Genomic DNA, 55,360 nt, shown 5'->3' on the forward strand with positions numbered 1-55,360 from the left:
CCGCTCCTGCCGTCGAAACTCGCCCCGCGCCGGTCATGGTCGTTGCCCCGATGCCGGCGAAGGTCGCCGCTCCGGCTGCCGCCGAGCCGGTTGCCAAGGCTGCGCCGATCGTTCCTGCCGTGGAAGCTGCAGCTAAGCGTCTGATCGACGCGCCGCCGTCGCCGATCTCGCCGCGCCGTCCCGTCTCCCTGACGCCGCCCGAATGGCGTCCGATTGCCCGCACTGCGGACGGCGAATATGAGCTGCCGCCGCGCGAGCTGTTGCAGGAGCCCGTCGCCCGTTCCGGCGTGATCATGACGCAGGAAACGCTGGAGCAGAATGCCGGCCTGCTGGAAAGCGTGCTCGAGGATTTCGGCGTCAAGGGCGAGATTATTCATGTTCGCCCCGGCCCGGTCGTCACCCTTTATGAGTTCGAGCCGGCACCCGGTGTCAAATCCTCGCGCGTCATCAACCTTGCCGACGATATCGCCCGTTCGATGTCGGCGCTCTCGGCTCGCGTCGCCGTCGTTCCCGGTCGCAACGTCATCGGCATCGAACTGCCGAACGTCAACCGCGAGACCGTCTACTTCCGCGAAATGATCGATTCGCCCGATTTCGAGAAGAGCGGCTACAAGCTGGCGCTCGGCCTCGGCAAGACGATCGGCGGCGAGCCCGTCATCGCCGAGCTGGCGAAGATGCCGCATCTGCTCGTCGCCGGCACGACCGGTTCGGGCAAGTCGGTCGCCATCAACACCATGATCCTGTCGCTGCTCTATCGCATGACGCCGGAACAGTGCCGCCTGATCATGGTCGATCCGAAGATGCTGGAACTCTCTGTCTATGACGGCATCCCGCACCTGCTGACTCCCGTCGTGACCGATCCCAAGAAGGCCGTCATGGCGCTGAAGTGGGCGGTGCGCGAGATGGAGGATCGCTACAAGAAGATGTCGCGTCTCGGCGTGCGCAATATCGACGGCTACAACAGCCGCGTCGCCTCCGCCAAGGAAAAGGGCGAGACGATCCACGTCATGGTCCAGACCGGCTTCGACAAGGGCACGGGTGCCCCGATCGAGGAAAGCCAGGAAATGGACCTGACGCCGATGCCCTATATCGTCGTCATCGTCGACGAAATGGCCGACCTGATGATGGTCGCCGGCAAGGAGATCGAAGGCGCGATCCAGCGTCTGGCGCAGATGGCGCGTGCGGCCGGCATCCACCTGATCATGGCGACGCAGCGTCCGTCCGTCGACGTCATCACCGGCACGATCAAGGCGAATTTCCCGACGCGCATCTCCTTCCAGGTGACGTCGAAGATCGACAGTCGCACCATTCTCGGCGAACAGGGTGCCGAACAGCTCCTCGGCCAGGGCGATATGCTGCATATGGCCGGCGGCGGCCGCATCTCCCGCGTCCATGGTCCCTTCGTTTCCGATGAGGAAGTCGAAAAGGTCGTGGCTCATCTGAAGCTGCAGGGCCGTCCGGAATATCTCGACACGGTCACCGCCGACGAGGATGAGGAAGACGAGGAAGAAGATACGGCCGTCTTCGACAAGGGCGCGATTGCCTCGGAAGATGGCGACGATCTCTACGAGCAGGCGATCAAGGTGGTCATGCGCGACAAGAAGTGCTCGACCTCTTACATCCAGCGCCGCCTCGGCATCGGCTACAACCGCGCCGCATCGCTCGTCGAGCGCATGGAAAAGGACGGTCTGGTTGGCCCGGCCAATCATGTCGGCAAGCGCGAGATCATCACCGGCAACCGCAATGGCGGCGGGAATTCGGGTCAGGACGATTTCGATTGATTTGATGAGGGGATAACACTAGCTGCGGTCGCCGTGGAGGGTGTACACCCCCCTCTGTCACTATCGTGACATCTCCCCCACAAGGGGGGAGATTGGTGACCCGCGGCAAATACCTGCTTCAAACAAGCATCGTACGCTTAGAGACCAAAGCATGATGGTTTGCTGAGACGGTGCGACGTACTCCCAACAATCTCCCCCCTTGTGGGGGAGATGTCACGAAGTGACAGAGGGGGGTATCAGACGCTCGGCATACTCAAAGCTAACTTTTTCCCGTGCAGAGCGTATCAGATCGATCTTGATATCAAACCCGCTCGAGCTTCACATGCGGCAGCGGCGGCAACTCGACACGAATGGCGTCATCACGCCGCACCTGCCCGCCCTGCACGACAATGCTCATGATCCCCGCCTTGCGGACCAACCCACCATCGGCATCCCTGTCGAGCACGGCATGCAGCAGGCCCTTCTGAAAATTATCGATCTGCTTGCAGGGGTTGCGCAGGCCCGTCACCTCCACGATCGCCTTCTCGCCGATATGCAGGCGCGTTCCTCTCGGCAAGGAAAGCAGGTCGATCCCTCTGGTCGCGATGTTCTCGCCCATATCGCCCGGAGCGACGGAGAATCCCTTTTCCGTGAGTTCGTCGAACAGCTCTTCGTGGATGATGTGGACCTGGCGCAGATTGGGCTGTGTCGGATCGACTGCGACGCGCGAGCGATGCTTCACCGTCACCCCCATATGTGCGTCGCCTTCCACGCCAAGACCCGTTAGCAACTGAATGTGATCTCTGGTCTGCTTGCTGAACGCGTGCACGCCGCTGCTGCTGACCGATGTCACATATATGCGCTTGTCGCCCATGCCGAACCCTTCCATAAACGATCGAGATCTTTATAAATTGGTATATACCAATTTCAAGGCGACAGATTTGTGATGGACGAGAAGAATCGGCAGGACAAAGACGCAAAAACTGCGGGAGGTTGGGTGACCGTTGCCGCGGAACTTCGACGCGCCATCGACAAGGGCAGCCATACTCCGGGTAGCCGCCTGCCGAGCGAGCGTGCCCTGTCCGAGCAATTCGGTGTTTCGCGGGTAACGATGCGGCGCGCGATCGCCGAGCTGGAGGGGGAGGGCCTGCTACGGGTCGCACGCGGAAGCGGCGCCTATGTTCGCGCCGACATGCCCGTCCGCTTTCAATTGGGCGACAAGGTGCGTTTCAGCAAGGATCTTACAGCGACGGATGCAAACCTGACACGCAAGGTTTTCTTGGCGAAGGAAGTTTCGGCCAATGCCGAGATTGCTGCAAGGCTGAATATGCAGCCGGGCGAGGCGGTACTCGAAATGTGCATCGTCGCCTATGCCGACGCGCTTCCAGTTTCGGTGGTCATGCGCAGCTGCTCGGCCAGTCGCTTTGCGGGTCTGGCGGAAAAATTCGCTGCGATGGGTTCGTTCACGGCGGCGCTGAAGGATTACGGCGTGATGGATTACTGGCGCCGCTCCACCGACATCACCGCGCGGATGCCAACGGAAACCGAGGCACGGCTCCTGCAGCAATCGCGCCTGACGCCGGTGCTTGCCTATGCCGGCGAAGACATCGATGCCGATGGCACGATCATCTCCTGCCAGATCGGCTGCTTCGCGTCCGAACGGGTCGTCGTGACGGTGTAAAACCTAGAGCGGTTCAGCTTTTCACGCAAACTCTGAACCGCTCTATCTCTTTGACTTCACGCAATTCCGGACGGAAAACCGCTCCGCACTTTTCCTGGAATTGCTCTAGGCCTTGAGAACCTTCCCGGGGTTCATGATCCCAGCCGGATCGAATGCCGTCTTGATCCGACGCATCAGGTCCATCTCGATATCCGAGCGGATCGATGCCAGTTCATCGCGCTTCAGCTGGCCGATGCCGTGCTCGGCGGAGATAGAGCCGCCATGGTGCAGCACCAGCCCGTGCACGATCTTGTTGATCTCACGCCAGCGGCCGATGAACTCCGCCTTGTCTGCGCCGACGGGCTGCGAGATGTTGTAGTGAATATTGCCATCGCCCATATGGCCGAAGGCGCAGACGCGTGCACCCGGCATGGCCGCGACAACGGCTTTCTCGGCTTCGGCCATGAATTGTGGGATTTGCGCGACCGGCACGGAAACATCGTGCTTGATCGAGCCGCCTTCCGGCTTCTGCGCGTCCGACATGCTCTCGCGCATATGCCAGATGGCCTTTTGCTGTGTCTCGGAGCTGGCAATGGTCGCATCTTGGACCAGGCCGGCCTCATAGCCCTGCTCGAGCAGCGCCGACATCATCCGCTCGGCCGTTTCGGCCGAATCGGAAGTGGAGATGTCGATCAGCACATACCAGGGATGGGCTGTGTCGAGCGGGTCGCGCACGCCCGGAATATGCCGCGTGGTGAATTCGACGCCGATGCGCGGCATCAGCTCGAAGCCGGTCAGCGCCGTGCCGCACAAGCTGGAGGCATTCTTGAACAGCGTCAGCGCATCATCGACCGATTGCAGGCCGGCAAAGGCCACCTGATGCCCAAGCGGCTGCGGAAAGAGCTTCAGCACCGCGCCTGTGATGACACCCAGCGTGCCTTCCGCGCCGATGAAGAGATCGCGCAGATCGTAGCCTGTATTGTCCTTCTTCAGGCGGCGCAAGCCGTTCCAGATCTCGCCCGTGGGCAGCACGACTTCGAGGCCAAGGCAGAGCTGGCGCATGTTGCCATAGGCGAGAACGGCCGTGCCGCCGGCATTGGTGGAAAGATTGCCGGCGATGCGGCAGGAGCCCTCGGAGCCGAGCGAAAGCGGAAACATGCGGCCATGCTCGGCCGCTGCCTTATGGACATCGGCGAGAATGCAGCCGCCGTCGACGATCATGGTATTGCCGACCGGATCGATATCCCGCACGCGGTTCATGCGTTCCAGTGATAGGATGATGTCGGAACCATCTTCGCGCGGCGTCTGCCCGCCGACAAGGCCGGTATTGCCGGTCTGCGGAACAATGGCCGTACCGGTCTCGCTTGCCAGTTTCAGGATCGCCGAAACCTCTTCCACCGAGCCGGGCTTCAACAGCATGGGCGAGGCGCCGTGATAGAGCCCACGGTTCTCAACGAGATGCGGCGCAATTTCCGCCGCGTCCCGCACGGCATGTTTCTCGCCGACGATGGCGGCGAAGCGATCGAGAAGGTCGGAGGAGAGGGCGGAGCTGCTCATGGCGTGTCCTTTGCCTGATGGGGTCGGGCTGATTTATTCTCTGGGAGCGGCTGCGCGGCGCAGCCGGTCGTTGATGGCCTCGCCGAGGCCTTCGTCTGGAATATGCGAAAACGCAATGGTCGCGGCGCCGGTGGCATCGGCGCGCTTCATGAAATCGAAGAGGTTTGCGGCGGCTTCGGAGAGATCGCCGGCAGCGCTCAGATCCAGCACGGCAACGGCATTCTCGCTGCCGGGAATGTCCGGCGTTCCGAAGCGGATCAGCGCTTCGTTCGCGGAAACATCCGTCGCGTCGAGCCGCACGGCAGCCCCCGGCGCATAATGCGAGGCCATCATGCCAGGTGCCTCGATCGCTGCCGAAGCTTTCTTCTTGCGCTTCAGCGCCTTGCCGGCCACCCGCTCGATCTCGCTCGCCGCAAGGCCACCAGGCCGCAAGAGGCGCATCTCGCCATCCTCGACCTTGACGATGGTCGATTCTACGCCGACGACCGAAGCCCCGGCATCGAGGATGAGCGTGATCCGCTCCCCGAGATCGTCGTCCACATGATCGGCGCTGGTGGCGCTGATCTTGCCCGACGTGTTGGCGCTCGGTGCAGCAAGCGGTCGGTCGAAGGCGCGGATCAACTCGCCGGCAAAGCCCTGCGGCACGCGGATGCCGACCGTGTCGAGCCCTGCGGTCGCCAGCGGATGGATGCCGCTGTCGGATTTCAGCGGCAGCACCAGTGTCAGCGGGCCAGGCCAGAAGGCCTCCGCAAGCTTCCGCGAGATGGGATCGAAGACCGCGTAGCGTTCGGCCATGGCGAGATCGCTCATATGGCAGATCAGCGGATTGAAGCGCGGCCGGCCCTTGGTCTCGTAGATCCGGGTAATCGCGGCAGGGTTGGTGGCGTCGGCGGCAAGGCCGTAAACTGTTTCTGTCGGCAGTCCGATCGGCAAACCTTCGGCAAGCGTTGCCGTCGCAACCTCTATTGCCGTTTGCGGATGTTCGAGAATGTCTATGTGTCGTGCCATGGCCTGCCTGCTTGCAGTTCAGGCCGTTTCTTATGCTCTTCGAGTTTTCGGATCAATCATCAAAGCTGGCGAATGATGTCGCGAAGCTGCTCGTTGCGCGCGCCGAGGAGAAGAACGTTGCGGATGGCGATCTGCGGATCGTGCGTGTGGAACAGCACGCCGTTGCCTCTGACGTCGCGATTGATCGTCAGCTTCTTGTCTTCCGCTTGCCTGTCCGGATGGATGGCGACGGCGAAATACATGCGCGAATATTTCAGGCTGATGTCCTCGAAGAAGTTCTCTTCCTGGCCGATCCGGGCAAAGAAGTTGGCAATGTAGAAGGCCCAGTTCACCTGCTCATATTGAGCAAATTGCGTCCGCGCGGCGGTGACATGGCAATAGCCGAGATGCGGCGTGTCCTTCAGCGTGTGATGAAAGATGAGCTTGGGGAAGCGGATGGACTTATGGAAGCTGTTGAGCCGGTCGTGTGTCTTTTCGCCAGCATCGCGCAGCTTCAGCGCGGTGCGTTCGGCCACATGCTCATGGGTGAGATATTCCCGCTCTTCCGCCAGCCAGTGTGGCCTGTTGCGGTTGATGCGGCCGGTGCGCAGGAATTCGCTGTAGCCCGTCGTCGATACCGGTGGCGCCGGTTCGGGCTCGGCGGGCTTCCCAGCGTCGAAATATCTGAGTTTGGCCATGCCGGATCTCGCTTTAGACATCTCTGGACGACATAGTAGACGGAATAGCTTGAGCCGGGCTTAACCGTTTTGAGACGCCGAACCTTGAGGAGACAGAGAACGTGCCTGGAATAATCAATCTCAAGCAGCTTCTGTCCGACATGAAACCAAATCTCGCCGAGGGTGAATTCGTCTATTGCAGCGTGCCGGCATCGGCACTGGCGGATCATCTGCATCTGGACCCGATCGGGCTGTTTCGCGAAAAGGAGGGTGTGACGCTGATCCTTCCGCTGGAGGCGGCCCGCATGGCGGGATTTCCGGCTGCCCCGGTTATGCGCATGATTACGCTCGAAGTGCATTCGTCCCTCGAGGCGGTCGGGCTCACGGCAGCCTTCGCCACGGCCCTTGGAAATGAAGGCATTAGCGCCAATGTCGTCGCCGCCTATTACCACGATCACATCTTCATTCCGGCTGCCGATGCGGGTCGCGCCATGGCCGCGCTGTTGGCGCTTTCCGCCACCCAGGCGGCCCGTCGATAACAGCCCTGTCGCATTCAGAATAAAGCGTCATCATTCGGGTGCGGATGGACCGTTTACCCGCATTTTGATGTGGTCGCATAAGCGATTGAATTGTCTTTCTATATTGCTTCTTTCTGGAACCGTCCCGGCGTCTCGTTTCGCCTGTCGTCAATTTCGGAGCCGATGTCGCATTGCAGCGCAGCGGCTGGCGGAGCCGAGAGCTATGATGCGATCAATCTCAAGGTGCCGCCTGCTAGGGAGACGGAGAATTGGGAAGCCGGTCAAAATCCGGCGCTGCCCCCGCAACGGTGGTGGAGTGAGGCATGGCGAATAAAGCCACTGGGTCGATCGACCTGGGAAGGTGCCATGGGGCTCTGGAAACGGGGCCGCTCCAGAGCCCGGAAACCAGCCTTGGGCACATAGGTTTACTGACCGCGGCGGGTGGTCGGGACATTGCTTTTGGCCGCTCCCAATCGGCCGCGCATGTCCTTTGCCCGCCTCCTGGTACTGTTAAGGATAGGCAAATGGACATCGGCAGCAAAGTTCTGCGGCAACTGAAGAACCACCGGACGGGTTTGAGCCTTGAGCAACCGTTCTACACCGATCCAGATTACTTCAAGCTCGATATGGAGACGATCTATTATCGCGACTGGCTGTTCATCGGCCATGATTGCGAAGTGCCGCGTGCAGGCAACTATTTCACCGTCCAGATCGGCGATTATCCCGTCGTCATCGTCCGCGGCCGCGATCAGGTCATCCGCGCCTTCCACAATAGCTGTCGCCATCGCGGTTCGCGCGTCTGCACGACGGAGCGCGGCTCGTCTGCAAAGCTCGTCTGCCCCTATCATCAGTGGACCTACGAACTCGACGGCTCGCTGCTGTTTGCTCGCCAGATGGCCGAGGATTTCGACAAGAGCCAGCATTCGCTGAAGCCGGTCCATTGCGAAAGCGTCGGCGGCTACATCTTCATCTGCCTCGCGCAGAACGCTCCGGATTTCGCACCGGTTCGCGCCGCGATCGAGCCCTATATGGCGCCGCACCGCATCAGCGAAGCCAAGGTCGCCTTCCAGAGCACGATCATCGAGAAGGGCAACTGGAAGCTCGTCTGGGAAAACAACCGCGAGTGCTATCATTGCGCGGCCAATCATCCCGAGCTTTGCCGCACCTTCCCGGAGGCGCCGACCGTGACGGGCGTGCAGGGCGCGATGAACGACCCCGTCATCGCCGAGCACTGGCAGCGCTGCGAAGCCGCCGGCCTTCCGAGCGAGTTCAAGATCTCGCCGGATGGGCAGTTCCGTGCCGCCCGCATGCCGCTGATCGAAGGCGCCGAAAGCTACACCATGTCCGGTCAGAACGCCGTGAAGCGGCCGCTCTCATCCGACGTGACGATCAATGGCATCGGCACCATGCTGCTGTTCCACTATCCGACGACGTGGAACCACATGCTCGGCGACCACGCGATCTCCTTCCGCGTCCTGCCGATCAGTGCCGAGGAAACCGCCGTGACCACGAAGTGGCTCGTTCATAAGGATGCCGTCGAGGGTGTCGATTACAATCTTGAGGAACTGACGCACGTCTGGACCGAAACCAACGATCAGGACCGCCGCATCGTCGAGGAAAATGCCTTCGGCATCCGCTCGCCGGCCTATGAGCCCGGTCCCTATTCGGAAATCCATGAAGGCGGTGTCATGCAGTTCGTCGAGTGGTACACGACGTTCATGATCAACCGGCTGCAGGGCGACCAGGCCAAGCTGTCGGCGGTTGCCTGAGCATGAACATGACCGTCTCCCTTCCGCATCGCCACCTCGACCAGATGCAGCCCTGGAATGACAGGCAGCATGTGCTCGAATGCCTCTCGGCAACGCCTGAAGCGCCCGACGTGATGACCTTCACGTTCGGGTCCGACAAGGACAACTGGTTCCGCTATCTGCCGGGCCAGTTCGTGACGCTGGAGCTGCCGGCGGCTCCGGAGCCGGTCATGCGCACCTATACGCTGTCGTCGACGCCGTCGCGGCCCTATTCGGTTGCCGTGACGGTGAAGGCGCAGAAGGACAGCATCGGCACGCGCTGGATGTTCGAGAACCTGAAGCCGGGCATGCGCATCAAGGCTTTCGGCCCTCTCGGCGATTTCAGCCATATCCGCCATCCCGGCGAGAAATATCTCTTCGTCTCGGCCGGCTCCGGCATCACGCCGATGATGTCGATGACGCGCTACATGTCCGATATCGCGCCGCTGTCTGATATCACCTTCGTCAACTGTTCGCGCAGCCCGGCCGATATCATCTTTCGTTCCGAACTCGAATATCTCGCCCGCTTCATGCCGAACCTCAATCTCGGCTTCATCGTCGAAGGCTGTGGCCGCACCGATCTCTGGTCTGGCTTGAAGGGCCGCATCGACAAGGCGAAGATCGGTCTGCTGGCACCCGATTTCATGGACCGGACGATCTTCTGTTGCGGTCCGGAAGTCTTCATGGATGCCGTTCGCTCCATGTTGGAAGCCCATGGCTTCGACATGTCGCGCTACCATCAGGAAAGCTTCCAGCCGGCGAACGCGGCGACACCGCTTGCGGAAGTCTCCGACGATGCCTCCGGTGAGGCTGCGACCACGATCCGTTTCACTATGGCTGGCAAGGATGTCGTCTGTGCGGCGGGGCAGACCGTGCTTCAGGCGGCGCGCGGTGCCGGCGTGCGCATCGGTGCGGCCTGCGAATCCGGCCTCTGCGGGACATGCCGCGTCATGAAGCTCTCCGGCGAAGTCGAGATGAGCCATAATGGCGGCATCTTGGATGACGAGATCGACGAGGGCTACATCCTCGCCTGCTGCTCGCGCCCGAAGACGGATGTGCAGATCGAGGCCTAGCATCGATCCAAGGGCTTCCGTACTGGCCTCAAAAATCCTGGTAGTTCAGCTCGTTGATCTCGACCGGCCTCGTTTGCGGGGTCGAGGCCGTGACGACCGGGTCGATATCGGCCATGAGCGAAACGAGCGTCTGCCGCGGCCCGCTACACATCTGGGCGAGCGCGATCGTCAGGTCTGGGGCGGGCAGGGGTTTGGCCGGCAGGAGATCGCCCTGTGGCCAGATCTTGGCAAGCTGAACCTTCGTCATCGGCACGACATTGACGTCGATATCGGTGAGCGTGCCCGGCACCCGATAGGGGCAGCTTTTCTCCGAGCAATTGTCCGACGACGCAAATTGCCAGATGGCATAATTATCCCAGTTGCCGAGTGGGAAGGTGCCTTTGACATCAGGCTTGTAGCGCGCATACCACAAAGGCAGTCGCGACAGCAGCGGATAGGTGCCGCGGTGCTCGGCGATATAGCGTGCCGTATTGTGATTGACGTAGAGAATGGGGTAGCGTCCGGTCCTGACCTTGATGTGGGCGACGTAGATCTGCGCGTCATCGAGCGACATGAACTGCGTCGTGTCCATGCCGTCGATGTCGAGCACCATCAGTTCATCCGGCTGCGGATTGGCATAGTCGAGAAAATGATTGGCCTGGTCGATCGGATTGCCGGGCCGACCGAGATGATAGGCTCCCCATAACAGGCCATTTGTCTTTGCCAGCATGCGGCGCGTTTGAAACAGTTCGCGGCTAACAGCGTATTTGCGCCACATCGTCCTGCAATGGGCCACCGTATCGCCGCCGTGGTCGCCGGTGCAACTGAAGCTTTCAGGCAATCCGTCCGACGCCTTGGAGATGAAGCCGGCGATGCGCTTGTCCTGCAGAAATGCGGTCCAGTCGATGGTGTTCAGCTCGTAGGCATCGACAATCAGGGCGTTTTTCGGATCGCCCCAAGGCTGGATTTCACCAGCCGAAGGCTTGGAGACCGGCCCCATCAGGGTCAGGATCGTCAGCAAGCTGTAAATGAGGAGGTTACTCTTTCGGTATCCTTTCATGAAATAATAGTAAGGATTGCTGGTTAATCTTGGGTTAAGAATGAAATCACTATAAATTCATCGTGGAGCCCCGCATAACTCCTTAATTCGGTAGGGATTTGAGGAACTAAATAACGCGCTGCCGCGTTTCTTGCCGTCTATTCGCATATGCGACGAAGCAGGCAGCGAAACCTTGCTCGGGAAGCATTCCCGACATGAAGCGCCTACAGGCTTGAGTATCAAGTCGAACCAGGGAATGGAGATAAAAATGCTTGGTTTCCGTGCAAAAATCGCGACAGTCGCCGTAACGGCTGCCGTCGCATTGACGAGCTTCACACCGTCTTTTGCCATGCAGATGCCCGCCGCACCGATCGTAAAACAGTCCGCACCCGCCCAAGCCGCGCCGGGCAATGTCGAACACGTTCAATGGCGTCGCGATGGTTATTATCGCCGTGGCTGGTATGGCGGCTATCGCGGTTATCGCGGCGGCTATCGTCATGGTTATCGCTATCATGACGGCTACTGGTTCCCGCTGGCCGCCTTCGGTGCGGGCGCGCTGATCGGCGGCGCTATCGCCAGCCAGCCACGCTATTATGAGCCGGCTCCGGCCCCGAGCGCAGGCATCAATCCGCGCCATGTCGAATGGTGCGAGGGACGTTATCGTTCCTACCGCGCTTACGACAATACGTTCCAGCCGAATTCCGGCCCGCGCCGTCAATGCTATTCGCCGTATTTCTAAGCAGCCAGCGATTGCTGACCGATGAATATCAGCCGTCCGGTTCCCGCCGGGCGGCTTTTTGCATGGTTTGAAATCAGAGAATGTTGACCCGCTTGAGCAGCCACCATGCCAGCAGCATGGAGGCGATGATGAAGCCCACCGCATAGCCGGTACCGCTTCCGCCGCCCGCCAGCGGCAGGCCCGATGTATTCATCCCGAAGAACCCCGTCACCAGCGTCGGCGGCAGCAGAAACGCGGTCATGATCGACAGGATGTAGAGATGCCGGTTGATCTCGGAGGCAAGCTTCGAATCGATCTCTTCGTGCAGGAGCCTCGCCCGTTCCTGCAGCGCATAGACATCGTGCTCGACCGCTTCCAATCGTCCCGTCAGCCGCGCAGCGACATCCTCGAAGCCGAGCGGCATTTCCTCGTCGTCGGAGGCAGCGGCATGGCGCATCAGCGAAAGAACGGTCCGCAAATGACGATGCAAGCGCACGATCGTCCTGCGGATGGGCGGAAGCTTGGTACGCTCGTCGCGTGACGTATTGCCGTGGACGAAATCCTCGATGCCATTCAGCTCTTCGCTGATTTCGATGACGACGGAGATCAGGGTCCGCTGGAACTCGACGACGATCAGCTCGAAAATATCGACGGGATTGGAAAATCGTGCGGCGTTCTTTTCGATCAGCACCCGGGTTCGATCCAGGCTGCGAAGCGGCTGCAGCCGGGTTGTTATCAACAGGCGATCTGTCAGTGCGAAATGCAGCCAGCCGATGTCGTGGGTGTTGTGGGCGAAGTCGCGCTGGAAGTCGACCAATGTGCCGAAAAGCATCTGCTCGTCGACCGTAATCGTTGCATGTGTCTCATGCGTGGTCAGCGCTATGCGGGCGGCCTCGTTCAGCCCCGGCGCATCCTCGAGGAAGGCCGGCACCCGGGCATCCACGAGATTGAGATGCAGCCAGAGAAAACCGTCGGCGCCGAACAGCGTCGAACGATCGATGTCGTCAGGCAGGCGCTCCGGCTTGGTTTCACCGGGACGGAGACGGTATGCCCAGATAAAGCCTGGTATGGTATTGGCTAACGTGAGCGTGTTCATGGGGGCATCGTTCGCATTGTCTGAACAGTTGCCTTAGTCTTCGTTCATGACGATTGTTTATGCAAGTCCGTGCTTTGACGGAATAATCGCGGATATAGGCGGCGATGTCACAGCCGCTCGGCGCGCGTAAGACGCATGTCATGTTCGGGTTCGCGAGGCGGTGGAAATCGATGCCTCTTGCAATTTGAGAAAATTGACGTTTACGTAAAAATAAACTAGCTATAGCCACAAATGGCCGATGGTCCGGGTGAGGCGGGTCATTGCCAGCACCGATCCGGAGGAAATCATCATGTACAAGGCGCCTGTCGAAGAAATCGCGTTCACGCTGAAACATGTCGCCGGCATGGAGCGCGCCATGGAGGAGGGCGTTCTCGGCGATCTCAGCACCGATCTTGTCGATGCCATCCTGTCGGAAGCCGGGCGCTTCGCCGGCGAGGAGGTGGAGCCGCTTGCCGAGAACGGCGACAAGCAAGGCGCAAGGCTGGTGGATGGCAAGGTGGTCCTTCCAGATGGCTGGGAGAAGCTCTATCGCGACTGGACCGCCGGCGGCTGGAATGGCCTGACCGCGCCGGAGGAGTTCGGTGGGCAGGGCCTGCCGCACATGCTGAATATCGCGACGCTGGAAATGTGGAATTCCGCCTCGATGGCCTTCGGCCTCGCGCCGACGCTGACTATGGGGGCGGTCGAGGCGCTACGGGCTCACGGCAGCGAAGACCTCAAGAAGACATATCTGGCAAGGCTCGTCTCGGGCGAGTGGACGGGAACCATGAACCTGACGGAGCCGCATGCCGGTTCTGATGTCGGCGCCCTGCGTTCTCGCGCCGAACGCCGCGATGACGGCACCTATCGCATCTTCGGCCAGAAGATTTTCATCACCTGGGGCGATCACGAAGCGACCGAGAACATCATCCATCTCGTTCTCGCCCGCCTTCCGGATGCGCCTGCCGGCACGCGCGGCATTTCGTTGTTTCTCGTGCCGAAATTCCTTGTGAAGGAAGACGGCTCGCTGGGCGCACGCAACGACCTTTTCGTGCATTCGCTGGAGCATAAGCTCGGCATCCATGGTTCGCCGACCTGCACGATGATCTATGGCGACGGCAAATACGGCGCGGAAAAGGGCGCCGTCGGCTGGCTGGTCGGCGAGGAGAACAAGGGCCTCGCCTGCATGTTCACGATGATGAACAATGCGCGCCTTGCCGTAGGCATCCAGGGTGTTGCGATTGCCGAGGCCGCAACCCAGAAAGCCATCGCCTATGCCCGCGAGCGCACCCAGGGTCGCGCGCCGGCTACGACCGCATCGGGCATGAGCCCGATCATCGAGCATCCCGATGTCGTGCGCATGCTGCTGACCATGAAGGCGCTGACGCAAGGCTCGCGCGCAATCTGCTACGCCTGTGCCGAAGCGCTCGATATGTCGCATCGTGATCCGCAGAAGGCACGCTTCTGGCAGGAGCGCGCAGCCCTGCTGACGCCGATCGCAAAATCCTTTTCCACCGACGCGGGCGTCGATGTCGCCTCGCTCGGCGTCCAGGTCCATGGCGGCATGGGCTTCATCGAGGAGACGGGCGCGGCGCGCCTGCTGCGCGATGTGCGCATCGCACCGATCTACGAGGGCACCAACGGTATTCAGGCCATCGATCTTGTGACGCGCAAGCTGACGATCGGCAATGGCGGTCATGTGCGTGGCTTCATTACCGAATTGCGCGAGATTGCCGATAGTGTCGCAAAATCCAATCTTGAAGGTTTCGGTGAAACGGCCGCGCGTCTGCAGGCAGCCATTGCCGATCTCGAAAAGACGAGCGAATGGCTCTTGTCGAAGCAGGCAGAAGGTGCCGTCGCCGAGGCTCTGGCGGGCGCCACGCCTTACCAGCGGCTCTTCGGCCTCGTGCTGACAAGCTCCTATCTGGCCAAGGGGGGCCTTGCCGATGTGAGTGACGGCGAGGGATCCAAGCGCATCGCACTCTGCCGCTTTGCCGCCGAAAATCTTCTGGCCGAGACTGCCGCTCTCTCTGATCGGGTCATCGCCGGCGCATCCAGCCTTGAAGCCGCCCGCGCCGCACTAGCCTAAGGAAAAGCCATGACCGACCACATCCTGATCGAACGCCCCGAGACTGCGCCGCAGGTCCAGATAATCCGCTTCAACCGGCCGGAAAAGAAGAATGCAATCACGCGTGCCATGTATCAGACGATGACCGATGCGGTGAAGGCGGCGGAGGACGATCCGGATATCCGCGTCCACGTATTCCTCGGCACCGAAGGCTGTTTTTCCGCCGGCAATGACCTAGCCGATTTCCTCGCCTTCGCCATGAGCGGCAATATGGGGCGTGAAGTCATTGATTTCCTCGTCGCGCTGGCGAGTACGAAGAAGCCCGTCGTCTCCGGCGTCGATGGCCTGGCGATCGGCATCGGCACGACGATCCATCTGCATTGCGATCTGACGATTGCTTCCGATCGCAGTCTGTTCAAGACGCCTTTCGTCGATCTTGCCCTTGTTCCCGAGGCTGCCTCAAGCCTGCTTGCCCCACGCGTGATGGGCCATCAACGCGCTTTCGCCCTGCTTGCCCTCGGCGAAGGTCTTTCCGCTGCCGAAGCCAAGGAAACCGGCCTGATCTGGAAAGTGGTTGCGCCGGAAGCCGTGGAGGCCGAAACGCTGTTGCTCGCAACAAAGCTCGCCGCCAAGCCGCCAGAAGCCCTTCGGATCGCCCGCGACCTGATGCGCGGGTCGCCGGATGCTGTGCTTGATCGGATCCAGAAAGAGGCTGAACATTTCGCCGCCCAGTTGAAAAGCGCCGAGGCGAGGGCGGCCTTCGAAGCATTCATGAAGCGGTAAACCAACCCGCTCTCGTGGTTCGAGACGGCCCTTCAGGCCTCCTCACCATGAGGGCTAGTCTTCGCACCAGCCTCTCAAGGCCACAAACCCTCAGGCGGTCGAAGCATGAATCTACTCGGAGGACATCCTCCGCCCTCATAGTGAGGTGCGAAGCCTGAAAGGCGTAGCCTCGAACCACGAAGGTCGGCCACCAAATTCGTGGCGAAGATAATTACTTTTCCAGTGCCACCACCACCTCGACATGCGAGGTCCACAGGAACTGGTCAATCGGCGTCACCCGCGTAATGCGGTAGCCGCCCTCGACCAGGATAGCGAGATCGCGGGCGAGCGTCAGCGGGTTGCAGGAGACGGCGACGATCTTTTTCACCTGGGAGCGCGCGAGTTCCTTGCTCTGGAATTCCGCGCCGGCGCGAGGCGGGTCGAAGACGACGGCGTCATAAACCTTCAGTTCCTGCATCATCAACGGCCGTCGAAAGAGATCGCGACGTTCGATGCTGACGGGCTTCAGTCCCTGCGTATTGCGGGCAGCGTGATCCAATGCCGCAAGCGGCTTGTCTTCGCTTTCGACCGCATGCACGCGCCCGATCCGCGCCAGGCGAAGCGAAAAGGTGCCGTTGCCGGCGAAGAGATCGGCAATGCGCTTCGCCTTGCCGACATGGCTTGCAACCAGCTCCGCCATGGCGTCCTCGGCCTGTTTGGTCGCCTGCGTGAAGGCACCGGGCGGCGGCGCAACCTGCACGCCGCCGAAATCGATCATCGGTTTCACCGGTTCCACCAGGATCTCGCCGTTCAGCGAAACGCGGGCGATGTCGCGAAGCGACAGCACTGTTTCGATCGTGCTGCGGCGCTGCTTGTCCGAAAGCGACTTGATGCCGTCGACGGCAAGGTCGAGGCCGGTCTGCGTCTCCAATACGGAGATGCGGAAGGCTTCGGCATTGATGGCGATTGCCGCGCCGATCGTCTTGATCGCCGGCAGGCGGGCCATGATGCCGGCCGAGGCGATGGGACATTCCTCGATAGCGACGATGTGGTGGCTTTCAGCCTGGTTGAAGCCGATCAGCATATCCTTTTCGGTCTTGCGCGCCGCGAAGACGACCCGGCGCCGCTCGCCCGGATGCGCGACAACGATATCGTCGACCTCTGGCGTCAGGCCCTTCGAGCGTAGCGCATCGACCACAAGCTGGCGCTTGAAGGCGCGATAAGGCGCATCGGCATAATGCTGCAGGCTGCAGCCGCCGCAGGCGCCGTTGACGCCATGCGGGCCGAAATGCCGACAGTGCGGCTCCTGCCGGTCCGGCGAAGCCGTCGTGATCGACATCAGCGTGCCCTGGTTCTTCACCCGCGCGATGGCGACGGTTTCGCCCGGCAGCGTGAAGGGCACATAGATCGGGCCATCGGCGCCCTGCGCAATGCCGTCGCCCTGGGCGCCGAGCTTCTGGATGGTGATGGTTTCGGTGCTCATGGCTTGATCCCTGCGAGAAGAAATTCCTGGTTGCCGTCGCCGCCCGCGATCGGCGAAGCGATGAGGCCGAGGCTTTTCCAGCCCATATCCTCGGTGAACCAGCGCTCGAGTTCGGCCGCCACCGCCGGAGCGGAGGAGGGGTCCTTCAGGAGGCCGGCCTTGCCGATCGCATCGCGGCCCGCCTCGAATTGCGGTTTCACGAGCAGCGCCGCCCGCGCGCCATGTTCGGCAAGCGCGAGCGTCGGCGCGAGAGCCAGCTTCAGCGAAATGAAGGAGACATCGGAAACGACGAAGGTGAAAGGCTCGCCGATATCGTCGGCAGTCAGGTTGCGCGCGTTCAAACCCTCGATATTGGTCACGCGCTGATCCTTCGCTATGCGCGGATGCATCTGGTCGTGGCCGACGTCGATTGCCGTGACATGGGCAGCGCCGCGCTCAAGCAGCACCTCGGTAAAGCCGCCTGTCGATGCGCCGACATCGAGACAACGTTGTCCCTTCGGATCGAGGCCGAAATGGTCGAGCGCAGCCACCAGCTTCAACGCCGCGCGTGAGACGTAGTCCTGCGCCGGATCGTCGATACTGATGTCAGCGCTTTCGGAAAAAAGTGCTCCTGGTTTCGTCACGATCTTGCCGTTTACGGTCACCGTGCCGCGCTGGATTGCATCGCGCGCCCGTGATCGGCTTGCAAAGAGCGAGAGGGTAACGAGGAGCTGGTCGAGGCGTTGCGGTTCGGACATGGGCTGTCCATGCCGGGCAATGCGTTATGTTGCAAGCCTTTTATGCTGATATCGACATTGACGGCGGATCGCGGCCGGCGATAATCGCCGGCATCAACAGGCGAGGGGCATCATGCGGAAGATCGTTAGCTTAGCGGCGTTACCGGCGATGTTCGCCGCTCCAGTTATGGCGAACGACACGATGGCCGAGCTGAAGACGGGCGGTCTCGCCTATGTTCGCACCGGCGATATCAGCATGGATCAGGAAAAGCTGTTCATTTCGGCAGAGCAGGTCCGTGTCGATTATGTCTTCGAAAACACGTCCGACAAGGATGTCGAAAGCGTCGTCGCCTTTCCGATGCCCGATATCAAGGGCGACATCGACAGCATGGTCGATGCCGGAAATGTCGATTCCGACAATTTCCTCGGCTTCACCGTCACACAGGACGGCAAGGCCATCACCCCGACTCTGCAGCAGCGCGTATCGGTTGCCGGGGTCGACATGACCGATGAACTGAAAGCGCACGGCGTGCCGCTGCTGCCACTCAGCAAGGCGGCGACGGATGCAGTCGCCAAGTTACCCATTGATGTGCTCGAGGACTGGACAGCCCGCGGTCTGATCGCCGATGACGAATACGACGCTGACGGCCAGGGCATGAAACATCATCCGACGCCGATGTGGACGCTGCACACGACCTATTGGTGGCGCACCAAGTTTCCGGCCAAGGCCAGGATTGCAGTGGAGCATCGCTACAAGCCAAGCGTCGGCGGCACCGTTGCCATCACCTTCGCCGGCAACGAAGATTACCAGAAGCAGCAGTTGCAGAACTATCGCGCCAAATACTGTCTCGACGAAACGTTTCTGAAGACGGCGGTCAAGCTTGCCGCGGCGGCCGACAAGGGTGGTCGCGGTTATACCGAGAGCTGGATTTCCTACGTGCTGACGACGGGCGCCAACTGGTCCGGCCCGATCAAGCATTTCGAGCTGACGGTCGATAAGGGCAACCCCGAGAACTACATCAGCTTCTGCGGTACGAATGTGAAGAAAATTGGCGCGACGACGTTCCAGATAACGGCGCAGGATTTTTATCCGGAGCACGATCTGGATATCCTGATCCTGGCCGCGGCGGCGGTGAACTAGCGCTGAGCTGAGCGGTCCCCGCAAATTAAATAAATTTAAAGCCGAAGCCTCTACTCATGCCGGGGATTGCGGTGATCCGTTTTCAGGTTACCGCCTGCCATGAAGGCTTCGCGCATCCGCGTCCCAATCATGCCCTCCCTGAATTATTCGAGTGTCGGCCGTATTCCCTCCCGATGACGGCCGGACGATGCTCGCCAGGACCGGCGCTCAGGAGGCGCTCGCTCATGTTTGCGAAAAAACTCTCTTTGAATGGCAAGCTTGCCATTACATTTACGGCCCTGATCGCCATTTTTGCCTGCGTTTCCGCTTTCGTCTACGCAAAGCAGGATGTGTCGGCTGGAGCCGCTGCCGAGCAGGCAAAGTCGCAGCAGCTCGTCAGCCTGATCGACGACTCCCTGCAGGCGATGCTGGAGCAGGCCGTCAATCTGCGCGGTTTTCTGCTTTTGCGCAGCGAAAGCACCTACGGCGATATCTTCAACAATCGCGAGCGGATGCTGAAGAGCATTGCAGCCGCGAAGGAGGCAGCCGCCGATTCTCCGGACCTGCTGCAGGCGATCGATAACATGCAGAAGGCTGCCGATCTCTATTTCCATCAGCTCGCGGAGCCACAGGCTAAGGCGCGCAAGGAAACCGAGATGCCGCTCGACCAGATCGTCAAGATCGGCCAGAACGAAACCAAGGGTCAGCTTGATGGCTTCCGCGAGGCGGCTGGCAAGATCAAGCAGGCCGCCCGCGCCAAGGCGAGCGACCTGGCAGCCATGCAGGACGATGCCAATGGCGATCTTCGCCTGACGCTCATCGTCGGCGGTATCTTCGCCTCGCTCGCCGCCGCCGTGCTTGCATGGCTGCTGTCGCGGATCATCGTGCGCCCGATCGTCGGCATGACGGCTGCAATGGGGCGCCTGGCAAATGGCGAGCATGACGTCGAAGTCCCGGCTGTTGGCCGCGGCGACGAAATCGGCCGCATGGCCGATGCCGTCCTCGTCTTCAAGCAGGCGGGGATCGAGAAGCTGCGTCTTGCCGGTGAGACCGAGCGCATGCGCGGCGATGCCGAACGCCAGCGCCTGATGAATGATGAGCAGAAGGCGCGGGAGGAAGGTGAAATCCGTTTCGCCATGGAAGCGCTCGCCGGTGGTCTCTCGGCTCTGTCGTCGGGCAATGTCGCAACCCGCCTCCACAACAGTTTTGCACCGCAATTCGACAGTGTTCGCGCCGATTTCAACAATGCAGTCGAGAAGCTGGAAGCCGCCCTGCAGTCCGTCGGCTCCAATGCCCGCGCCATCAATGCGGGTGCTGACGAAATCCGGTCGGCCGCCGACGATCTGGCGCATCGCACCGAGCAGCAGGCCGCTGCGGTCGAAGAGACGGCCGCAGCGCTGGAAGAGGTCACGACCACGGTTCGCGACTCTGCCAAGCGGGCCGAAGATGTCGGCCACCTCGTCGAACGCGCCCGCCTCGGCGCGGAACGGTCTGGCGAAGTGGTTCGCAAAGCCGTCTCGGCCATGCAGCAGATCGAGAAATCCTCGGGCGAGATCAGCAACATCATCAGCGTCATCGACGATATCGCCTTCCAGACCAATCTCTTGGCGCTGAACGCCGGCGTCGAGGCCGCGCGTGCGGGGGATGCCGGCAAGGGCTTTGCAGTCGTTGCCCAGGAAGTGCGCGAGCTTGCCCAGCGCTCCGCCAACGCGGCCAAGGAGATCAAATCGCTCATCACGACGTCGAGCGATCAGGTCAATACTGGTGTGTCGCTGGTCGGCGAGACCGGCAAGGCGCTGGAACTGATCGTTTCGGAAGTGCAGGAAATCAACCGCCATGTCGGCGCGATCGTGACTGCGACCCGCGAGCAATCGACCGGCCTGCAGGAGATCAACACGGCCGTCAACAACATGGACCAGGGCACGCAGAAGAATGCCGCCATGGTCGAGGAGCAGACGGCGGCAAGCCACGCGCTCGCCCGCGAAGCTGCGGCGCTCAACGAGCTGCTCCAGCAGTTCCGTCTCGGCGATGCCACACAGGCTGCACCTGTCCGGCCGGCCGTTGCGACCGCACGCTCGAAACCGGCCGCATCGCCAGCTCGGGCTCTCGGCCGCACGGTTGCCAAGGCCTTCGCCGGAAAGGCAACCGCCGCGGCTGCCGCCACCGCGCGGGACGATTGGGAGGAGTTCTGATCGTCCGACGATGGCTTCGTGGGCGCGCTTTAGCGGCGGCTCACGGCGAATCATCTTTATGAACTTCGTCGGCCCGTCGCTTTGCGGCGGGCCGCTTCGTTTTTTCACTGTGTGTATGAGAGCGTCATCATCTGTGGCCTGTCCGACTTTGGTGCAGCGCCGCCGCGCCTGAAGCGTTCTTTCTCTTGAAGAACGGCTCTTTGGGTCGTGACCTTGTTTTCAGCGAACCATCCTTTGGTCAAGATTTATTAAATATTTGATCGGTGGCGGGGTTGCCCTGAGCGGTGAACCACCATTCTTATAAAATGCGTGATGATTGCTGAGGGAGATTCGAATGGGACAGCTCGTCCGAGTTCCGGCCAATGAAACACAAAGGCTTTTGGCCGTGCGGTCCCTGAATGCGATTCACAGCGGTCCGACTCCGGAGCTCGCAACCCTTGCGGAACTGGCGAGAGGCGTGTTCGAGACGCCCTATGCGGCAATCAATATCATCGATGAGGACTGGCAGCGCATAGCAGGGCAGGCAGGGCTGAAGATCGCCGAATGCTCGCGCGATATGTCGATCTGCACGCGGGTAGTATTCGATGATGAGCTGCTGGTCCTTCCTGATCTTACGGAGGAACCGGAGCTGAAGACTGCTCCTTTCGTGCTCGACGATCCCCATTTTCGCTTTTATGCCGGTGCGCCGGTGCGATTGGAAAACGGTCTGCCGGTAGGCGCCTTCTGCATCCTCGATCAGAGACCGAGGCAATTTTCCTCGAGCGAGGAGCAGAGCCTCATGCGGTTCGCCCAGATCGCAAGCGCGCTCCTGCGGCTGCAAAAAACGAACTTGCTGATGGGAATAGCCGAGAATGGCCTGCGCGCGGCGGCCATGACCGATCCGCTGACCCGTTTCTTCAATCGGTCGGCCTTGGAAGCCGTTGTCGATGGTGCGTTGAGCACGGCGATAGCGACCGGCAGCAATTTCGGCGTCCTCTATCTCGACATGGACGGCTTCAAATCAATCAACGATCGTTTCGGTCACAATGTCGGCGACGAAGTTCTGTGCGAGGCATCGGTGCGTATCCGTTCGGTCCTGCGCGCGGACGACATCGTCGTGCGCATGGGCGGTGATGAGTTCGCGATATTCGTCCCCGACTCGCCTGACAAGAATGCGCTCGTGTCCCTGTCAGAACGGCTGCTTGCCGCTTTCAGGGCGCCCTTTGCGGTGGATGGCGTGTCGATTTTCGCAAGGCTCAGCATCGGCGCCGCCCTCGCGCCACATGATGGCGCGACGCGTATCTTGCTGTTGAAGAACGTCGATTCTGCGCTCTATCAGGCAAAGGCAGCAGGACGGGACCGCGTAGCGGTCTTTAATGCACTCGATGCCTGATGCGCTCGGACCTGACGATATCAGGCAGCCGTAGGGCCGCCTGATTTTTACGCATCATCCGGCTGCTTCGACGATGCGGCCGCGGCCAAGCGCCCGGAATACCGTCTGCACGATGCCGGCGCGATCAAGGCCAGCCATGGCGTTCATGGCCTCGGGCTTGGCCTGTTCCATCCAGATATCGGGCATGACCAGCGAGCGTACTTTCAGGCCGTTGTCGAGCAGGCCTTCATTGGCAAGGAACTGCATGACCTGGCTGCCAAAGCCACCGACCGAGCCTTCCTCGATGGTGATGAGGATTTCGTGATGGGCGGCGAGCTGGCGAATAAGGTCGCGATCGAGCGGCTTGGCAAAGCGCGCATCAGCAACCGTCGTCGAAAGCCCGGCGGCGTCGAGATCTTCGGCGGCCGCAAGGCTGTCGGCCAGACGCGTGCCGAAGGAGAGCAGCGCGACCTTCGAGCCTTGCTTGATGACGCGGCCCTTGCCGATTTCGAGAATCTGACCCCGTTCCGGCAGATCGACGCCGACGCCTTCGCCACGCGGATAGCGGAAGGAGATCGGGCCGAGATCATAGGCGGCGGCGGTGCGCACCATATGCTTGAGTTCCGCCTCGTCGGCAGCGGCCATGACGACGAAGCCCGGCAGCGTTGCCAGGAAAGCGGTGTCGAAGGAGCCCGCATGCGTCGGGCCATCGGCACCGACGAAGCCGGCGCGATCGATGGGGAAGCGCACGGGCAGGCTCTGGATCGCCACATCGTGCACCACCTGGTCGTAGGCGCGCTGCAGGAAGGTGGAATAGAGGGCGGCAAAGGGCTTGTAGCCTTCGGCGGCGAGGCCGGCTGCAAAGGTCACGGCATGCTGCTCGGCAATGCCGACATCGAAGCAGCGCTTGGGGAAGAATTCCTGCAGCTTGTCGAGGCCGGTGCCGTTCGGCATGGCGGCGGTGATGCCGACGATCTTCTCATCGAGTGTTGCTTCTTGCACCAAAGCGTCCGCAAAGACGCTTGTATAGCTCGGCGCATTCGGCTTCACCTTGGTCTGCGCGCCGGTGATGACGTCGAACTTGTTGACGCCATGATATTTGTCGGCAGCAGCCTCGGCGGGCGCATAGCCTTTGCCCTTCTGCGTGACGACATGGATCAGAACCGGCCCTTGCGCATTGTCGCGCACATTGCGAAGCACCGGCAGCAGGTGTTCGAAGGAATGGCCGTCGATCGGACCGATATGGTAGAAGCCCATTTCTTCGAACATGGTGCCGCCGGTCACATAGCCCCGTGCGTGCTCGACTGCCCGCGTGATGGCGCGGTCGACCTTCTTGCCGAGATAGGCGGTCAGTTTCTTTCCAAAATCCCGGAAGCCCATATAGGTGCGCCCCGATGCGAGGCGCGCGAGATAGGCGCTCATCGCTCCGGTCGGCGGGGCGATCGACATGTCGTTGTCGTTGAGGATGACGATCAGCCGCGCGTCGAGCGCGCCGGCATTGTTCAAGGCTTCATAGGCCATGCCGGCCGACATGGCGCCGTCGCCGATGACGGCGATTACGCGGCGGTCGGTATTATCCAGTTCGGCGGCAACCGCCATGCCGAGACCGGCGGAAATGGAGGTCGAGGAATGCGCGGCACCGAAGGGGTCGTATTCGCTCTCGGCGCGGCGGGTGAAGCCGGAAAGGCCGTTTTCCTGGCGCAGCGTGCGAATGCGGTCGCGGCGCCCGGTCAGAATCTTGTGCGGATAACACTGATGCCCGACATCGAAGATCAGGCGGTCGTTCGGCGTATCGAAGACGCTGTGGATGGCAATGGTCAATTCGACGACGCCGAGGCCGGCGCCGAGATGTCCGCCGGTACGCGACACTGCATCGATCATCTCGTCGCGGACTTCGCGGGCGAGCTGCGGCAATTCACGGTCCTCCAGCTTTCGCAGGTCGGAAGGATATTGGACCCGGTCCAGCAGTGGCGTCTCTGGCATTTGTGTCAAGGCTGATGCCTCTTTCTTGCTATTCTTGGGCGGTTGTCCGCCTTTACGTCAAAACAGATTGCGACAAAAGACGCCGAATTCAAGGTGTTCCTGAACAAGAAACATGTGGGAGTGTTATGAACCCGTTAGCCTTCCGGCAGGGGAATGAACTCTTCCTCGTCGCCCGGCACGATATCGAAGCGGCCTGTACGCCATTCTTCCTTGGCCTTTTCGATACGCTCCTTGGAGGACGAGACGAAGTTCCACCAGATATAGCGCTTCGAATTGAGCGCTGCACCGCCAAAAAGCATGAGATGACAGCCTTTTTCGCCCGCTTCCAGCGTAATTGCATCGCCGGGCCGGAAAACGAGCAGCTGATCGCTAGCGAAATGGTCGCCGGCGACGATGAGCGACCCGGAGAGAATGTAGACCGCGCGTTCCTCATGCGCTGCCCCAAAAGGAAACGTCGTGTTCGGCTGCAGCTGCAGATCGACATAAAGCGTATCGGAAAAGGATTTCACCGGCGACTTCAGGCCTTCGAAATCGCCGATCACCACACGCCCGCTCACGCCGCCATCGGCGATGACAGGCAGCTCGTCCTTTTCCGTATGGGCGAAGGACGGATCAATCTCTTCCTTGTCATCGGGCAGCGCCAGCCAAGTCTGCAGACCGGACATGGAGAATGGATGGTCGCGCAGGTTCTCCGGCGTACGCTCGGAATGCACGATGCCGCGTCCGGCCGTCATCAGGTTGATGTCACCGGGACGGATCACCTTGGCCGTGCCGAGGCTGTCGAGATGGCGGATTTCGCCATCGAACAGATAGGTAACGGTGGAAAGACCGATATGCGGATGCGGCCGCACATCGACCGCCTGGCCCGGCCGGAAAATCGCAGGCCCCATGCGGTCGAAGAAGATGAATGGCCCCACCAGCCGCCGGCGGCTGCTCGGCAGCGCACGCCGCACGGAAAAGCCGCCGAGGTCGCTAGTGCGTGGAATGATGAGGTTCTCGATCGCGTCACAGGCAAAGGCATCACCGGCCTGCGGATCGTTTCCTGGGAAGAAGGACATATCGGCTCTCCTTTGGGTTGGGACTCAACCTAGCGAGAAAGGTCGGGAAACTCAAATTTCCTGTATGAGGTGCGCGTGCAGATTGCCTCACCTTTCAACCTGTGCGATTGGCTCGAGGAATCTATTTGAGGGCCGTACGCATGGACAGCACGAGAAATAAGGCGTTGATCGCCGTTCTGTTGGGAACGGCATTGATGGGATGCAGCACGACGAGCGATAAGTCTGCTACGACCGTCGCAAAGCCCGCAGGTCCAGTCGCAATGGATCGCGGTGTCGCCGCATTTCGCGATATCTGCTTCGCCCACAAGGCACCCTATGCCGAAAGCTACGCCGCAGCGGCGCGATACGGCATAAAGAAGTTCGAAACCAAGCAAAAGTCGAGCTTGTTGTCTGGAAAATATACCTATTCCGAAGGCTCTACGGATGATGGGTCGCTCATCGTGGGTATCAATCCAAAGGGATTGTGCACTGTCCAGGACCGTCGTCATCCCGGCATGGCCGACGACAAGACCATCGAAGATCAATTCGCAGCGGTGATTCACACAAAATACCCGCTAGCCAGCCGGCTTCGGGAAAACAGCGTCTCCTACACGACAGTTGAAAATTGGAAGACCATCAATTTTGCATTCGCCCTCGACTATAAGGGCTACAATATGTTCGGCTCGCCGCTGTGATATTGTCTATTCTTTAGCCAGCGGCCGGCCTTACGCGCCGTCCAGCGCTTCCGTGCCCTGCGGCTTGCCGGCGCGGTCGAGCCTGATCTTCTCGATGCGGTTTTCCGCCGCCGAAAGCAGCGCTTCGCAATGCTTCTTCAGTGCTTCGCCGCGCTCGTAGATCGAGATGGATTCGTCCAGCGCCACGTCACCGCGTTCGAGCCGGGCAACGATGCTTTCAAGCTCCGCCACGGCCTTCTCGAAGGAATAGCCCGAAACATCTGTTTTGGCGTTCTCACTCATCGTCAACCTCTCATCATGCGTAGAATATGCATTCCCGCCGACTCGGCGAGACCTTCCAGATCATAGCCGCCTTCGAGCAGGCTGACGACCCGGTTCTTGGCGCTGCGGTCTGCAACTTCGAGCAACCGCCCCGTCGCCCAGTCAAAATCCTCGCCGGTCAGGTTTAATTGCGCCAGGGGATCGCGGTGGTGGGCGTCGAAACCGGCCGAGATGATGATGAGGTCCGGGCGGAAATCGTGCAATGCCGGCAGCACGCGCGACTTGAAGGCTTCGCGGAAATGATCGCTGCCGGTATTGGGCGAGAGCGGCGCATTGACGATGGTGTTGTGCGTGCCGCACTCGTCCTTTTTGCCCGTGCCTGGATAGAGCGGCATCTGATGGGTTGAGCAGAAGAGCACGGACGGGTCGTCCCAGAAGATATCCTGCGTGCCGTTGCCATGATGCACGTCCCAGTCGACGATGGCGACGTGCTCGGCGCCATGGGCCTTTTGCGCGTGGCGCGCAGCGATTGCGGCATTGTTGAAGAAACAGAAGCCCATCGCCTTTGTCTTCTCGGCATGATGGCCGGGCGGGCGGGCTGCGACGAAAACATTGTCGGCCGCACCCGAGAAAACATCGTCCACCGCCGCCATGGCGCCGCCGACGCCGTGCATGATCGCCTGCAGCGTCTTCGGGCTGGCATAGGTATCGGCCTCGAGCTGGTTGATCTCGCCGTCGTCGCCCTTGTCGGGCATCGAGCGCAGCACGAACTCCAGGTGCTCTTCGGGATGCGCGAGCAGGATCGCATCCTCATGCGCAGGCGGCGCCTTTCGCCGGTCCAGCCGCTCGAAATTCGGATGCTCCAGCGCGATGTTCAGCGAGCGCAGCCGGTCCGGTCGCTCCGGATGGCCGGGTGGAACGATGTGTTCAAGAAAGATCGGATGTTCGTAAAGACGTGTGCTCATGGTGCCAATCTATAAATGAGGTGTGACGCCTATTACAGGACATGGACCATGTCACTACAATGTCAACAATCCATCTTAACCACTTTAGAGTGACGCCGTTTACTTATCGAGGCGCGGTGTTAAGCTTTCATTAAGGCCAGTACGGCGTCGGCCAGGGTTGTTGCATGATGGCGAGAGTAGAACGATCCGATGTCATCGAGGTAAGGGTGCCGCCGCGTGATGTCGACCGGCACGGCCAGATGTTTATCGCCTCCTACATCTCCCAGGCGGAGACCGCACTCTCCAACTTTTGGCGCACGCGGCCGCTGGTCGATGACGAGCCTATCTATATCGCCAAGAAGGCATCATGCTCGCTGCACCACGCCTTGCACTATGATGACCTTGTCCGTTACTCGATCAGCGTCAACAAGATTGGCGGCAAGTCGATCGGTTTCGTCGTCTCGGTCGAAACCGGCAACGAACTGGCCGCGGAGGTGGAAATTCTCTGGCTCGCGGTGCGCGGCGATGAGCATGACCCGGTGCCACTGCCGGAAGACACGCGCGACTGGCTCTACAAATATCTGGCTTAGTCTCGATTTAGCTCCGCTGCGGCAGAAGCGGGTAGCCGACCATGACGGCGCGGCCGACCAGGGCCGCGACCACAGCCTTGATGACGTCGCCCGGCACGAAGCCCAGAGATCCGATAAACGCCTTGCTGAAGCCGATATTGATGGCCAGCCAGGCAACGCCGAACGCATAGAGCACCACCACACCGCCGATGACTGCAGCGATAAAGAAGCCGATACCCTGAACCAGGCCGCTCTGTTCCGGCTTCACCAGTCGTTCGGAGAGATAGCCGGTGATGAAGGCTGCGAAAATCCAGCCGACGAAGAAGCCGGCCGTCGGACCGGCAAAGACGGCAAGGCCGCCGCGTCCGCCTGAGAGCACCGGCAGGCCGATCGTAACAAGCACGACCACCAGCAGCACCGCGATCGTGCCGCGCTTGGCGCCCAGCACGACGCCGGCGAGCATGACGCCGAGCGATTGCGCCGTGATCGGCACGGGAATGATGCCGATCGGGATCGGCGGCAGCAGGCCGAGCGCCACGATGATGGCGGCAAACAGCGCCGAGAGGACGAGATCGCGGGTGTTCATGGCGGCTCCTTCAGAAAAAGATCTGTGTTCATTGACGCCGAATGCCGCGCGCGTCAATCGCAGCGGCGATATTGTCCGCATCGCGCAGCGTCAGGATGATCAGCGGTGCAATTGTAGTTGCCAGGCGGACCTTGATCCCGCGCGCCTGATGCGCTTCACGGATCGCGCGGTAGCGATCGAGGATCTCGGGGACGAAACGGATCACCAGCCCAATCGCCAGCCCGATATCGGCGGCCTTGAGCAGGCCGAGCTTTTCGAGCGGCATGGCAAGAACGGTGATTTCGTCGATGAAAGCGGCCATCGAGGTCGTCGCCGTCACGGTTGCAGCAAACAGCGCCAGCGCTGTGAGCCGGAGCGCCGTGACGATCGCGGCATGAAGCGGGCCGACGAGGGCGGCGAAAACAGCGAGCACGGCAATCGAGATCAGAATAGGCCGCAGCCGCTTCAGCGCCTCTCCAACCGGCAGGCCGCTGCGAAGATATAGGGCGGCACCGACAAGGTTTGCGCAGGCAAGCAGCGCGATGGACTGCGTCAGAAACAGCAACACGCCGAATGCGGTCAGCGCCAGCAGCTTTATGCGCGGCGAAAGCCGGTGCAGCCAGGTATCGACGTCGACATGCAGCGTCTGCATCAGCCTGCCATCTCCCTGTAGCGGGCAATCGCTTGCGCTGCCGGAGCGTCGGCCACCAGCCGGCCCTGGTCGAACAGCAGCACCCGCTCGAAATCCTCGAGCAGCGGCAGGTCGTGGCTGATGACGATGACGCTTTCCGGCAGGCCCATGATGGTCTTCTGCACGAGCGCCCGGTTCTTGAGATCGAGCTGGTTCGTTGGCTCGTCCAGGATGAGAATGTCAGGTCCGGTCACCAGCACCGAGCAGAGTGCCGCCATCTGCAGCTCCCCGCCGGAAAGCTCATGCGCGCGCCGCGAACCAAGATGGCTGACGCCGAACCGCCCAAGGATGCCCTCGACCGCGGCCTCGATTTGCGTCTTGTCATACCCGCGCGCCTTCAGCCCATAGGCAATGTCGTCGCGCACGATGGGGAGGATGATCTGGTTCTGCGGCGACTGGAAGATATAGCCGACCTTGCCGAGCACCTTGGCGGCATCGCCGAGCGTGTCGAGCCCATCGACCACAACACGCCCCGTTGTCGGCTTGATGAGCCCGTTGATGAGGCGCGCAAAGGTCGTCTTGCCGGAACCATTGAGACCGATCACCCCGATGCGGCGCTCCTTCAGCGTCAGGCTTAGCGGAAACAGCGCTGTGCGTTTGCCGTAATCGACGCCGGCATTGTCGAAGCGGATATCCAAGCGGTTTCCCTTGTCCCATAGTGTGGCCCGGAGCTATAGCGCATCGCCTCGATTTATCAAATCAGCACCTCTTTGAAAGCATGGGAATTTATGCCTATGATCGTCTCATGACGAATCTGCTTTCGAATCGTGACGCCCGCCGCGTGTTCCTTGCCAAGCAGGGGCTTGCCAATCCACCGAACCGCGCCTTGACCAAGGCGGGGCTGCTGCAGCTCATCCACGATATCGGCTTCGTGCAGGTGGATAGCATCGGCACCGTCGAGCGCGCCCATCACCAGATCCTGTTTTCGCGCAACCAGACCTATCGACGCGAGCACCTGACGGAACTCCTGGAAAAGGATGGCGCGCTCTTCGAGAACTGGACGCATGATGCCTCCATCCTGCCGAGCGCCTTCTTCGTCTATTGGAAGCATCGCTTCCGCCGCGAGGACGAGGCGATCATCGCGCGCTGGCGCAAATGGCGCGGGGAGGGGTTCGAGGCGGCCTTCGAGGAAACCTACGAACGCGTGCTGAAGAACGGCGCGATTACCGCCCGCGAGGTCAAGGCGGAAGATCATGTTTCCGGCGGCTGGTGGAACTGGCACCCGAACAAGACGGCGCTCGAATATTTCTGGCGCACCGGCAAGTTCGCCATCGCCGGCCGCACCAATTTCCAGAAGGTCTACGATCTCGTCGAGCGCGTCCTGCCGAGCCATTTCCACGAGCCGGAAGTGGAGCACGACGAATTCGTGGACTGGGCCTGCCGTAGCGCGCTGCAGCGCCTCGGCTTTGCCACCTCGGGTGAAATCGCCGCCTTCTGGGATCTCGTGACGCCGCAGGAAGCCAAAAGCTGGGTCGAGACGCATCGTGACGAGTTGACCGAAGTGCTGATCGAGCCCGCCGGCGGCGGCAAGCCGCGCTCGTCCTTCGCCTTCCTCGACTTCCATGACACGCTCGACGATCATGCCGAAGCGCCGGCGCGAATCCGCGTGCTTAGCCCCTTCGATCCCACGCTGCGCGATCGCAACCGCACCGAACGTCTGTTCGGCTTCTTCTACCGTATCGAGATTTTCGTGCCGGAGCCGAAACGCGAATACGGCTACTACGTCTTTCCGCTGCTGGAGGGTGACCGGCTGATCGGGCGGATCGACATGAAAGCCGACCGCAAGGCCGGCACCCTTGATGTGAAGCGCCTGTGGCTGGAGCCCGGTGTCAAGGCATCGGCCGGCCGGCTGGAGAAGCTGGAAGCGGAGCTGGAGCGTGTTGCCCGTTTCACTGGCGTCGGGAAGGTCGTGTTTCTCGACGGCTGGCGGGGATGACCGACATTCCTTTTTCGGGAAATCGGTAGCGAATTGCGTTGTGGCATAAGCAAAATTGCCTCTAATTTTGGGGACTACGATCGCATGGACACTGTTCGGATTTTCGATGGGCATAATGATGCGGTCCAGTTCATGTTGGATTATAAGCCTGACGGCCGCGATTTTCTGGCTCGGTCTGAGGCCGGGCATCTCGATCTTCCAAGAGCGCTCGAAGGCGGCTTGGCCGGCGGATTGTTTGCGATGTATGCCCCGCCGGAGCATGAGCCGGTGGATGATCTGACGATCACCCATAATGGCTACGAAGTTCGCTATGCCGAGGCGGTGCATCCGGACCATGCCCGCCGGCAAATCGACGGACAGCTTTCGGCAATAAGGAAGCTGATTGGGCGTTCTGGCGATAAAATACGTCTCGCAACGAGCGTCCGCGAGATCGAGGCGGCGCGATATGATACCGACTTTGCCGTCGTACTCCATATGGAGGGCGCCGATGCCATCGGCCCCGATCTCGGTTATCTGGATAGCCTTTACGATGCCGGCCTCCGATCCCTGGGCATCGTATGGAGCCGCCCGAACATCTTTGGCTATGGCGTTCCGTTTGCCTATCCGAGATCGCCCGATACAGGACCCGGGCTGACGGATTTGGGCAAGAACCTGGTCAGAAGATGCAATGAACTCGGGATCATGATCGACGTTTCCCATCTGAACGAGCGCGGATTTTGGGATGTCGCGGCATTGAGCACCGCTCCGCTTGTGGCCACGCATGTCTGCGCCCATACCATATGTCCATCGACGCGAAACTTGACCGACCGGCAATTGGACGCCATCCGCGACACCGGTGGGGTCGTTGGGTTGAATCTTGCCGTCAACGATATTCGCGCCGATGCCCATCTTGAGGAGGACACTTCGCTCGACTCCGTTGTGCGCCAGATCGATTATCTTATTGCCCGCGTTGGAGCGGATGGGGTCGCCCTTGGATCGGATTTCGACGGCGCCGTCGTGCCCCGCGAGATTGGGGACGCAAGTGGTTTGCCACGCCTCATGGAGGCCATGCGCAAAAGCGGATTCGATGAACAGGCTCTGCGAAAATTCTCCTATGATAATTGGCTCCGCGTGTTCGACCTCACGTGGCTGGATCGATCGCGAACTTTGTCACCTCCCCCTTGAGGGGGGAGGTCGCGCGGAACGCGCGGGTGGGGGTGACCGACGACTCCGGTGAGACATCACCCCACCCCGGAGTTTCGCTCAGACCCTCCCCCTCAAGGGGAGGGTTATGATCGGCAGATTTCCGTGGCGGCGATGTTGACGCAGGAGCCTTCCAGGCCGGGATACTGCTGATCGGTGCTTGTAAGCTGTGGCAAAACCACTTCTAGTGGTTCGAATATAGCGTTTCAAACCTCCGTCTCCGGTGGAGGGCCTGACTTATAGGGTCGAATAGGCAGAACAGCGCCTGGAAAGGGAGGGTTCGTTGTCACCAATTCTCGAGGGGCGCAATGTCAAGCTCCGCCCGCCATGTGCCGACGACGCCGATGCGCGCCTCGCCCTGGACACGAATGCGGAGATCGCGGAAATGTATGGCGTGAACAAAGAGGACATCAAGCCCATCACGCGGGAGGGGGCAGTCAGATGGGTGCAGCACTTCGCCGGTCACCCGTACGCCTGGGTCATCGAAATCAACGGTTCCTTTGGCGGCGAAATCAGATTGGACAACGTCAACCTCCAAGACAGGCGCGCGACGATGGCGATCGGTATCCGTAATCCGGCCTTGCTCGGCAAAGGCTTTGGCACCGAAGCGATCATGCTTCTGCTGCGTCATGCTTTCGGCGAGATGGGGCTGCATCGCGTCGGAATACGCGTGCTGGCCTACAACAAGCGCGCCATTCGGGCCTATGAGAAATGCGGCTTTGTCGTCGAGGGGAGGGAGCGGGAAACCGCTTACGTCAACGGCCGCTGGCACGACGACATCATGATGGGTCTGCTGGATCGCGAGTTTTCACGACCTCCCCTTTGAGGGTGAGACGGCCAGCGTTCGCTCATGTCGTTGGCTGACGTTGCCGCGCCATTTGGAGAGCCTGTAAATTCGGCTTGAGATAGGGTGGCGACCAGATCACGAAGCCCGTTAAAATTCCGGCGATGAATATAATCTTGGCAATCACCGCGAAAATTGTTCCGAGCAGGCCCGTCCAAAAAAGGGCTCGATAAGGGCCGTAGCGAGATTCAATCACGTCATAGAATAGGTGTCCGCCATCGAGCGGAAACGCCGGCAGCAGATTTACGACACACCAGATGAGATTCAGCACGCCGAGCCACTGAAGAGCCCGGCAAAACGGCGGTATCGCCATGGGTGGCGGCACAGTCCAGGGACTTTCGGGGGTTGGTACGAAGGGTACTGCCGTGTCTGGCATGGCAACATAATATGCCGACAGAAGCGCAAGCGCGATCAGGAGGTTTGCGGCTGGCCCTGCGATCGTAATCAAACGCGCTTCAGCTCGTGTAATATTGCCGCTTTCCAAAATTGCCTCGCCGCCACCGGCATGCAGGCGTATCAGTGTCGGTTTGCAGCCGAGATAACGGGCCGTCACGGCATGTCCAAGTTCGTGAGCCAATACAGACAGGATAATTCCGGGAATGACGATGCAGGCAGTGGCAAGTCCCCCTGCATGAAGCTCGATCCATAGGGGGAAGGTGATCAGACAAGCAATGATCACAATCCCCATATGCATCCAGATCGGTGGTAAACCGCCGATCCGCAATTCTATCCCATCGTTGCGATAGGCGAGCTTCAATGGCTATAAACCTCGCATCCAGCTTTCCGCTTCCGGACCGGGCAAAGATCAGCAGATTTCCGTCGTGGTAATTTTGATGCCGAAGCCTTCGAGCCCGACATAATGTCGCTCGCGGCTGGTGAGCAGCTTGATCGAGCTGACGCCGAGATCCTTCAGGATCTGCGCGCCGAGGCCGATTTCCAGCCATTCGCTGTCTCGCGCCTGTGCCTCGGCATGGCTCTCGCGCTCGGCCTGACGCGCCTTGCGGCCATTGTCGAAATGACCGACACCGACGGAACCTTCACGCAGATAGACGATGACGCCCCGGCCTTCCTCGGCGATCTTCTTCATGTAGAAATCGACCGGACGGCGCTTGCCGAACAGATCCTCGGCGACGTTTTCCGGATGCAGCCGGACCGGAATATCGACGCCATCGCGAATATCGCCGAAGACCACGGCAAGATGCTGCATCGGGTCCCAGGGCAGGGAATAGGTATGCGCGCGTGCCTTGCCGAACGGCGTTTCGATGTCGAAGCTGGTGCCGAGCTCGATCAGGGTTTCCTTGCGCTGGCGATAGGCGATGAGGTCGGCGACGGAAACGAGCTTCAGGCCGTTCTGCTCAGCGAATTCCACCACCTGCTGGCCGCGCGTCACCGTGCCGTCATCATTGACGAGCTCGCTGATGACGCCGATCGGCGGCAGGTTGGCAAGCTTGCAGAGGTCGACGGCGGCTTCCGTATGGCCGGAACGCATCAGCACGCCGCCTTCGCGCGCAACCAGCGGGAAGATATGGCCCGGACGAACGAAATCCGTGGGACCGACATTCGGATTGGCGAGGTTTCGAACCGTCAGGGTCCGGTCGTCGGCGGAGATGCCTGTTGTGGTGCCGTGCTTGAAATCGACGGAAACGGTGAAAGCCGTCGTATGGGCGGAATCATTTTCTGCGACCATGGCGTTGAGGTTCAGCCGCTTGGCCTCCTCGCGCGGCATCGGCGTGCAGACGATGCCGGAAGTGTGCCGGACGATGAAAGCCATCTTTTCCGGGGTGCAGTGAACGGCGGCAACGATCAGATCGCCTTCGTTCTCGCGGTCGTTGTCGTCCATGACGACGACGATCTCGCCGGCTTCGAAAGCCCGGATAGCATCGACAACACGCTTCTGGTCGTAAGACATCTCGAAGTTCCTACCTCTGCTGGCCCGTCTGGCCGCGATCCCTCAGATAATGGTCGGCAACGGCGCAGGCGACCATCGCCTCGCCGATCGGCACGGCGCGAATGCCGACGCAAGGATCGTGGCGGCCCTTGGTGCGCACGTCGACATTGTTGCCATCGGCATCGATCGACTGGCGTTCCGTCAGGATCGAGGAGGTCGGCTTGATGGCAAAGCGCGCGACGATGGCCTCGCCGGTGGAAATGCCGCCGAGGATGCCGCCGGCATGGTTGGAGAGGAAGATGCGCTTGCCGTCGTTGCCCATGCGCATTGCATCAGCGTTTTCCTCGCCTGTGAGCTCAGCGGAGGCGAAACCCTCGCCGATTTCGACGCCCTTGACGGCATTGATCGACATCAGCAGCGAGGCGATATCCTGATCGAGCTTGCCATAGATCGGAGCGCCGAGACCGGCAGGCACGCCCTCGGCCACGACTTCGACGACGGCGCCGATAGAGGAGCCGGCCTTGCGGATGCCGTCGAGATATTCTTCCCATACCGGCACGATCGCCGGATCGGGGGCGAAGAAGGGGTTCTGGTCGACCTGAGCCCAGTCCCAGTTGGCGCGGTTGATCTTGTGCTTGCCGATCTGCACCAGCGCGCCGCGGATCGTCACGCCGGGCACAACGAGGCGGGCGATGCCGCCGGCTGCGACGCGTGCGGCCGTTTCGCGGGCCGATGAGCGACCGCCGCCGCGATAGTCACGAATGCCATATTTGACGTCATAGGTATAATCGGCATGGCCGGGGCGGTAACGCCGGGCGATCTCACCATAATCCTTCGAGCGCTGGTCGGTATTCTCGATCAGCATCGAGATCGGCGTGCCGGTCGAGATCATCGTCTCGCCATCCTCGTCGAACATCACGCCCGACAGAACCTTGACGAGATCGTCCTCGCGTCGCTGCGTCACGAAGCGCGATTGCCCCGGCTTGCGCTTGTCGAGCCAGGTCTGAATATCTTCCAGCTTGAAGCGGAGGCCGGGAGGGCAGCCGTCAACGACGCAGCCGAGCGCCGGGCCGTGGCTTTCGCCCCAGGTGGTGACGCGGAAAAGATGACCGAATGTATTGTGCGACATGAAAAACGACCGGATTATTGCGGCCTGTCGTGCAGACCGCGTCTTGTCTCTTGCAATTTCGGCCCACTCATAGAGCATGACGCCGAAAAGTGTAAGCAGTTTTCGGGCGACACCATGCTCTACCTATTTGATTCCAGTGCCGGATGCCGGCAAAATAAAATCTTTCTTTCAGGCTGCGGGGAAACGGCTGTCGCAGCTGCCGTCCGCCGCTTCATCATCATGGTAAACAAAGATTAATCCGCGCTGTGGATTGTGACGATGCATTCACCAATTGGGCGAGCGAAGCCACTATTGGGGGCAACTTCCGCCATATTCGACGTGTTTTCTACATCACAATAAGAAATGAAAAGCAAATTGACCTGAAGGGTGACGACGATGCGCTTCTTTGTAGCGACGCTTTTGGCCACGGCAAGCCTGCTTGCTCCTGTCGCGGGCTTTGCCGAAAGCGCGGATGTCGAGGCCGTCATCAAGAAGGTCGACACGAAGAATTTCAACATCACGCTGGATGATGGCAAGAGCTATCAGGTGCCCGAAGATTTCGATTTCAGTGGCCTGCAGGCCGGTGTGAAGGTCGTGGTCTTCTATACGGAAGTCGACGGCAAGCGCGTCGTCAACGATCTCGATATCGTCCAGTAAATAGCATTGCCGCCGGGCAGCCCGCGGTCTTGGGCGGGTTTTCCGCCTTCAAGGTGATTGTTCTTCTTCGCTCACTTCCAAACTATGCAGCCAATCGCGCCTAGTCGGGAACTGTCTACATCCAGCCGATGATCTTCATCTGCGGATCGATCTTCAGGATCTGATCCTGATGGATCGGGATTTCCGCCGCCTCTTCCTTTTCGACATCGCCGATCAGACGGAACAGCGTACGGATGACGCCGCCATGCGTGACGCAGACCGTCGGACGGTCGACCGATGCCAGCCACGAGCCGACGCGCCAGGAGAGGATTTCATAGCTTTCGGCATCTTCACCGGGCGGGATGAAGTCCCATTTGTTCGCCTTGCGCTCGGCAAGCCGGTCGGGCGTTGTCGCCTTCAATTCCTTGAGCGTGAAGCCTTCCCAGGCGCCGAACGACAGTTCGACCAGCCTGTCGTCGGTCGCATAGTCCTTGGGCGGCAGGCCCATGGCATCTCTGGCGATTTCCATGGTCTCGCGCGTGCGCCGCATGGGGCTCGCGACGAAATCGAAGGGCTGGTTTTCGAAGGCGAGGATTTCGGCGAGATCGATGCCGTTCTGCCGGGCCTGTTCGCGGCCGATGGCGTTGAGATCGATGTCCTTCTGCCCTTGCAGGCGGCGCTCGGCATTCCAGTCGGTCTGACCGTGGCGTATCACATAGAGGATGGGCGACACGGTCAGATTCCTGTTGGTCAGTCCTTCGCGACGGAAATGTCGGGCGCGTCCACGGCCTTCATGCCAACCGTGTGATAGCCCGAATCGACGTGGTGGATTTCGCCGGTAACGGCCGTCGACAGATCGGACAGCAGATAGAGGGCGGAATTGCCGACTTCGTCGATCGTAACCGTCCGCTTCAGCGGCGCGTTATATTCGTTCCACTTCAGGATGTAGCGGAAGTCGCCGATGCCGGAAGCTGCCAGCGTCTTTATCGGGCCTGCCGAGATCGCGTTGACGCGGATACCGCGGCTGCCGAGGTCGACTGCGAGATAGCGCACGCTTGCTTCGAGAGCAGCCTTTGCGACACCCATCACGTTGTAGTGCGGCATGACCTTCTCTGCACCGTAATAGGTGAGGGTGATCATCGAGCCGCCGTCATTCATGATTCGCTCGGCGCGCTGCGCAACTGCCGTGAAGGAATAGACGGAGATGTCCATCGTCTTCGTGAAGTTGTCGCGGCTGGTATCGAGGTAACGGCCGGTCAGCTCATCCTTGTCGGAAAATGCGATGGCGTGAACGACGAAATCGATCTTGCCCCATTTCGCCTCCAGCGTGTCGATGACGGCATCGATCGTTGCCGGCTCGGTCACGTCGCAATGGCCAGCCATGAAGGCGCCGAGTTCCTGAGCAAGCGGCTCGACGCGCTTCTTCAGGGCATCGCCCTGCCACGTCAATGCGATTTCGGCTCCGGCATCCGAACAGGCCTTGGCAATACCCCACGCTATCGAACGGTTGTTTGCTACGCCGAGGATGACGCCGCGTTTGCCTGCCATGAGGCCAGTGGATTGAGCCATATTCTGCTCCCTTGAACTTTCGAATGACCCTGCCTATGGCATAGGCCGTTCCCCTGTTCAAGCATCGTAAAGATCATCAACTGTTAGGGATCGTAACAAAGGGTGCTGTTGTCACCAAAATTTCACAGGAAAAGCCCTTCACGCATGCTGCGCATGAGATCGGTGACCTTATCGTCGGGTTTTTCCCACAGCATCAGCCGCAATTCGACGATGAGATCGCCTTTTCCGCCATTGCCGTCGGGCAATCCCTCGCCGGAAATGCGCACGACCTGATCCGAACCGGACCAGGCCGGCACCGTGATCCTGACCGGTCCGTTCAATCCCTCGACTGTGGTTTCACAACCGAGAACGGCATTCTCTATGGTAATGGGCAATATCGTGTGCACATCGCTGCCGTCGAGCGTGAAGCGCCCGTCGGTCGACAGATGCACGGTGACGGCGACATCGCCGCGCAGCATGCCCTGCAGTTTCAGTCCCTGGCCCTTGAGGTGAAGCACCTGGCCATTGGAGATATCAGTCGTCGCCTGGAAGCGCGCCTCACGGTTGTCGGGCAGCGGAACGGCAATCCAGCGGCTCTTCAGCATGTCGTCGAGCGTTACCGTGGCTTCGGCGGCGACCTCCGGGGTTTTTTCCGGCGGCTTTTCGGGCGCATTGGTACCCGTGATGCGACGCACCAGAGAGCCGAGGATGCCGAAGGCGGAGCGCGAACCGGCGGAAGCTGTTGCCAGTTGCTCTTCTTCCATCTGCGGCTCTTCCGGTGCCGCGGTATCGGGTTGCTCTTGCGGTTTTTCCGCCTGCTTTGCGCCGGCCGCCGCAGTGGCTTGTGCCTGCTGCGCCTGGCCGGTCTTCACTCCAAAAATGCGTTCGACCATGTCTTCGGGGGATTCGGCAGCGTTGCCCTGCTGGCCGGATGCGGTGGAGGCTGCCGCCTTGCGGGCATTAGCCCTGGCAAGCTCTTCCATGATCTTGTCGGCATTGGCGCGCGCGGCCTTGGCTCGCTCGGCGGCCTCGCGGGCCGCCTGCCGCTGCTGCATGATCGTCTGTTCCTGGCTCTGACCCTTTGCCTCGGCCATGCGCGCGATCTGATCGTAGCGGCTGCGCTTTTGTGGATCCTTCAACGTCTCGTAGGCACGGCCAATTTCGGCAAACCGCTCCGACGCGGTTGGATCGCCCAGATTGTGATCGGGATGGGCAGTCTTCGCCAGACTGCGCCAGGCGGACTTGATTTCGTCCGCCCCCGCATCTTTCCTAACGCCCAGCACCTTATACGGATCGCGCATCTTTCCCGCCATCATTCATGGGTGTGCCCAGCCCCATCGCAGCACCCCAAGCAAAGAACCAGTTGATAGCGCTTCGCCATCCTGCTTCCCGTCATGGGAGGCAAGGCTGATGCGCCGATGAGCCGATCCTGCGGGAAAAGTTGCTAATCAGGCGTTACGGCGGATGGGGACCAGAAGCCTGCATTTCAAGGCATGGTTAGCCGATCGCTAACGGGCGATGCTTGGGATTTGCAGTCGGAGGCGGATCGCCGACTACGATAGAATGCCTAGCAGCGTGAACTGATTTGCGGGCAGGACAAGAAGGGGAAAAAGGCGGTCAGCCTGCCTGCTGGAAGCTGAGCAGCTGCCATTCGCCCAAGCCGACAAGGCAGGTCCTGCCAGAGAAGTTGGCAACGCCCTGATAGGAGTGTCGGCTGGTACGGAATTGACGGCAGACCACGCCGGAGGCGTTGCTTTCCACGATGGCGTCGATGACGCCGGCGCTGCCGGTTGAGGTGTTTGCCCAGGGTATGGGCTGGCCGTTGAGCTTATGAAGGTCCGCCGAGGTGACGGCATTGCGCACTGTGGTTTCGTCGGACATGCTGTCGGTCGTCACGGCAGCGGTCGGTACCGTGCCTGTAGAAACGCTGCGATCGACCTTTGCAGAGCTCAGATAGTCCATGCCGCCGCCGACGCAGCCGCCAAGGGCAAGAAGGGAGACAAGGGCGACAGCCATCGTCACGCCTTTTGCAAGCTTGCGCTTTGTATGAACGGTCGACTTTGCTATGACTTCCACCCGAACATCTTGGCCAGCCAGAGGGGCCAGCGGTTATTAGGAATTGCGGAGCATTTGAATTAATATGTCGGAAAACGAGTTAACAAGCGGTGACTTCACCGAGCAGAACGAACCTTTCACTCTTTTTGCGTCCTGGCTGCGCGAAGCCGAGACCACCGAACCGAACGATCCGAATGCGGTAGCACTGGCAACGGTGGATAAGGATGGCTTGCCAAATGTCCGCATGGTTCTTCTGAAGGGTTTCGATAGCGACGGATTCGTATTCTATACAAATTTCGAGAGCCAGAAAGGCCAAGAAATTCTTTCCCAGAAGAAAGCGGCCATGTGCTTCCACTGGAAGTCGCTGCGTCGTCAGGTGCGCCTGCGCGGCCTGGTTGAAGTGGTAAGCGACAAGGAAGCCGACGAGTACTACAAGACAAGGGCTCGCGGCAGCCGCATCGGCGCCTGGGCCTCGAAGCAGTCTCGTCCGCTGGAAGGTCGTTTTGCACTGGAAAAAGCTGTTGCCGAATATACCGCCCGCTACGCCATCGGTGATATTCCGCGCCCGCCTTACTGGTCCGGCTTCCGCATCCGGCCGCTGTCGATCGAATTCTGGCACGATCGCCAGTTCCGCCTGCACGATCGCATCGAGTTTCGCCGCGATATACCCGAAGGCGCCTGGCAGAAGGTGCGGATGTATCCCTGAAGTTCGTCGCGATCTTTCAGATTCGCTTCTCGCACTTTAGGTCTTTGGATGTTGCGCATGTCGTCGTCGCAAAACCGCTGCACACTTTTGCGCGACATGCTTTGAATCCTATGCCGTTTCCCGGCGCCCCATTAGCCGCATGGGGATGCCGGAGGCGAGCGCCGACGCATAACGCGGCTTCTGGTAATGACCGTTCAGCGACAGCCGCGGCAGCAATAGCGGCACATTTCCATTTGTCGTGGTGATCGTGCCGGGGCGCGTGGTGACCCCGACAGAAAAGCCGAGTTCGGCCGCAAGCCGTCCCTCGCGCGCCGAGACGGCCTCGTTCGTGCCATAGGGGTAGGCGATCGTGGTTGGCCGCTTTCCGATGATGTCGGCGACATAATCGGCCGAGAGCGCCATCTCCGCGACAGCCTCTGCTTCGGGGAGCCTTGTCAATGCCCGATGGCTCACCGTATGGGCGCCGAGCGAGGCAAGGGGATGGCGAGCGAGCTGCCGCAATTCGTTCCGATCCATGATCGATGCACGGACGATATCGAGCGGTTCCAGGCCATGACGCCGGGCAAGCTCATCGATCCGGCCGACGGCTTCGCTTTCCTCATGACTATGGACAAAGGCGGCGAAGCGGGCAAATGCGGCATGCTTCTGGCTGTCCCTGCCGAGTGGCAGAAACTCTTCTCCCGACCCGAAATCGAATGTCAGCCGATCTAGCCGGCCGAGCAGCTCGGCCAGCGTCTCCCACCATAAACTATGGGTGCGCTCCGAAAGTCCCTGGGCGACGAAGACGGTGAAAGGTACATCGCGGCGTGCGAAGATCGGCAGGGCGTGGTCAAGATTGTCCCGGTTGCCGTCGTCGAGCGTGAAGGCGACGAAGGGCGGCTTGCCGTCAACGCCTTTTGCTCGTGACGGAAGGGCGTCGAGTGCGATGAACTCGTAACCGTCCTGTTTCAGCCGGGCGATCGCCTGATCGAGAAAGTCTGGCGAGACCTCCAGATGTGCATTGGGCGCAAAACGACGGGGAAGGGCGGGGCGGACGTGATGCAGGGTGAATATCGTGCCGAGGCCCGCAACATCACGCATCAGCCCCGCACCCTTCAAGATTGCGGCAGCCTCAAGCCCGCTTGAGATCATCGTGCGCTTGAGGCGGACCTTGATGCCCTGTTCCATGCGGCTCGACCCGGTTGACCAATGTCAACGCTGTAGCGCATCCCCGTTAAACCTTACTGAATCTTTGCCATAATTTCCAATACGTTAACAATTATTTTACCAGCAATAGCAAAATTAAAGAACTATCGAGGCTGTTGCCTCAATATCGCACCGATATCAGGTTTTTTGTCGCAAAATCATACAGGGATTGATGCGGTGTGTTGGCATTCTTTCGGTTGGGGACAATTATGAAAAGACTTCTGATGGCTCTGTCTGCGGCCGTCTTGCTATTGAGCGCGCCCGCGGCGAGCTTCGCGGGCAGCGCCTATTTCATCATGGATGCGAAGACCGGCAAGGTGCTCGCCTCAAGCAATGCGGATGACCTCAACCATCCGGCATCGCTGACCAAGATGATGACCTTGTACATGACTTTCGAGGCGATCCATCGCGGCAAGCTGAGCTGGAACACGCGGATCCCGGTCTCGCGTTTCGCCGCTGCCAAGCCCCCGACCAAGCTGGGCCTGAAGCCCGGCGGCACGGTGACGGTCCGCGAGGCGGTCGATGGTATGATCATCAAGTCCGCCAACGATGCCGCCGCGGCCATGGCGGAAGCGCTCGGTGGCAGCGAAAGCGGCTTTGCCCGGCTGATGACGCAGAAGGCGCGCGAAATCGGCATGCGCCGCACCACCTTCCTGAATGCGTCCGGTCTTCCGAACATGCAGCAGTGGACGACCGCCCGCGATATGTCGACGCTCGCCGTCGCGCTCATCAATAACTATCCCCAGGAATACCGGCTCTTCTCGCAGACGAGCTTCAACTATCGTGGCCACAGCGTTCGCGGCCACAACAACCTGATGTATCGCTATGAAGGCATGGACGGCATCAAGACCGGCTATACCAACGCCTCCGGCTTCAATCTCGTCAGCGCCGTGCGCCAGGGCAATCGCCGCGTGATCGGCGTCGTCATGGGCGGCGCCACCGCGCGCGGCCGCGATGCGCTGATGGCCTCGCTGCTGGATCGCTATGTGCCGAAGGCAAGCTCGGTCTCCTCATCGCGGCTGCTGGCAAGTGTCGGTGGCGGCAAGGTCGCGAAGCAGGTTGAAGTGGCCTCCGTATCGGACGATGTTGCCGTCGATGTCGATGCCCAGACGACTGCCACGACGACCCCTGCGCCGGCGCGCAAGCGTACCGAGGTCGTCCCGATGGCGTTTGCCGCGACGTCGAACGTCACCGTCCCAATGGATCGCCCGGCTGCGATGGACGAGATCCTCGTTGCCAACAAGCCGGCAGCGGGCGGCAGCTGGCAGGTGCAGATCGCCGCAACCCCGACGGCCCAGGCAGCCAAGGATTTGCTTTCCGAAGCGAAATCCAAGGCTGGCAATGCGCTCGCCAATGCCTCGCCCTATACCGAAGCTGTCGGCAAGGGCGGCAACACGGTCTATCGTGCCCGCTTCGTTGGCTTTGCAAGCCGAGACGATGCAAGTTCGGCCTGCTCCGCTTTGAAGCGCAAGGATTTCGATTGCATGCTGCTGCCGAGCAAGGGCTGAGTATAATCTGAATTGGATGGACGCGAGCCGGCGGAGCAAATCTCCGCCGGCTCGACTTTTTTGCGGGAATCGTTCATTGATGACTAGAACATAAAGGGAACGATTTCGATGCTGAAAGACCTGATGGAGCAATTCGAAACGGCTTCGGCGACCTATGCCGCCGACACCGGCCTGACGCGCGACGACGATTGGTTCGTGCTGAAACTCCAGGAAGAAATGGGCGAGTTGGTCCAGATCTGGAATAGGATCACCGGCCGCGGGCGCCGCAAGGGCATGAGCGACGCGGATCTGGCGACGGCGCTTGCCGATGAAACGGCCGATGTACTCGGCCATATTCTTCTATTCGCGCATCGCAACGGCCTCGATCTGCCGGCTGCCGTCGAGCGGAAATGGCGGTTTCGGCCCCAAGCGTAGTGCAGCGGGGCGGTTAAGCCTTGGTGCCGCCCACCGTGATCTGGTCCATGCGCAGATGCGGTTGGCCGACGCCGACCGGAACCCATTGGCCGGCCTTGCCGCAATTGCCGATGCCGGTATCGAGCTTCATGTCGTTGCCGATCATGGTGACACGCTTCATTGCGTCCGGGCCGTTGCCGATCAGCATCGCGCCCTTGATCGGAGCGCCGACCTTGCCGTTCTCAATCAGATAGGCCTCGGTGCAGCCGAAGACGAACTTGCCCGAGGTGATATCCACCTGGCCGCCGCCGAAGGAGACGGCATAGATACCCTTCTTCACCGAGGCGATGATTTCGTCCGGCGTCTTGTCGCCGCCGAGCATGTAGGTGTTGGTCATGCGCGGCATCGGCGTATGGGCATAGCCCTGGCGACGGCCGTTGCCGGTCGCCTGCATGCCCATCAGCCGGGCATTCTGCCGATCCTGCATATAGCCGACCAGCTTACCGTTCTCGATCAGCACATTATAGGCCGAAGGCGTGCCTTCGTCGTCTACCGTGATCGAGCCGCGGCGGTTCTCGATCGTGCCGTCATCGACGACGGTAACGCCGGGAGCGGCCACCATCTGACCCAGCAAGCCTGCGAAGGCCGATGTCTTCTTGCGGTTGAAATCGCCTTCCAGCCCGTGGCCGACGGCTTCGTGCAGCATCACCCCCGGCCAGCCGGAGCCGAGCACGACGTCCATCGTGCCGGCCGGTGCCTCGATCGCCTCGAGATTGACGAGCGCCTGCCGAAGCGCCTCGTCGGCGCCGTGGTGCCAATTGTCCTCGGTAACGAAATCTCCGAAGCCGATGCGCCCGCCCGTGCCGAAGGAACCGGCTTCCTGCCGGTCGCCGTCGCCGACGATGACCGAGATATTGACGCGCGTCATCGGCCTGACATCCCGAACGCGATGACCGTCGGCGCGAAGAATGTCGACCACCTGCCAGCTCGCGGCGATGGATGCCGTCACCTGGCGCACCTTGTCGTTCTTGTCACGCAGATAACTGTCGATCCGCTGCAGGAGCTTCGCCTTCTCCTCGAAGCTCGGCGTGCCGATCGGGTTCTCGTCGCCATAGAGCACCTTGTTGGTGCGCTGTGGCGCCGCCGCATAGGAACCGGCATAGCCCGATGTCACCGCACGCACGGCGTCGGCGGCGCGCTTCAGCGCAGCCTCGGAAAGATCGCCTGCATGGGCATAGCCCACCGCTTCGCCGGCAACGGCGCGAAGGCCGAAGCCCTGCTCGGTGTTGAAGCTGCCGCCCTTCATCCGGCCATTGTCGAAGGTCAGCGATTCCGCCTGGACATGCTCGACGAAGAGTTCGCCGTCATCGGCGCCCGACAGCGCCTCGGCAACAATGCCGCGCAGCTTGGCTTCATCGGCATCGAAAAGAGTAAGGAGATCGGTATTCATGGGTCAGGTGCTCCGTTCAGAGCCGATGTAGGCTTCGCACCGCGCAAGAGCAAGCCCATCCCGTCAGGGAAGGGCGTCGTAGCCGTCCGCAAAGCCCTTCAAGTCCACAGGGATGCCGATGCCTTCTTCCGGCGACTGGAAGACGATGAAGGTTGCGGTGGCGCCGCTGCGCAGCGTCTTCAGCAATTCATCCTCCAGCACGACCTCGGCATAGCAGCCATCGGAGAAGCAGCGCACGAAATAGGCGCGGCCGATATCCTTGCCATCGATATTAAGGCCGAGACCGTTCGGCAGCAGCACGCCGAGCGGCGCCAGCACGCGCAGGATCTTGGACTTGCGGTCGGCAGTCTTCAGCACGACGACGGATAGACCGATTTCCGGACGATCCTCGGCGATGACGTTCTGCATCAGCGCGCATTGCTCGGTCGCAGCACCGGCCGGCTTGTCGCAGACGACGGACCATGCGCCATGGCTGGAGCGCACCGTACCCGGCGGTTGCGGAACCTGGCTGGTGGGAACCTGCTGCGTATGCGGCTGCTGCTGGCCAGGCTGATCCGGCTGCAATTGCTGGGTCTGCTGCGCCGGCGGCTGTGTCTGCTGTGCCTGTTGCGCCCATGCGGGTGCAGCGACTGCGGCAGCGACGCTGCCGGTAACAAGCAAAAGCCGGGCGAGGGAACGAAAACCCATGGAAACCTCTAGATTCGAATCAGTGCCGCTATTGTTGAAGCCCAGGCCGGCAAATGAAAAGCCCCGGCTGCTGGATTCCAACCGACTACGGCGGAAATACGACGTCTACTCCATTTTGTCCCGGCGGCGCCATGGACCGCGATGCAATTTTTCGTATGATGATGAAATGCTTGCCATGTCCGGGACAAGCATGGGGGGATATTCGCGCAAAAATGCCGCACTAACAAATGTCTTGAGTTGTTGCGGAGCACCCCAAACTGTGGTTTGAAGCGCAATGGATTGTAGGGATACTGCGTTTGAGGAAGATCTGGGATCAAACGCTGGAGGGAGAGACATCGTGATGAAAAGAGCTTACGCGGCTCTGGCGGCTATGATCTGTCTGCTTTTTGCGACAGGTAGCTACGCCGATCAGCCGAGACCTTGGGAAACCGGTATGCAGCAGGCGGCAACCGGCAACATGCATCAAATCCGCTGGTTTGAGGCATACACGCTTTGGTTTATCATTCCGATCACGCTGCTTGTTCTGGTCCTCCTGGTGGTGGTCATGGTCAAGTTCCGGGCTTCCAAGAACCCGGTTCCGTCCAAGACGAGCCATAACACGCTGATCGAAGTCATCTGGACCATCGGACCGGTCCTCGTTCTTCTCTTCCTGGCCATTCCCTCCTTCAATCTACTGACCGATCAGCTGACCTTCCCGGAGAAGACGGATGTCACCATCAAGGCGACGGCGACGCAGTGGCAGTGGAATTATGAATATGAGGGCAGCGGCACGACGCCGGTTGCCTTCGATTCCTTCATGCTGAAGGAGCAGGATCGCACCGCCGCCGGCAAGGACGACAAGTCGAAATATCCGCGGCTGCTTGCTGTCGACAATGAAATGGTCGTGCCTGTCGGCAAGAATGTGCGCCTTCTTGTCACCGCCGCACCGGCCGACGTGATCCATTCCTTCGCCATGCCCGCCTTCGGCGTCAGAATCGACGCCATTCCGGGTCGCCTGAACGAAACCTGGTTCAATGCCGACCGCGAAGGCCTGTACTACGGACAGTGTTCCGAGCTCTGCGGCAAGGATCACTCTTTCATGCCGATCGCCATCCGCGTCGTCTCCGATGATCAGTACAAGCAGTGGCTGGCCGCTGCCGCAACCGATGTCGGCAAGGCGAACAAGGCTCTGATGGCCGCCGTCGATCAACCGACGACCGTCAAGGTCGCCGAAAACACGGCGAAGTAAGAGGGGATAGGAACAATGGCTGGATCCACGGCACACGACGATCACTCGCACGATCTTCACGACGCCCACGCGCATGACGATCATCACGCACACAAGCAGTCTTTTGCCAACCGTTGGCTGTTTTCGACGAATCACAAGGACATCGGCACGCTCTATCTGATCTTCGCGATCTTCGCGGGCGTGATCGGCTTCCTGCTTTCTGTCGCCATCCGCATGGAGTTGCAGGAGCCTGGCATCCAGATCTTCAGCGGTCTGGCGTCGATGGTCTACGGCTTCTCCGGCGATGCCGCGATCGATGGCGGCAAGCAGATGTACAACGTCTTCGTCACCGCTCACGCGCTGATCATGATCTTCTTCATGGTCATGCCGGCGATGATCGGCGGTTTCGCCAACTGGATGGTGCCGATCATGATCGGCGCTCCGGATATGGCTTTCCCGCGTCTGAACAACATTTCGTTCTGGTTGCTCGTTCCGGCCTTTCTGCTGCTCATCCTTTCGATGTTCGTCGAAGGCCCGGCAGGCGCTTATGGCGCGGGCGGTGGCTGGACGATGTATGTGCCCTTGTCAGGTACGGTCGGCCATCCCGGTCCGGCGATCGATCTCGTGATTTTCGCGCTGCATATTGCCGGTGCCTCCTCGATCCTCGGTGCGATCAACTTCATCACCACGATCCTGAACATGCGCGCTCCGGGCATGACGCTGCACAAGATGCCGCTGTTTGCCTGGTCGGTTCTGATCACCGCCTTCCTGCTGCTCCTGTCGCTGCCGGTTCTGGCTGGCGCCATCACCATGGTGCTGACGGACCGCAACTTCGGCACGACCTTCTTCGCGCCGGAAGGCGGCGGCGACCCGCTGCTCTACCAGCACCTCTTCTGGTTCTTCGGTCATCCGGAAGTCTACATCCTGATCCTGCCCGGCTTCGGCATGATCAGCCACATCATCTCCACCTTCTCGCGCAAGCCGATCTTCGGTTATCTCGGTATGGCCTACGCCATGGTCGCGATCGGTGCCGTCGGCTTCGTCGTCTGGGCTCACCACATGTATGTGACAGGCCTCTCGCTCGACACGCAGCGCTACTTCGTCTTCGCGACGATGGTTATCGCGGTGCCGACGGGCGTTAAGGTCTTCTCGTGGATTGCGACGATGTGGGGCGGCTCGATCCAGTTCCGCACGCCGATGATCTGGGCGCTCGGCTTCATCTTCCTGTTCACGCTCGGTGGCGTCACCGGCGTCCAGCTCGCCAATGCCGGCCTCGACCGCGAATTGCACGCGACCTACTTCGTGGTGGCGCACTTCCACTACGTGCTGTCGCTCGGCGCCGTCTTCGCCATCTTCGCCGCCTGGTACTACTGGTTCCCGAAGATGACCGGTTACATGTACAACGAGCGGATCGGCAACTGGCACTTCTGGATCACCTTCGTCGGCGTCAACATGGTGTTCTTCCCGCAGCACTTCCTGGGCCGCGCAGGCATGCCACGCCGCTACATCGACTATCCGGATGCCTATGCCGGCTGGAACTTCGTCTCCTCCATCGGCTCCTATGTCGCAGCCGTAGGCCTTTGCTTCTTCTTCTGGGGCGTTATAGATGCATTCATGAAGAAGCGCGTTGCAGGCGATAATCCCTGGGGCGACGGCGCAACCACGCTCGAGTGGCAGCTTTCGTCGCCGCCGCCGCACCACCAGTGGGAAGAGCTGCCGCGCATCAAGTAGCTCATTTCCGGACGCCGTGATAAGCGGCGTCCGGTTCAACTGACAATTGGAAGAGAGAATGACGGTCATCGACAATCACGAAGCACTCGCGAAGCAAGGCGAAACCGGCCTGTCGGAAGCGGGTGCGCGCGATTATTTCGAGCTTCTGAAGCCGCGCGTCATGTCGCTGGTCGTCTTTACGGCCTTTACGGGGCTGGTGCTGGCCCCCGGCCACATCAATCCCGTCCTTGGCTTCATCGCCATCCTCTGCATCGCCGTCGGTGCCGGCGCGTCCGGCGCGCTGAACATGTGGTATGACGCCGATATCGACGCCGTCATGACCCGCACCAAGAGCCGGCCAATACCATCGGGCCGTATCAATCCATCGGAAGCCCTGGCCTTCGGCTTGGTATTGTCGGGCTTCTCGGTGACGATCCTCGGTCTTGCGATCAACTGGCTTTCAGCCGGCATTCTCGCCTTCACCATCTTCTTCTATGCCGTCGTCTACACGATGTGGCTGAAGCGCTCGACGCCGCAGAACATCGTCATCGGCGGTGCGGCCGGCGCTTTCCCGCCCGTCATTGGCTGGGCATGCGTCACCGGCAGCGTGCCGGTCGAAAGCATCGTGCTCTTCCTGATCATCTTCCTCTGGACGCCGGCCCATTTCTGGGCGCTGGCGCTCTTCAAGATGGGTGACTACGAGGCCGTCGACGTGCCGATGCTGCCGAATGTCTCGGGCGTCCCGACGACGAAGAATCAGATCGTCGTCTATGCGGTGCTGACCGCGATCGTCGGCGTCGTGCCGGCCTTCATGGGCTTTGCGAGCCTTGGCTATGGTATTGTTGCCGCGATCCTCGGCGCGATCTTCGTGCACTGTTCCATCGCCGTCTGGCGCATGGCCGATGGCGACGTGAAGATGGTGCCGGCAAAGAAGCTCTTCGGCTTTTCCATTTTCTATCTTTTCGCGATCTTTTCGGCGCTGCTGATCGACCGGCTCGTTACCGTGCTGATGTCGGGCGGCGCTGGAGGCTGGCTATGATCGAACTCGTCAAGCTGACCGAAGCGCAGAAGAAATCGCGGCGAGGGCGCAATATCGCGCTCGGGCTGGTGCTTGCCGGTCTGGTGGTCCTGTTCTACGCGATCACCATCATCAAGGTCGGTTCCGGACACGTTTGAGGAGGCGTGATGGAGGGGGAGGTTAAAAAGAGCACGAGAAGCGGCAGCCGCAACAACGGGATGATCGTTGCCATGTGCCTGAGCTTCGTCGTCGGCATGAGCGCCATGTGCGCCGCTGCCGTGCCGCTCTATCGCATGTTCTGCCAGGTGACGGGCTACAACGGCACGACGCAGCGCGTCGAGCAGGTGTCGAACGTCATTCTCGACAAGCAGATCCAGGTTTCCTTCGACGCCAATGTCGCGCCGGGCCTGCCATGGGATTTCAAGCCACTGCAGAAGTCGGTGAGCCCGAAGATCGGCGAGACGGTCGAGGTCAAGTTCCAGATCGAGAACAAGTCGGACAAGATGGAACGCGGCCAGGCGATCTTCAACGTCACGCCGCTGGAAGCCGGGGTCTATTTCAACAAGGTCCAGTGCTTCTGCTTCAATGAGACGGATCTTGCACCCGGCGAAAAGCGTGAGATGTCGGTGGTTTTCTATGTCGATCCGGAGATCACCAAGGCTGTGGAAACCAAGACGATCAATGCGTTGACACTGTCCTACACCTATTACCCACGGGAGGGCGCAAAGCCCGTGGCTTCCAATGACGGCGGTACGAAGCCGGTGGAAAAGAAACTTTGATGGAGAGTGCTTCTCGGTTTGACCGGAAGCAATATGGGAAAAAGTTATTCGGGGATTGCTGATATGGCCGAGGCGCATCAGAGAAAACACGACTATCACATTATCGATCCCAGTCCGTGGCCGATCATTGCGGCCTTTGGGGCTTTCGTGATCACCTTCGGCGGCGTCTGCTTCATGCGCTACCTGAATGGTGGCGCGGTGCATCTGTTCGGGATCAATTTCGCGCAGCCCTGGCTGTTCTTCATCGGCCTCGCCGTAATCCTCTACGTCATGTACGGCTGGTGGGCAGACACGATCAAGGAAGCGCATGAGGGCGCCCATACCCGCGTCGTCTCGCTGCATCTGCGCTACGGCATGATCATGTTCATCGCTTCCGAAGTGATGTTCTTCGTTGCTTGGTTCTGGGCCTATTTCGATGTCAGCCTGTTCCCGAACGAGGCGATCCAGGCATCGCGCACGGCCTTCCTCGGTGGTCAGTTCCCGCCGAAGGGCGTCGAGGTTCTCGATCCCTGGCACCTGCCGATCTACAACACCATCATCCTGCTGTTGTCGGGCACGACCGTCACCTGGGCGCACCATGCGCTGCTGCATGGCGACCGCAAGGGGCTGATCCAGGGTCTGACGCTGACGGTTCTCCTCGGCGCTCTGTTCTCCTGCGTCCAGGCCTATGAGTACGCGCATGCACCCTTCGAGTTCAAGAACTCGATCTATGGTGCGACCTTCTTCATGGCGACTGGCTTCCATGGCTTCCACGTCCTGATCGGTACGATCTTCCTGCTGGTCTGCCTCATCCGTGCCATCCGGGGTGATTTCACGCCGAAGCAGCATTTCGGCTTCGAGGCCGCCGCCTGGTACTGGCATTTCGTCGACGTCGTCTGGCTGTTCCTGTTCTTCTGCATCTACATCTGGGGCAGCTGGGGCGCACCGCTCGCGGCGGGCTGATCGCCATTGATATCTGGAAAACAAAAGGCGGGCGCTCGGCGTCTGCCTTTTGTTTTGTTTCCTCAATCCCCAGAGGCAATTCTCTCGAATGCCGTGGGACGAGGCAGGCCTCTGGCAAGCAATTGCCGGATTTGCTCGGCACAGGCCTCGGGGCTGTTCATCGACGTATCGACCTCCAGATCATAGATGCCGGGCCGGTGCACATGCTCCTGCCAGGCAATGACCGGCGCGGGGACGGGCATATTAGCTTCAACCTTCACATAAGTCCCTTGTCGCTCCGGCCCTTCCTCCAGCCGCCGCCGCATGACGATATCGAGCGGGCAGCGCACGCCGACGAACAAGGTGGGCAGGCCGGTTAGGAGCCGGGCGCAATCGGCGAGAATGCCGAGTGGTCGCGAATAGGCGTCGTGATGACCGAACTCGGCGACGACATTCAATCCCATGCGGCTATGTGCGGCGATCGAGGCATAGAGTGCGGCATAAAAGCGCGCAACCAGCGGCTCGAGATCGGGCCGCTCGCCGCCGGGGCGCATGCCGATGCCCGGACGGTAGCGTGGAGGCGTGATATGCCGCACATAGGCGTCGACGCCGAGATTGACCCACACGCCCTCAAAATCAGCCTGTATCGCCTCGACGATGCTGCTTTTTCCGGATCGCGGCGCACCGTTGAGAATGACGATCTGGCCGGGCGGCGAGCCTTCGCTGAATGCCATGAATTCAATCCTTTTTGCATGTTTTTCAGGCCGATGGGGAGGGCTTGGGAGCTTTTCGATTGGACGGATGCGCGCATCGCGGTTAGTTATAATAATGGGGCGGGATTCACATGATCGCCCGTAATGGTAGCCGATCGAGATAGAACTTTGACCTCAGAGCAAGACAAGACGCCGGAAGAGGCATCCCATAGCGACAGCGCTCTCTTTGCGCCCGTCGATCCGTTCAAGGTCGGCATACAGGGATGTTGCCCGCGTTGCGGCCAAGGCAAGCTTTTTAACGGATTATTATCGCTGAAGCCGCGCTGTGCCGCCTGCGATCTCGATTATGCCTTTGCTGATGCGGGCGATGGCCCGGCGGTCTTCGTCATCCTGATTGTCGGCTTCATTATCATCGGCTCGGTCCTGTGGATGCAGATCAATTATGCGCCGCCGGTCTGGGTCTATATCGTGCTTTTCGCGCCATTGACGATCATCCTGTCGCTTCTGTCCCTGCGCTGGTGCAAGGGTATCCTGATCGCGCTCCAATATCGCAACAATGCCAGCGAAGGGCGCGTCCACCGTGACTGAGTCCGCAGCGCCCGTGCGCCGCGCCAGTCTCTTGTGGCAGATCGGCAAGGCACTGCTTCTTCTCGCCGCACTCGTCATCCTGCTCGGGCTTGGAACCTGGCAGGTGGAGCGGCTGCAGTGGAAGGAAGGTCTACTCGCCGATATCGCCGCCCGCAAGGATGCGCCCACCGTACCTGTGTCGGCGATCGAGGCGATGGCGGCATCCGGCGGCGACATCGAATATCGCGTGGTGACGGCGTCAGGCCATTACCTCAACGACAAGGAGCGGCATTTCCTCGCCACCTATGACGGCGATCCCGGCTATCACATCTATACGCCTTTGCAGCTGGACGATGGCCGTTACGTCTTCGTCAACAGAGGCTTCGTACCTACTGAGGCCAAGGAGCCTGAAAAACGCAAGCAGGGTGAATTGACCGGCGAACAGACCGTTACCGGTCTCGCCCGTGCCAAGCTCACCGGGCGGCCCGACGGCATGCCGGACAATGATCTCGGCAAGAACATCTTCTTCTGGAAGGATCTGGATGTCATGGCGGAGAGCGTCGGCCTGCCGAAGGACAAGGTGCTGCCGTTCTTCATCGATGCCGACAAGACGCCCAATCCGCAAGGGCTGCCGATCGGCGGCGTGACCATCATCGATCTGCCGAACAATCACCTGCAATATGCGGTGACGTGGTATGGCTTGGCGGTGGCATTGGTGGCGATCGTCGCCATTTCCTGGTGGCGGAAACGCCATCCGGATGCGCCGAGCCAGTGAGATCGGCAATAGAATAGCTTCATTTCGATGGAATATTCGTCTAGAGCATGATCCCAACAAGTGCGCAGCGGTTTTTGGATAAGATCATGCGGATTAGATGGAGCAGGCGGCAGGAGCACCTATCTATGCTCAAGCCACCGTTGCGGATTTCGGAAGAGAGATGAACATAGCCGTTTCCAAACCTGACCTGACCATCCGGCTTTGCGGGCCGCGCGGCTTCTGCGCCGGCGTCGACCGCGCCATCCAGATCGTCGTTCTGGCGCTGAAAGCCTATGGCGCGCCGGTCTATGTCCGCCACGAAATCGTGCACAACCGCTACGTCGTGGAGGGTCTGGAAGCCAAGGGCGCCATCTTCGTCGAGGAACTGGATGAGATCCCAGCCGAGCATCGCGCCCAGCCCGTCGTTTTCTCCGCGCATGGCGTGCCGAAATCCGTGCCGGCGGATGCCGATGCGCGCAATCTCTTCTATCTCGATGCCACCTGTCCGCTGGTCTCCAAGGTGCACAAACAGGCCATGCGTCACAATCGCCTCGGCCGCCACGTCGTCCTGATCGGCCATGCCGGCCACCCGGAAGTGATCGGCACCATGGGTCAGCTGCCCGAGGGTGCCGTGTCGCTGATCGAGACGGTCGAGGATGCCGACGTCTACGAGCCTGATGATCCCGACAATCTCGGCTTCGTCACGCAGACGACGCTTTCGGTCGACGATACCGCCGGCGTCATCGCGCGGCTGCAGGAGCGTTTTCCCAATCTCACCGCGCCGGCCGCCGATTCGATCTGCTATGCCACCACCAACCGCCAGGAAGTGGTGAAAGAGGCGGCTCCGGGCTGCGATCTCTTCATCGTCGTCGGCGCGCCGAATTCCTCCAATTCCAAGCGCCTCGTCGAAGTGGCGCTGAGGGCAGGAGCAAAGAAATCCGTCCTCGTCCAGCGCGCCGCCGAGATCGACTGGGACAATATCGGCGATATCAAAACAGTTGGCCTCTCGGCTGGTGCATCTGCGCCAGAAGTCATCGTCAACGAGATCATTGAAGCCTTCCGCGCCCGCTACAATGCCGTGGTGGAGCTTGCTGAAACTGTGAAGGAAACCGAGAATTTCCTCGTCAATCGCGAGCTGCGCAGCATCGAGCTGACGACGGCAGACATGGCCTTCGTCAACGGCGATTGAGGAAGGGTCGCCTCGTCCTTCGAGGTCTAGCCGCTCGGCACTGTCGCTGCATCGGCAAAGCACCTCAGGATGAGGTGGAGGGAGTCTTAAAGCCGTGTGCCAAGGACCA

The 55,360-nt window shown here is 60.5% G+C and carries 55 protein-coding genes and 1 riboswitch (1 of these 56 only partly in view); of the genes, 29 read left to right on the forward strand and 26 right to left on the reverse strand.

The features are described from left to right. Window positions 1–1,781: the 3' portion of a DNA translocase FtsK gene (locus tag GA0061103_RS08570; RefSeq protein ID WP_092709627.1), read on the forward strand. Its footprint begins 1,204 nt before the window's first position; the window shows 1,781 of its 2,985 coding nt (coding positions 1,205–2,985); its start codon lies beyond the left edge, outside the window; it ends in the stop codon at window positions 1,779–1,781. Between the two features lie 301 nt (window positions 1,782–2,082). Here the strand turns inward: GA0061103_RS08570 and GA0061103_RS08575 are convergent, their stop codons facing one another. After that, complete coding sequence (locus tag GA0061103_RS08575) at window positions 2,083–2,634, reverse strand: MOSC domain-containing protein (protein ID WP_092709630.1); 552 nt, start codon at window positions 2,632–2,634, stop codon at window positions 2,083–2,085. A gap of 72 nt (window positions 2,635–2,706) precedes the next feature. Here GA0061103_RS08575 and phnF point away from each other — a divergent pair, with 72 nt between their 5' ends. Then, the gene (phnF, locus tag GA0061103_RS08580) at window positions 2,707–3,441 is read left to right on the forward strand and encodes a phosphonate metabolism transcriptional regulator PhnF (RefSeq protein ID WP_092709633.1); all 735 of its coding nucleotides are present in this window, start codon (window positions 2,707–2,709) and stop codon (window positions 3,439–3,441) included. 105 nt (window positions 3,442–3,546) lie between these two features. Here phnF and GA0061103_RS08585 read toward each other — a convergent pair whose 3' ends face one another. Genes GA0061103_RS08585 through GA0061103_RS08595 form a run of 3 tightly spaced genes read right to left on the reverse strand, consistent with a single transcriptional unit; the run spans window position 3,547 to window position 6,662 of the window. Continuing rightward, window positions 3,547–4,977, reverse strand: coding sequence for an FAD-binding oxidoreductase (locus GA0061103_RS08585; RefSeq protein WP_092709636.1), 1,431 nt, complete (start codon window positions 4,975–4,977; stop codon window positions 3,547–3,549). Between the two features lie 33 nt (window positions 4,978–5,010). Continuing rightward, complete coding sequence (locus GA0061103_RS08590; protein ID WP_092709639.1) at window positions 5,011–5,985, reverse strand: L-threonylcarbamoyladenylate synthase; 975 nt, start codon at window positions 5,983–5,985, stop codon at window positions 5,011–5,013. Between the two features lie 59 nt (window positions 5,986–6,044). Next, the gene (locus tag GA0061103_RS08595) at window positions 6,045–6,662 is read right to left on the reverse strand and encodes a DUF6656 family protein (RefSeq protein ID WP_092709641.1); all 618 of its coding nucleotides are present in this window, start codon (window positions 6,660–6,662) and stop codon (window positions 6,045–6,047) included. Window positions 6,663–6,763: 101 nt separating this feature from the next. Between GA0061103_RS08595 and GA0061103_RS08600 the strand changes: the two genes are divergently transcribed. The 3 genes from GA0061103_RS08600 (at window position 6,764) to GA0061103_RS08610 (ending at window position 10,019) form a co-directional block, all read left to right on the forward strand. Next, window positions 6,764–7,180: an ACT domain-containing protein gene (locus GA0061103_RS08600; RefSeq protein ID WP_092709644.1), complete on the forward strand. Its 417-nt coding sequence runs from the start codon at window positions 6,764–6,766 to the stop codon at window positions 7,178–7,180. A 203-nt stretch (window positions 7,181–7,383) separates the two neighbouring features. After that, window positions 7,384–7,587, forward strand: a riboswitch (cobalamin riboswitch). Window positions 7,588–7,683: 96 nt separating this feature from the next. Beyond that, on the forward strand, window positions 7,684–8,928 hold the full coding sequence (locus tag GA0061103_RS08605) for an aromatic ring-hydroxylating oxygenase subunit alpha (RefSeq protein ID WP_092709647.1): 1,245 nt from the start codon (window positions 7,684–7,686) through the stop codon (window positions 8,926–8,928). Window positions 8,929–8,930: 2 nt separating this feature from the next. After that, complete coding sequence (locus tag GA0061103_RS08610) at window positions 8,931–10,019, forward strand: FAD-binding oxidoreductase (protein WP_092709650.1); 1,089 nt, start codon at window positions 8,931–8,933, stop codon at window positions 10,017–10,019. Window positions 10,020–10,047: 28 nt separating this feature from the next. Here the strand turns inward: GA0061103_RS08610 and GA0061103_RS08615 are convergent, their stop codons facing one another. Beyond that, window positions 10,048–11,058, reverse strand: a complete 1,011-nt coding sequence (locus GA0061103_RS08615; RefSeq protein WP_092709652.1) for a glycoside hydrolase family 25 protein — start codon at window positions 11,056–11,058, stop codon at window positions 10,048–10,050. 247 nt (window positions 11,059–11,305) lie between these two features. Here GA0061103_RS08615 and GA0061103_RS08620 point away from each other — a divergent pair, with 247 nt between their 5' ends. Beyond that, window positions 11,306–11,776: a BA14K family protein gene (locus GA0061103_RS08620; RefSeq protein ID WP_092709655.1), complete on the forward strand. Its 471-nt coding sequence runs from the start codon at window positions 11,306–11,308 to the stop codon at window positions 11,774–11,776. 73 nt (window positions 11,777–11,849) lie between these two features. On the opposite strand, the gene GA0061103_RS08625 is transcribed toward GA0061103_RS08620, so the two are convergent. Then, window positions 11,850–12,851: a transporter gene (locus GA0061103_RS08625; RefSeq protein WP_092709657.1), complete on the reverse strand. Its 1,002-nt coding sequence runs from the start codon at window positions 12,849–12,851 to the stop codon at window positions 11,850–11,852. Window positions 12,852–13,140: 289 nt separating this feature from the next. On the opposite strand from GA0061103_RS08625, the gene GA0061103_RS08630 reads away from it, so the two are divergent. Then, a complete protein-coding gene (locus GA0061103_RS08630; RefSeq protein ID WP_092709659.1) occupies window positions 13,141–14,919 on the forward strand; it encodes an acyl-CoA dehydrogenase family protein in 1,779 nt (592 codons plus the stop codon). 9 nt (window positions 14,920–14,928) lie between these two features. Then, window positions 14,929–15,681, forward strand: coding sequence for a crotonase/enoyl-CoA hydratase family protein (locus GA0061103_RS08635; protein WP_092709661.1), 753 nt, complete (start codon window positions 14,929–14,931; stop codon window positions 15,679–15,681). A gap of 211 nt (window positions 15,682–15,892) precedes the next feature. Here GA0061103_RS08635 and GA0061103_RS08640 read toward each other — a convergent pair whose 3' ends face one another. Continuing rightward, complete coding sequence (locus GA0061103_RS08640; protein ID WP_092709664.1) at window positions 15,893–17,143, reverse strand: class I SAM-dependent RNA methyltransferase; 1,251 nt, start codon at window positions 17,141–17,143, stop codon at window positions 15,893–15,895. Further along, window positions 17,140–17,880 (reverse strand): TlyA family RNA methyltransferase, encoded by a 741-nt coding sequence (locus GA0061103_RS08645; protein WP_092709667.1) that lies wholly within the window; start codon window positions 17,878–17,880, stop codon window positions 17,140–17,142. The genes GA0061103_RS08640 and GA0061103_RS08645 overlap by 4 nt, the downstream gene beginning before the upstream one ends. A gap of 112 nt (window positions 17,881–17,992) precedes the next feature. Between GA0061103_RS08645 and GA0061103_RS08650 the strand changes: the two genes are divergently transcribed. The 3 genes from GA0061103_RS08650 (at window position 17,993) to GA0061103_RS08660 (ending at window position 22,543) form a co-directional block, all read left to right on the forward strand. Then, complete coding sequence (locus GA0061103_RS08650) at window positions 17,993–19,000, forward strand: DUF4424 domain-containing protein (protein ID WP_092709670.1); 1,008 nt, start codon at window positions 17,993–17,995, stop codon at window positions 18,998–19,000. Window positions 19,001–19,224: 224 nt separating this feature from the next. Beyond that, window positions 19,225–21,171 (forward strand): methyl-accepting chemotaxis protein, encoded by a 1,947-nt coding sequence (locus GA0061103_RS08655; RefSeq protein ID WP_092709673.1) that lies wholly within the window; start codon window positions 19,225–19,227, stop codon window positions 21,169–21,171. Between the two features lie 334 nt (window positions 21,172–21,505). After that, a complete protein-coding gene (locus GA0061103_RS08660; RefSeq protein ID WP_092709675.1) occupies window positions 21,506–22,543 on the forward strand; it encodes a sensor domain-containing diguanylate cyclase in 1,038 nt (345 codons plus the stop codon). 54 nt (window positions 22,544–22,597) lie between these two features. On the opposite strand, the gene dxs is transcribed toward GA0061103_RS08660, so the two are convergent. After that, on the reverse strand, window positions 22,598–24,514 hold the full coding sequence (dxs, locus tag GA0061103_RS08665; protein WP_092709678.1) for a 1-deoxy-D-xylulose-5-phosphate synthase: 1,917 nt from the start codon (window positions 24,512–24,514) through the stop codon (window positions 22,598–22,600). A 125-nt stretch (window positions 24,515–24,639) separates the two neighbouring features. Beyond that, entirely contained in the window at window positions 24,640–25,563 is a 924-nt protein-coding gene (locus GA0061103_RS08670; protein WP_092709680.1) for a pirin family protein, read from the reverse strand. A gap of 140 nt (window positions 25,564–25,703) precedes the next feature. On the opposite strand from GA0061103_RS08670, the gene GA0061103_RS08675 reads away from it, so the two are divergent. Beyond that, window positions 25,704–26,237, forward strand: coding sequence for an NMCC_0638 family (lipo)protein (locus GA0061103_RS08675; protein ID WP_092709683.1), 534 nt, complete (start codon window positions 25,704–25,706; stop codon window positions 26,235–26,237). Window positions 26,238–26,267: 30 nt separating this feature from the next. On the opposite strand, the gene GA0061103_RS08680 is transcribed toward GA0061103_RS08675, so the two are convergent. Both GA0061103_RS08680 and GA0061103_RS08685 read right to left on the reverse strand, forming a co-directional pair. Continuing rightward, on the reverse strand, window positions 26,268–26,519 hold the full coding sequence (locus tag GA0061103_RS08680) for an exodeoxyribonuclease VII small subunit (RefSeq protein WP_092709686.1): 252 nt from the start codon (window positions 26,517–26,519) through the stop codon (window positions 26,268–26,270). 2 nt (window positions 26,520–26,521) lie between these two features. Beyond that, window positions 26,522–27,463: a histone deacetylase family protein gene (locus tag GA0061103_RS08685; protein ID WP_092709688.1), complete on the reverse strand. Its 942-nt coding sequence runs from the start codon at window positions 27,461–27,463 to the stop codon at window positions 26,522–26,524. 167 nt (window positions 27,464–27,630) lie between these two features. On the opposite strand from GA0061103_RS08685, the gene GA0061103_RS08690 reads away from it, so the two are divergent. Continuing rightward, window positions 27,631–28,032 (forward strand): acyl-CoA thioesterase, encoded by a 402-nt coding sequence (locus tag GA0061103_RS08690; RefSeq protein ID WP_092711184.1) that lies wholly within the window; start codon window positions 27,631–27,633, stop codon window positions 28,030–28,032. Window positions 28,033–28,039: 7 nt separating this feature from the next. Here the strand turns inward: GA0061103_RS08690 and GA0061103_RS08695 are convergent, their stop codons facing one another. The 3 genes from GA0061103_RS08695 to GA0061103_RS08705 are packed head-to-tail and all read right to left on the reverse strand — an operon-like array spanning window position 28,040 to window position 29,905. Then, window positions 28,040–28,597, reverse strand: a complete 558-nt coding sequence (locus tag GA0061103_RS08695; protein ID WP_092709691.1) for a biotin transporter BioY — start codon at window positions 28,595–28,597, stop codon at window positions 28,040–28,042. 28 nt (window positions 28,598–28,625) lie between these two features. Continuing rightward, window positions 28,626–29,228, reverse strand: a complete 603-nt coding sequence (locus GA0061103_RS08700; protein ID WP_092709694.1) for an energy-coupling factor transporter transmembrane component T family protein — start codon at window positions 29,226–29,228, stop codon at window positions 28,626–28,628. Continuing rightward, on the reverse strand, window positions 29,228–29,905 hold the full coding sequence (locus tag GA0061103_RS08705; protein ID WP_092709697.1) for an energy-coupling factor ABC transporter ATP-binding protein: 678 nt from the start codon (window positions 29,903–29,905) through the stop codon (window positions 29,228–29,230). The genes GA0061103_RS08700 and GA0061103_RS08705 overlap by 1 nt, the downstream gene beginning before the upstream one ends. Window positions 29,906–30,012: 107 nt before the next feature. Here GA0061103_RS08705 and GA0061103_RS08710 point away from each other — a divergent pair, with 107 nt between their 5' ends. From GA0061103_RS08710 to GA0061103_RS08720, 3 genes are all read left to right on the forward strand, one after another. Beyond that, window positions 30,013–31,203 (forward strand): winged helix-turn-helix domain-containing protein, encoded by a 1,191-nt coding sequence (locus GA0061103_RS08710; RefSeq protein WP_092711186.1) that lies wholly within the window; start codon window positions 30,013–30,015, stop codon window positions 31,201–31,203. A gap of 84 nt (window positions 31,204–31,287) precedes the next feature. Next, window positions 31,288–32,367 carry a dipeptidase gene (locus tag GA0061103_RS08715; RefSeq protein ID WP_092709700.1) on the forward strand — a complete coding sequence of 360 codons (1,080 nt, stop codon included), beginning with the start codon at window positions 31,288–31,290 and terminating at the stop codon, window positions 32,365–32,367. A gap of 301 nt (window positions 32,368–32,668) precedes the next feature. After that, window positions 32,669–33,211, forward strand: coding sequence for a GNAT family N-acetyltransferase (locus tag GA0061103_RS08720; protein WP_092709703.1), 543 nt, complete (start codon window positions 32,669–32,671; stop codon window positions 33,209–33,211). Window positions 33,212–33,233: 22 nt separating this feature from the next. Here GA0061103_RS08720 and GA0061103_RS08725 read toward each other — a convergent pair whose 3' ends face one another. From GA0061103_RS08725 to aroC, 3 genes are read right to left on the reverse strand one after another with little or no spacing between them, the layout of a single operon-like run. Then, window positions 33,234–33,986, reverse strand: a complete 753-nt coding sequence (locus tag GA0061103_RS08725) for a M50 family metallopeptidase (RefSeq protein ID WP_092709706.1) — start codon at window positions 33,984–33,986, stop codon at window positions 33,234–33,236. A 48-nt stretch (window positions 33,987–34,034) separates the two neighbouring features. Next, window positions 34,035–35,138 (reverse strand): 3,4-dihydroxy-2-butanone-4-phosphate synthase, encoded by a 1,104-nt coding sequence (gene ribB / locus GA0061103_RS08730; RefSeq protein WP_092709709.1) that lies wholly within the window; start codon window positions 35,136–35,138, stop codon window positions 34,035–34,037. Window positions 35,139–35,148: 10 nt separating this feature from the next. Beyond that, window positions 35,149–36,246 carry a chorismate synthase gene (aroC, locus tag GA0061103_RS08735; RefSeq protein ID WP_092711188.1) on the reverse strand — a complete coding sequence of 366 codons (1,098 nt, stop codon included), beginning with the start codon at window positions 36,244–36,246 and terminating at the stop codon, window positions 35,149–35,151. Between the two features lie 375 nt (window positions 36,247–36,621). Here aroC and GA0061103_RS08740 point away from each other — a divergent pair, with 375 nt between their 5' ends. Beyond that, window positions 36,622–36,882: a DUF1344 domain-containing protein gene (locus GA0061103_RS08740; protein WP_092709712.1), complete on the forward strand. Its 261-nt coding sequence runs from the start codon at window positions 36,622–36,624 to the stop codon at window positions 36,880–36,882. 115 nt (window positions 36,883–36,997) lie between these two features. Here the strand turns inward: GA0061103_RS08740 and GA0061103_RS08745 are convergent, their stop codons facing one another. From GA0061103_RS08745 to GA0061103_RS08760, 4 genes are all read right to left on the reverse strand, one after another. After that, on the reverse strand, window positions 36,998–37,594 hold the full coding sequence (locus GA0061103_RS08745; RefSeq protein ID WP_092709715.1) for a histidine phosphatase family protein: 597 nt from the start codon (window positions 37,592–37,594) through the stop codon (window positions 36,998–37,000). 17 nt (window positions 37,595–37,611) lie between these two features. Further along, complete coding sequence (fabI, locus tag GA0061103_RS08750) at window positions 37,612–38,430, reverse strand: enoyl-ACP reductase FabI (RefSeq protein WP_075855547.1); 819 nt, start codon at window positions 38,428–38,430, stop codon at window positions 37,612–37,614. A gap of 122 nt (window positions 38,431–38,552) precedes the next feature. Then, window positions 38,553–39,710, reverse strand: a complete 1,158-nt coding sequence (locus GA0061103_RS08755) for a DnaJ domain-containing protein (protein WP_092709718.1) — start codon at window positions 39,708–39,710, stop codon at window positions 38,553–38,555. A gap of 316 nt (window positions 39,711–40,026) precedes the next feature. Beyond that, window positions 40,027–40,485, reverse strand: a complete 459-nt coding sequence (locus GA0061103_RS08760; RefSeq protein ID WP_092709721.1) for an RT0821/Lpp0805 family surface protein — start codon at window positions 40,483–40,485, stop codon at window positions 40,027–40,029. 64 nt (window positions 40,486–40,549) lie between these two features. Here GA0061103_RS08760 and pdxH point away from each other — a divergent pair, with 64 nt between their 5' ends. Continuing rightward, window positions 40,550–41,170 (forward strand): pyridoxamine 5'-phosphate oxidase, encoded by a 621-nt coding sequence (gene pdxH, locus GA0061103_RS08765; protein ID WP_092709724.1) that lies wholly within the window; start codon window positions 40,550–40,552, stop codon window positions 41,168–41,170. A gap of 108 nt (window positions 41,171–41,278) precedes the next feature. Here the strand turns inward: pdxH and GA0061103_RS08770 are convergent, their stop codons facing one another. Next, entirely contained in the window at window positions 41,279–42,337 is a 1,059-nt protein-coding gene (locus GA0061103_RS08770; RefSeq protein ID WP_092709727.1) for a polysaccharide deacetylase family protein, read from the reverse strand. 227 nt (window positions 42,338–42,564) lie between these two features. On the opposite strand from GA0061103_RS08770, the gene GA0061103_RS08775 reads away from it, so the two are divergent. Together GA0061103_RS08775 and GA0061103_RS08780 are read left to right on the forward strand one after the other, a co-directional pair. Next, window positions 42,565–43,863 carry a D-alanyl-D-alanine carboxypeptidase gene (locus tag GA0061103_RS08775; RefSeq protein ID WP_092709730.1) on the forward strand — a complete coding sequence of 433 codons (1,299 nt, stop codon included), beginning with the start codon at window positions 42,565–42,567 and terminating at the stop codon, window positions 43,861–43,863. A 108-nt stretch (window positions 43,864–43,971) separates the two neighbouring features. Then, window positions 43,972–44,277, forward strand: a complete 306-nt coding sequence (locus GA0061103_RS08780; RefSeq protein WP_092709733.1) for a nucleoside triphosphate pyrophosphohydrolase family protein — start codon at window positions 43,972–43,974, stop codon at window positions 44,275–44,277. A 13-nt stretch (window positions 44,278–44,290) separates the two neighbouring features. Here GA0061103_RS08780 and tldD read toward each other — a convergent pair whose 3' ends face one another. Together tldD and GA0061103_RS08790 are read right to left on the reverse strand one after the other, a co-directional pair. Then, window positions 44,291–45,706: a metalloprotease TldD gene (gene tldD / locus GA0061103_RS08785; RefSeq protein ID WP_092709736.1), complete on the reverse strand. Its 1,416-nt coding sequence runs from the start codon at window positions 45,704–45,706 to the stop codon at window positions 44,291–44,293. 63 nt (window positions 45,707–45,769) lie between these two features. Then, complete coding sequence (locus GA0061103_RS08790) at window positions 45,770–46,393, reverse strand: invasion associated locus B family protein (RefSeq protein WP_092711190.1); 624 nt, start codon at window positions 46,391–46,393, stop codon at window positions 45,770–45,772. A gap of 340 nt (window positions 46,394–46,733) precedes the next feature. On the opposite strand from GA0061103_RS08790, the gene coxB reads away from it, so the two are divergent. From coxB to GA0061103_RS08820, 6 genes are all read left to right on the forward strand, one after another. Beyond that, window positions 46,734–47,621: a cytochrome c oxidase subunit II gene (gene coxB / locus GA0061103_RS08795; RefSeq protein ID WP_092709738.1), complete on the forward strand. Its 888-nt coding sequence runs from the start codon at window positions 46,734–46,736 to the stop codon at window positions 47,619–47,621. Window positions 47,622–47,636: 15 nt separating this feature from the next. Further along, window positions 47,637–49,331 carry a cytochrome c oxidase subunit I gene (gene ctaD / locus GA0061103_RS08800; RefSeq protein WP_092709741.1) on the forward strand — a complete coding sequence of 565 codons (1,695 nt, stop codon included), beginning with the start codon at window positions 47,637–47,639 and terminating at the stop codon, window positions 49,329–49,331. A gap of 58 nt (window positions 49,332–49,389) precedes the next feature. Then, window positions 49,390–50,349 (forward strand): heme o synthase, encoded by a 960-nt coding sequence (locus tag GA0061103_RS08805; protein ID WP_092709742.1) that lies wholly within the window; start codon window positions 49,390–49,392, stop codon window positions 50,347–50,349. Next, window positions 50,346–50,486: a hypothetical protein gene (locus GA0061103_RS08810; protein ID WP_015339051.1), complete on the forward strand. Its 141-nt coding sequence runs from the start codon at window positions 50,346–50,348 to the stop codon at window positions 50,484–50,486. Before GA0061103_RS08805 ends, GA0061103_RS08810 begins: the two co-directional genes overlap by 4 nt. A 9-nt stretch (window positions 50,487–50,495) precedes the next feature. Continuing rightward, entirely contained in the window at window positions 50,496–51,107 is a 612-nt protein-coding gene (locus GA0061103_RS08815; protein WP_092709744.1) for a cytochrome c oxidase assembly protein, read from the forward strand. 63 nt (window positions 51,108–51,170) lie between these two features. Then, entirely contained in the window at window positions 51,171–52,049 is an 879-nt protein-coding gene (locus GA0061103_RS08820; protein ID WP_092709747.1) for a cytochrome c oxidase subunit 3, read from the forward strand. Window positions 52,050–52,111: 62 nt separating this feature from the next. On the opposite strand, the gene GA0061103_RS08825 is transcribed toward GA0061103_RS08820, so the two are convergent. Beyond that, the gene (locus GA0061103_RS08825) at window positions 52,112–52,762 is read right to left on the reverse strand and encodes a chloramphenicol phosphotransferase CPT family protein (RefSeq protein WP_092709749.1); all 651 of its coding nucleotides are present in this window, start codon (window positions 52,760–52,762) and stop codon (window positions 52,112–52,114) included. Window positions 52,763–52,909: 147 nt separating this feature from the next. Here GA0061103_RS08825 and GA0061103_RS08830 point away from each other — a divergent pair, with 147 nt between their 5' ends. The 3 genes from GA0061103_RS08830 (at window position 52,910) to ispH (ending at window position 55,251) form a co-directional block, all read left to right on the forward strand. Then, on the forward strand, window positions 52,910–53,329 hold the full coding sequence (locus tag GA0061103_RS08830) for a DUF983 domain-containing protein (RefSeq protein ID WP_092711192.1): 420 nt from the start codon (window positions 52,910–52,912) through the stop codon (window positions 53,327–53,329). After that, entirely contained in the window at window positions 53,298–54,083 is a 786-nt protein-coding gene (locus tag GA0061103_RS08835; RefSeq protein WP_092709752.1) for an SURF1 family protein, read from the forward strand. The genes GA0061103_RS08830 and GA0061103_RS08835 overlap by 32 nt, the downstream gene beginning before the upstream one ends. A gap of 160 nt (window positions 54,084–54,243) precedes the next feature. Continuing rightward, window positions 54,244–55,251, forward strand: a complete 1,008-nt coding sequence (gene ispH, locus GA0061103_RS08840) for a 4-hydroxy-3-methylbut-2-enyl diphosphate reductase (RefSeq protein WP_092711194.1) — start codon at window positions 54,244–54,246, stop codon at window positions 55,249–55,251. Window positions 55,252–55,360: the final 109 nt, after the last annotated feature.

This window comes from Martinezella multihospitum (assembly GCF_900094585.1).
Classification (GTDB): Bacteria; Pseudomonadota; Alphaproteobacteria; order Rhizobiales; family Rhizobiaceae; genus Rhizobium; species Rhizobium multihospitium.

Bases quoted from the DNA above. Each gene is read 5' to 3' on its own strand.
- ctaD (WP_092709741.1), top strand. From the start codon at position 47,637: ATGGCTGGATCCACGGCACACGACGATCACTCGCACGATCTTCACGAC.
- GA0061103_RS08835 (WP_092709752.1), top strand. From the start codon at position 53,298: ATGCCAGCGAAGGGCGCGTCCACCGTGACTGAGTCCGCAGCGCCCGTG.
- GA0061103_RS08595 (WP_092709641.1), bottom strand. From the start codon at position 6,662: ATGGCCAAACTCAGATATTTCGACGCTGGGAAGCCCGCCGAGCCCGAA.
- GA0061103_RS08670 (WP_092709680.1), bottom strand. From the start codon at position 25,563: ATGTCCTTCTTCCCAGGAAACGATCCGCAGGCCGGTGATGCCTTTGCC.
- GA0061103_RS08820 (WP_092709747.1), top strand. From the start codon at position 51,171: ATGGCCGAGGCGCATCAGAGAAAACACGACTATCACATTATCGATCCC.
- tldD (WP_092709736.1), bottom strand. From the start codon at position 45,706: ATGAATACCGATCTCCTTACTCTTTTCGATGCCGATGAAGCCAAGCTG.
- phnF (WP_092709633.1), top strand. From the start codon at position 2,707: ATGGACGAGAAGAATCGGCAGGACAAAGACGCAAAAACTGCGGGAGGT.
- GA0061103_RS08715 (WP_092709700.1), top strand. From the start codon at position 31,288: ATGGACACTGTTCGGATTTTCGATGGGCATAATGATGCGGTCCAGTTC.
- GA0061103_RS08700 (WP_092709694.1), bottom strand. From the start codon at position 29,228: ATGCAGACGCTGCATGTCGACGTCGATACCTGGCTGCACCGGCTTTCG.
- GA0061103_RS08675 (WP_092709683.1), top strand. From the start codon at position 25,704: ATGGACAGCACGAGAAATAAGGCGTTGATCGCCGTTCTGTTGGGAACG.
- GA0061103_RS08575 (WP_092709630.1), bottom strand. From the start codon at position 2,634: ATGGGCGACAAGCGCATATATGTGACATCGGTCAGCAGCAGCGGCGTG.
- ribB (WP_092709709.1), bottom strand. From the start codon at position 35,138: ATGTCTTACGACCAGAAGCGTGTTGTCGATGCTATCCGGGCTTTCGAA.
- GA0061103_RS08645 (WP_092709667.1), bottom strand. From the start codon at position 17,880: ATGTCCGAACCGCAACGCCTCGACCAGCTCCTCGTTACCCTCTCGCTC.
- aroC (WP_092711188.1), bottom strand. From the start codon at position 36,246: ATGTCGCACAATACATTCGGTCATCTTTTCCGCGTCACCACCTGGGGC.
- GA0061103_RS08810 (WP_015339051.1), top strand. From the start codon at position 50,346: ATGATCGAACTCGTCAAGCTGACCGAAGCGCAGAAGAAATCGCGGCGA.
- ispH (WP_092711194.1), top strand. From the start codon at position 54,244: ATGAACATAGCCGTTTCCAAACCTGACCTGACCATCCGGCTTTGCGGG.
- GA0061103_RS08635 (WP_092709661.1), top strand. From the start codon at position 14,929: ATGACCGACCACATCCTGATCGAACGCCCCGAGACTGCGCCGCAGGTC.
- GA0061103_RS08710 (WP_092711186.1), top strand. From the start codon at position 30,013: ATGACGAATCTGCTTTCGAATCGTGACGCCCGCCGCGTGTTCCTTGCC.
- GA0061103_RS08815 (WP_092709744.1), top strand. From the start codon at position 50,496: ATGGAGGGGGAGGTTAAAAAGAGCACGAGAAGCGGCAGCCGCAACAAC.
- GA0061103_RS08740 (WP_092709712.1), top strand. From the start codon at position 36,622: ATGCGCTTCTTTGTAGCGACGCTTTTGGCCACGGCAAGCCTGCTTGCT.
- GA0061103_RS08775 (WP_092709730.1), top strand. From the start codon at position 42,565: ATGAAAAGACTTCTGATGGCTCTGTCTGCGGCCGTCTTGCTATTGAGC.
- GA0061103_RS08590 (WP_092709639.1), bottom strand. From the start codon at position 5,985: ATGGCACGACACATAGACATTCTCGAACATCCGCAAACGGCAATAGAG.
- GA0061103_RS08660 (WP_092709675.1), top strand. From the start codon at position 21,506: ATGGGACAGCTCGTCCGAGTTCCGGCCAATGAAACACAAAGGCTTTTG.
- GA0061103_RS08585 (WP_092709636.1), bottom strand. From the start codon at position 4,977: ATGAGCAGCTCCGCCCTCTCCTCCGACCTTCTCGATCGCTTCGCCGCC.
- GA0061103_RS08780 (WP_092709733.1), top strand. From the start codon at position 43,972: ATGCTGAAAGACCTGATGGAGCAATTCGAAACGGCTTCGGCGACCTAT.
- GA0061103_RS08805 (WP_092709742.1), top strand. From the start codon at position 49,390: ATGACGGTCATCGACAATCACGAAGCACTCGCGAAGCAAGGCGAAACC.
- GA0061103_RS08690 (WP_092711184.1), top strand. From the start codon at position 27,631: ATGGCGAGAGTAGAACGATCCGATGTCATCGAGGTAAGGGTGCCGCCG.
- GA0061103_RS08630 (WP_092709659.1), top strand. From the start codon at position 13,141: ATGTACAAGGCGCCTGTCGAAGAAATCGCGTTCACGCTGAAACATGTC.
- GA0061103_RS08625 (WP_092709657.1), bottom strand. From the start codon at position 12,851: ATGAACACGCTCACGTTAGCCAATACCATACCAGGCTTTATCTGGGCA.
- GA0061103_RS08685 (WP_092709688.1), bottom strand. From the start codon at position 27,463: ATGAGCACACGTCTTTACGAACATCCGATCTTTCTTGAACACATCGTT.
- GA0061103_RS08615 (WP_092709652.1), bottom strand. From the start codon at position 11,058: ATGAAAGGATACCGAAAGAGTAACCTCCTCATTTACAGCTTGCTGACG.
- pdxH (WP_092709724.1), top strand. From the start codon at position 40,550: ATGTCGGAAAACGAGTTAACAAGCGGTGACTTCACCGAGCAGAACGAA.
- GA0061103_RS08680 (WP_092709686.1), bottom strand. From the start codon at position 26,519: ATGAGTGAGAACGCCAAAACAGATGTTTCGGGCTATTCCTTCGAGAAG.
- GA0061103_RS08620 (WP_092709655.1), top strand. From the start codon at position 11,306: ATGCTTGGTTTCCGTGCAAAAATCGCGACAGTCGCCGTAACGGCTGCC.
- GA0061103_RS08610 (WP_092709650.1), top strand. From the start codon at position 8,931: ATGAACATGACCGTCTCCCTTCCGCATCGCCACCTCGACCAGATGCAG.
- GA0061103_RS08650 (WP_092709670.1), top strand. From the start codon at position 17,993: ATGCGGAAGATCGTTAGCTTAGCGGCGTTACCGGCGATGTTCGCCGCT.
- GA0061103_RS08770 (WP_092709727.1), bottom strand. From the start codon at position 42,337: ATGGAACAGGGCATCAAGGTCCGCCTCAAGCGCACGATGATCTCAAGC.
- GA0061103_RS08605 (WP_092709647.1), top strand. From the start codon at position 7,684: ATGGACATCGGCAGCAAAGTTCTGCGGCAACTGAAGAACCACCGGACG.
- GA0061103_RS08790 (WP_092711190.1), bottom strand. From the start codon at position 46,393: ATGGGTTTTCGTTCCCTCGCCCGGCTTTTGCTTGTTACCGGCAGCGTC.
- GA0061103_RS08695 (WP_092709691.1), bottom strand. From the start codon at position 28,597: ATGAACACCCGCGATCTCGTCCTCTCGGCGCTGTTTGCCGCCATCATC.
- fabI (WP_075855547.1), bottom strand. From the start codon at position 38,430: ATGGCTCAATCCACTGGCCTCATGGCAGGCAAACGCGGCGTCATCCTC.
- coxB (WP_092709738.1), top strand. From the start codon at position 46,734: ATGAAAAGAGCTTACGCGGCTCTGGCGGCTATGATCTGTCTGCTTTTT.
- GA0061103_RS08640 (WP_092709664.1), bottom strand. From the start codon at position 17,143: ATGAGCACCGAAACCATCACCATCCAGAAGCTCGGCGCCCAGGGCGAC.
- GA0061103_RS08655 (WP_092709673.1), top strand. From the start codon at position 19,225: ATGTTTGCGAAAAAACTCTCTTTGAATGGCAAGCTTGCCATTACATTT.
- GA0061103_RS08825 (WP_092709749.1), bottom strand. From the start codon at position 52,762: ATGGCATTCAGCGAAGGCTCGCCGCCCGGCCAGATCGTCATTCTCAAC.
- GA0061103_RS08755 (WP_092709718.1), bottom strand. From the start codon at position 39,710: ATGCGCGATCCGTATAAGGTGCTGGGCGTTAGGAAAGATGCGGGGGCG.